Origin of the sequence: Variovorax sp. KBW07, from assembly GCF_003852515.1 — a bacterium.
Lineage (GTDB): Bacteria > Pseudomonadota > Gammaproteobacteria > Burkholderiales > Burkholderiaceae_C > Variovorax.
The window spans coordinates 51887-99288 of sequence record NZ_QAJK01000018.1 but is presented as its reverse complement, the minus strand read 5'-3'; the positions used below and the strand labels follow the sequence as shown (position 1 = coordinate 99288).

At 65.7% G+C, this 47402-nt stretch carries 45 protein-coding genes and 1 tRNA gene; 29 read left to right on the top strand and 17 right to left on the bottom strand.

The genetic code is table 11. From position 1 onward, the window contains the following. Positions 1–191 precede the first annotated feature (191 nt). From lspA to DBV14_RS04045, 3 genes are all read right to left on the bottom strand, one after another. Positions 192–713 (bottom strand): signal peptidase II, encoded by a 522-nt coding sequence (gene lspA / locus DBV14_RS04055; RefSeq protein ID WP_124457919.1) that lies wholly within the window; start codon positions 711–713, stop codon positions 192–194. Beyond that, a complete protein-coding gene (gene ileS / locus DBV14_RS04050; RefSeq protein ID WP_124457918.1) occupies positions 713–3571 on the bottom strand; it encodes an isoleucine--tRNA ligase in 2859 nt (952 codons plus the stop codon). Before ileS ends, lspA begins: the two co-directional genes overlap by 1 nt. A 121-nt stretch (positions 3572–3692) precedes the next feature. After that, positions 3693–4730: a bifunctional riboflavin kinase/FAD synthetase gene (locus DBV14_RS04045; protein ID WP_124457917.1), complete on the bottom strand. Its 1038-nt coding sequence runs from the start codon at positions 4728–4730 to the stop codon at positions 3693–3695. 166 nt (positions 4731–4896) lie between these two features. On the opposite strand from DBV14_RS04045, the gene DBV14_RS04040 reads away from it, so the two are divergent. Then, positions 4897–5457, top strand: a complete 561-nt coding sequence (locus tag DBV14_RS04040; RefSeq protein ID WP_093245882.1) for an HNH endonuclease — start codon at positions 4897–4899, stop codon at positions 5455–5457. Positions 5458–5462: 5 nt separating this feature from the next. On the opposite strand, the gene DBV14_RS04035 is transcribed toward DBV14_RS04040, so the two are convergent. From DBV14_RS04035 to DBV14_RS04015, 5 genes are all read right to left on the bottom strand, one after another. Further along, entirely contained in the window at positions 5463–6542 is a 1080-nt protein-coding gene (locus tag DBV14_RS04035; RefSeq protein WP_124457916.1) for a hypothetical protein, read from the bottom strand. A 161-nt stretch (positions 6543–6703) separates the two neighbouring features. Then, complete coding sequence (locus DBV14_RS04030; RefSeq protein WP_124457915.1) at positions 6704–7492, bottom strand: enoyl-CoA hydratase; 789 nt, start codon at positions 7490–7492, stop codon at positions 6704–6706. A gap of 14 nt (positions 7493–7506) precedes the next feature. Further along, positions 7507–8868, bottom strand: a complete 1362-nt coding sequence (locus DBV14_RS04025; protein ID WP_124457914.1) for an alpha/beta fold hydrolase — start codon at positions 8866–8868, stop codon at positions 7507–7509. Between the two features lie 83 nt (positions 8869–8951). Beyond that, a complete protein-coding gene (locus DBV14_RS04020; protein ID WP_124457913.1) occupies positions 8952–10067 on the bottom strand; it encodes an acyl-CoA dehydrogenase family protein in 1116 nt (371 codons plus the stop codon). Between the two features lie 12 nt (positions 10068–10079). Further along, entirely contained in the window at positions 10080–11261 is a 1182-nt protein-coding gene (locus DBV14_RS04015; protein ID WP_124457912.1) for an acyl-CoA dehydrogenase family protein, read from the bottom strand. A 162-nt stretch (positions 11262–11423) separates the two neighbouring features. Between DBV14_RS04015 and purN the strand changes: the two genes are divergently transcribed. Both purN and DBV14_RS04005 read left to right on the top strand, forming a co-directional pair. Then, positions 11424–12020 carry a phosphoribosylglycinamide formyltransferase gene (gene purN / locus DBV14_RS04010; protein ID WP_124457911.1) on the top strand — a complete coding sequence of 199 codons (597 nt, stop codon included), beginning with the start codon at positions 11424–11426 and terminating at the stop codon, positions 12018–12020. Between the two features lie 36 nt (positions 12021–12056). Next, complete coding sequence (locus tag DBV14_RS04005; protein ID WP_124457910.1) at positions 12057–12371, top strand: I78 family peptidase inhibitor; 315 nt, start codon at positions 12057–12059, stop codon at positions 12369–12371. Positions 12372–12440: 69 nt separating this feature from the next. Here DBV14_RS04005 and DBV14_RS04000 read toward each other — a convergent pair whose 3' ends face one another. Continuing rightward, positions 12441–12674: a DUF1653 domain-containing protein gene (locus tag DBV14_RS04000; RefSeq protein WP_124457909.1), complete on the bottom strand. Its 234-nt coding sequence runs from the start codon at positions 12672–12674 to the stop codon at positions 12441–12443. 51 nt (positions 12675–12725) lie between these two features. Between DBV14_RS04000 and DBV14_RS03995 the strand changes: the two genes are divergently transcribed. From DBV14_RS03995 to DBV14_RS03985, 3 genes are all read left to right on the top strand, one after another. Next, the gene (locus DBV14_RS03995; RefSeq protein WP_124457908.1) at positions 12726–14582 is read left to right on the top strand and encodes a M48 family metalloprotease; all 1857 of its coding nucleotides are present in this window, start codon (positions 12726–12728) and stop codon (positions 14580–14582) included. Between the two features lie 56 nt (positions 14583–14638). Continuing rightward, entirely contained in the window at positions 14639–15910 is a 1272-nt protein-coding gene (locus tag DBV14_RS03990) for an RsmB/NOP family class I SAM-dependent RNA methyltransferase (RefSeq protein WP_124457907.1), read from the top strand. 132 nt (positions 15911–16042) lie between these two features. Continuing rightward, positions 16043–17257 carry a fatty acid desaturase gene (locus tag DBV14_RS03985; protein ID WP_124457906.1) on the top strand — a complete coding sequence of 405 codons (1215 nt, stop codon included), beginning with the start codon at positions 16043–16045 and terminating at the stop codon, positions 17255–17257. A 179-nt stretch (positions 17258–17436) separates the two neighbouring features. On the opposite strand, the gene rpmG is transcribed toward DBV14_RS03985, so the two are convergent. The 3 genes from rpmG to trxB all read right to left on the bottom strand — a co-directional run bounded on the left by rpmG (position 17437) and on the right by trxB (position 18997). Beyond that, positions 17437–17610 carry a 50S ribosomal protein L33 gene (gene rpmG, locus DBV14_RS03980; protein WP_007830291.1) on the bottom strand — a complete coding sequence of 58 codons (174 nt, stop codon included), beginning with the start codon at positions 17608–17610 and terminating at the stop codon, positions 17437–17439. An 11-nt stretch (positions 17611–17621) separates the two neighbouring features. After that, positions 17622–17855 (bottom strand): 50S ribosomal protein L28, encoded by a 234-nt coding sequence (gene rpmB / locus DBV14_RS03975; RefSeq protein ID WP_007830293.1) that lies wholly within the window; start codon positions 17853–17855, stop codon positions 17622–17624. Positions 17856–18043: 188 nt separating this feature from the next. Then, complete coding sequence (gene trxB / locus DBV14_RS03970; RefSeq protein WP_124457905.1) at positions 18044–18997, bottom strand: thioredoxin-disulfide reductase; 954 nt, start codon at positions 18995–18997, stop codon at positions 18044–18046. Positions 18998–19176: 179 nt separating this feature from the next. On the opposite strand from trxB, the gene DBV14_RS03965 reads away from it, so the two are divergent. The 8 genes from DBV14_RS03965 (at position 19177) to DBV14_RS03930 (ending at position 28492) form a co-directional block, all read left to right on the top strand. After that, positions 19177–19851, top strand: a complete 675-nt coding sequence (locus DBV14_RS03965) for a Crp/Fnr family transcriptional regulator (protein ID WP_093245859.1) — start codon at positions 19177–19179, stop codon at positions 19849–19851. Between the two features lie 97 nt (positions 19852–19948). Beyond that, positions 19949–22396 (top strand): DNA translocase FtsK, encoded by a 2448-nt coding sequence (locus DBV14_RS03960; RefSeq protein WP_124457904.1) that lies wholly within the window; start codon positions 19949–19951, stop codon positions 22394–22396. A 169-nt stretch (positions 22397–22565) separates the two neighbouring features. Then, entirely contained in the window at positions 22566–23198 is a 633-nt protein-coding gene (lolA, locus tag DBV14_RS03955) for an outer membrane lipoprotein chaperone LolA (protein WP_124457903.1), read from the top strand. Positions 23199–23234: 36 nt separating this feature from the next. Continuing rightward, positions 23235–24524, top strand: coding sequence for a replication-associated recombination protein A (locus DBV14_RS03950; protein ID WP_124457902.1), 1290 nt, complete (start codon positions 23235–23237; stop codon positions 24522–24524). Positions 24525–24765: 241 nt separating this feature from the next. After that, complete coding sequence (locus DBV14_RS03945) at positions 24766–25695, top strand: branched-chain amino acid ABC transporter permease (protein ID WP_124457901.1); 930 nt, start codon at positions 24766–24768, stop codon at positions 25693–25695. Between the two features lie 13 nt (positions 25696–25708). Then, positions 25709–26917 carry a branched-chain amino acid ABC transporter permease gene (locus tag DBV14_RS03940; RefSeq protein WP_124457900.1) on the top strand — a complete coding sequence of 403 codons (1209 nt, stop codon included), beginning with the start codon at positions 25709–25711 and terminating at the stop codon, positions 26915–26917. A 17-nt stretch (positions 26918–26934) separates the two neighbouring features. Beyond that, positions 26935–27714, top strand: coding sequence for an ABC transporter ATP-binding protein (locus tag DBV14_RS03935; RefSeq protein WP_124457899.1), 780 nt, complete (start codon positions 26935–26937; stop codon positions 27712–27714). A gap of 1 nt (position 27715) precedes the next feature. Further along, positions 27716–28492, top strand: coding sequence for an ABC transporter ATP-binding protein (locus DBV14_RS03930; protein WP_260396804.1), 777 nt, complete (start codon positions 27716–27718; stop codon positions 28490–28492). Between the two features lie 110 nt (positions 28493–28602). Here the strand turns inward: DBV14_RS03930 and DBV14_RS03920 are convergent, their stop codons facing one another. Both DBV14_RS03920 and DBV14_RS03915 read right to left on the bottom strand, forming a co-directional pair. Next, positions 28603–29580, bottom strand: a complete 978-nt coding sequence (locus tag DBV14_RS03920; protein ID WP_124457897.1) for a tripartite tricarboxylate transporter substrate binding protein — start codon at positions 29578–29580, stop codon at positions 28603–28605. 61 nt (positions 29581–29641) lie between these two features. Next, on the bottom strand, positions 29642–30706 hold the full coding sequence (locus DBV14_RS03915) for a CDP-6-deoxy-delta-3,4-glucoseen reductase (protein WP_124457896.1): 1065 nt from the start codon (positions 30704–30706) through the stop codon (positions 29642–29644). A gap of 55 nt (positions 30707–30761) precedes the next feature. Between DBV14_RS03915 and DBV14_RS03910 the strand changes: the two genes are divergently transcribed. Both DBV14_RS03910 and DBV14_RS03905 read left to right on the top strand, forming a co-directional pair. After that, positions 30762–31685, top strand: a complete 924-nt coding sequence (locus DBV14_RS03910; protein ID WP_124457895.1) for an NAD-dependent epimerase/dehydratase family protein — start codon at positions 30762–30764, stop codon at positions 31683–31685. Between the two features lie 33 nt (positions 31686–31718). Beyond that, positions 31719–32132, top strand: a complete 414-nt coding sequence (locus tag DBV14_RS03905; RefSeq protein ID WP_124457894.1) for a RidA family protein — start codon at positions 31719–31721, stop codon at positions 32130–32132. A 62-nt stretch (positions 32133–32194) separates the two neighbouring features. Here DBV14_RS03905 and DBV14_RS03900 read toward each other — a convergent pair. Next, positions 32195–32279 (bottom strand) — tRNA-Leu (locus DBV14_RS03900). Positions 32280–32320: 41 nt separating this feature from the next. Here DBV14_RS03900 and cysM point away from each other — a divergent pair. From cysM to DBV14_RS03885, 3 genes are all read left to right on the top strand, one after another. Continuing rightward, the gene (gene cysM, locus DBV14_RS03895) at positions 32321–33223 is read left to right on the top strand and encodes a cysteine synthase CysM (protein ID WP_124457893.1); all 903 of its coding nucleotides are present in this window, start codon (positions 32321–32323) and stop codon (positions 33221–33223) included. Between the two features lie 144 nt (positions 33224–33367). Beyond that, the gene (locus tag DBV14_RS03890; protein ID WP_124457892.1) at positions 33368–33946 is read left to right on the top strand and encodes an NUDIX domain-containing protein; all 579 of its coding nucleotides are present in this window, start codon (positions 33368–33370) and stop codon (positions 33944–33946) included. Further along, entirely contained in the window at positions 33936–34163 is a 228-nt protein-coding gene (locus DBV14_RS03885) for a sulfurtransferase TusA family protein (protein WP_119555274.1), read from the top strand. The genes DBV14_RS03890 and DBV14_RS03885 overlap by 11 nt, the downstream gene beginning before the upstream one ends. Before the next feature lie 98 nt (positions 34164–34261). Here the strand turns inward: DBV14_RS03885 and galU are convergent, their stop codons facing one another. Beyond that, positions 34262–35152, bottom strand: coding sequence for a UTP--glucose-1-phosphate uridylyltransferase GalU (gene galU / locus DBV14_RS03880; protein WP_124457891.1), 891 nt, complete (start codon positions 35150–35152; stop codon positions 34262–34264). A gap of 131 nt (positions 35153–35283) precedes the next feature. Continuing rightward, complete coding sequence (locus DBV14_RS03875; RefSeq protein WP_124457890.1) at positions 35284–38163, bottom strand: valine--tRNA ligase; 2880 nt, start codon at positions 38161–38163, stop codon at positions 35284–35286. A gap of 107 nt (positions 38164–38270) precedes the next feature. Here DBV14_RS03875 and yaaA point away from each other — a divergent pair, with 107 nt between their 5' ends. From yaaA to DBV14_RS03825, 10 genes are all read left to right on the top strand, one after another. Then, the gene (gene yaaA / locus DBV14_RS03870; protein WP_124457889.1) at positions 38271–39053 is read left to right on the top strand and encodes a peroxide stress protein YaaA; all 783 of its coding nucleotides are present in this window, start codon (positions 38271–38273) and stop codon (positions 39051–39053) included. Beyond that, entirely contained in the window at positions 39053–39895 is an 843-nt protein-coding gene (locus DBV14_RS03865; RefSeq protein WP_124457888.1) for a 2OG-Fe(II) oxygenase, read from the top strand. The genes yaaA and DBV14_RS03865 overlap by 1 nt, the downstream gene beginning before the upstream one ends. A gap of 28 nt (positions 39896–39923) precedes the next feature. Further along, on the top strand, positions 39924–40871 hold the full coding sequence (locus DBV14_RS03860) for an alpha/beta fold hydrolase (protein WP_124457887.1): 948 nt from the start codon (positions 39924–39926) through the stop codon (positions 40869–40871). Further along, complete coding sequence (queF, locus tag DBV14_RS03855) at positions 40868–41743, top strand: NADPH-dependent 7-cyano-7-deazaguanine reductase QueF (protein ID WP_124457886.1); 876 nt, start codon at positions 40868–40870, stop codon at positions 41741–41743. The genes DBV14_RS03860 and queF overlap by 4 nt, the downstream gene beginning before the upstream one ends. A gap of 43 nt (positions 41744–41786) precedes the next feature. After that, positions 41787–42050, top strand: a complete 264-nt coding sequence (locus tag DBV14_RS03850; RefSeq protein ID WP_124457885.1) for a hypothetical protein — start codon at positions 41787–41789, stop codon at positions 42048–42050. Positions 42051–42180: 130 nt separating this feature from the next. Continuing rightward, positions 42181–43086: an SDR family NAD(P)-dependent oxidoreductase gene (locus DBV14_RS03845; RefSeq protein ID WP_124457884.1), complete on the top strand. Its 906-nt coding sequence runs from the start codon at positions 42181–42183 to the stop codon at positions 43084–43086. 94 nt (positions 43087–43180) lie between these two features. Further along, positions 43181–44071, top strand: coding sequence for a LysR family transcriptional regulator (locus DBV14_RS03840; RefSeq protein WP_124457883.1), 891 nt, complete (start codon positions 43181–43183; stop codon positions 44069–44071). A 13-nt stretch (positions 44072–44084) separates the two neighbouring features. Next, a complete protein-coding gene (locus DBV14_RS03835) occupies positions 44085–44972 on the top strand; it encodes a LysR family transcriptional regulator (RefSeq protein WP_124457882.1) in 888 nt (295 codons plus the stop codon). A 129-nt stretch (positions 44973–45101) separates the two neighbouring features. Continuing rightward, a complete protein-coding gene (locus tag DBV14_RS03830) occupies positions 45102–46256 on the top strand; it encodes a mandelate racemase/muconate lactonizing enzyme family protein (protein ID WP_124457881.1) in 1155 nt (384 codons plus the stop codon). 96 nt (positions 46257–46352) lie between these two features. Further along, a complete protein-coding gene (locus DBV14_RS03825) occupies positions 46353–47372 on the top strand; it encodes a tripartite tricarboxylate transporter substrate binding protein (protein ID WP_124457880.1) in 1020 nt (339 codons plus the stop codon). Positions 47373–47402: the final 30 nt, after the last annotated feature.

Sequence of the window (47402 nt, the reverse complement as noted above, 5' to 3'; positions counted from 1 at the left end):
TCCTTGGGCGGCCGTTGAGGCACCGCCGAGCAGCGGAGCGTCGGGCGGACAGGGCTCGCAGCTGTTTGAGCCGCAGGCGAGTTCTGCGAGACCCCGCGAAACGCGAGCACCGCAGGGGAGCCCGAAGGGCCGGCACAGCGGGGCTGATCGGGCCGTACCGCGTACCGGGCGCCCCTCACCAACGAGAAGAATTACTTCCCCCGCCGAACCCGCCGAATCTCATCAACGATCAAACAGATCGCGCCCAAGGTAATGGCGCTGTCCGCAGCATTGAACGCCGGGAAATACCAGTTCCCCAAGTGGAAGCTCAAAAAGTCCACGACATAGCCGTGCATCATCCGGTCCACCACGTTCCCGATGGCCCCGCCCAGAATGCAAGCCATCGAAAACGAAAACAGCTTCTGCCCCGCGTGCGACCTCAGCATCCACACGATGAACACCGCAGCCGCCACGCCGATCGCAGTGAAGAACCAGCGCTGCCACCCCGAGTGGTCCGCCAGGAACGAAAACGCGGCCCCGGTGTTGTGCGCCCGAACGACATTGAAGAAGCTCGTGACGTAGGTCCAGTCACCCAGCTTGTAGTAGCCCAGGATCAGCGTCTTCGTGAACTGGTCGATCATCACGATGATCAGCGCGAGCCCCAGCCAGGGCCAGATGCCCAGGCTGCCGCCGCGCGAACGCGATGATGCCGATGCGGAACGTGCGGCTGCCATCAGGCAAAGCTCCGCGATTCGCCGGCGCCGAACAGGTTGCTCGTGCAACGCCCGCAAATCGTCGGATGGGCCGCGTCATGGCCCACGTCGTCGCGGTAGTGCCAGCAACGGTCGCACTTCTGCGCCGTGCTCGGCGTCACCACCGTCGACAGCGTTTCGCCGCCAGCCGCAGCCAGCTCGATCGCCGAGGTGATGAAGACGAAGCGCAGGTCGTCGCCCAGCGAACTCAGCAGCGCGAAGTCGTCGGCCGGTGCGCTCACTTGCAGGTTGGCCTGCAGCGACGAGCCGACCTTGCCTTCGGCGCGCACCGCCTCGATGTCCTTGTTCACCGCATCGCGGATCGTGCGGATGCGGCTCCACTTGGCGAGCAGCGCTTCGTCCGGCGCGGCGAACTGGCTGTAGGTCTGCGCGAAGATCGACTCGCCCGGCTTGCCGGTGCCGACGAACTTCCACGCCTCTTCGGCCGTGAAGCTCAGGAACGGCGCCATCCAGCGCAGCATCGCTTGCGAGATGTGCCACAGCGCCGTCTGCGCACTGCGGCGCGCCAGCGAGCCCGGGGCCGTCGTGTAGAGGCGGTCCTTCAGGATGTCGAGGTAGAAGCCGCCCAGGTCTTCCGAGCAGTAGATCTGCAGCTTCGCCACCACCGGATGGAACTCGTACACCTTGTAGTGCGCAAGGATCTCGGCCTGGAACTGCGAGGCGCGCGCCATCGCGTAGCGGTCGATCTCGAACAGCTGGTCGAGCGGCACCGCGTCTTTGGCGATGTCGAAGTCGCTGGTGTTCGCCATCAAGAAGCGCAGCGTGTTGCGGATGCGGCGGTACGCATCGACCACGCGCGCGAGAATTTTGTCGTCGCCCGCGATGTCGCCCGAGTAGTCGCTGGCGGCCACCCACAGGCGGATGATTTCCGAGCCCAGCTTGTTGCTGATTTCCTGCGGGTCGATGCCGTTCTTGAGCGACTTGCTCATCTTGATGCCCTTGGCATCCACCGTGAAGCCGTGCGTGAGCAGGCCCTTGTACGGCGCGCGGTCTTCCAGCATGCAGGCGATCAGCAGCGACGAGTGGAACCATCCGCGGTGCTGGTCGTGGCCTTCGAGGTACAGGTCGGCTTCGGGGCCGGTCTCGTGGTGCACGTTCGGGTGGGTGCCGCGCAGCACGTGCGAGAAGGTCGAGCCCGAGTCGAACCACACCTCGAGGATGTCGGTGCTCTTGGTGTAGTGCGGTGCGTCTTCGGCACCGAGGATTTCTTCGACGGTGACGCGGCTCCAGGCCTCGATGCCGCCCTTCTCGACGATGTCGGCGGCCTGGTCGAGGATTTCCATGGTGCGCGGATGCAGCTCGCCCGAATCCTTGTGCAGGAAGAACGGGATCGGCACGCCCCAGCTGCGCTGGCGGCTGATGCACCAGTCGGGCCGGCCGGCGATCATGTCGTGCAGGCGCGCCCTGCCGTTCTCGGGGTAGAAGCTGGTCTGCTCGATGGCATCGAGCGCGGTCTGGCGCAGTGTCTTGGGGGCCTTGTCCTTGGTGAACACGCCTTCGCCTTCGTCCATGCGCACGAACCACTGGGCAGCGGCACGGTAGATCACCGGCGTCTTGTGGCGCCAGCAGTGCGGGTAGCTGTGGGTGATGGTCTCGGTGGTCAGCAGGCGGTTGGCGTCGCGCAGCGCGGCGATGATCACCGGCACGGCCTTCCAGATGTTCTGGCCGCCGAACAACGGGAAATCGGGCGCATAGCTGCCGTTGCCCTGCACCGGGTTCAGGATGTCGTCGTACGCCACGCCGTGGGCGATGCAGGAGTTGAAGTCGTCCACGCCGTAGGCAGGCGAGGAGTGCACGAGGCCGGTGCCGTCGGTGGCGGTGGCGTAGTCAGCCAGGTAGATGGGCGACAGGCGCTGGTAGCCGGCATCGACGTCGTACAGCGGGTGCTGGAATTCCAGGCCGCCCAGCTTCTCGCCCTTGACCGTGGCAACCACCTTGCCGTCGAGCGCATAGCGGTTCATGCACATCTCGACCAGCGAGTTGGCCACGATGAGCAGGCCGCGCTCGGTGTCGACCAGCGAGTACTCGAGCTCGGGGTTGAGGTTGATCGCCTGGTTGGCGGGGATGGTCCACGCGGTGGTGGTCCAGATCACGGCGAAGATGTCGCCCAGCAGCAGGTGGTCGGCCTCGAAGACCTTGAGCACCTTTTCGCGGTCGTTCGCCTTGAAGGCCACGTCGATGGTCTGGCTTTTCTTGTCGGCGTATTCGATCTCGAACTCGGCCAGCGACGAGCCGCAGTCGAAGCACCAGTACACGGGCTTCAGGCCGCGGTAGACAAAGCCGCGCTCGATCACGCGCTTGAACGCGCGCAGCTCGCCGGCTTCGTTGGCGAAGTCCATGGTCTTGTAGGGGTGGTCCCATTCGCCCAGCACGCCCAGGCGCTGGAAGTCGGCCATTTGCTGCGCGATCTGCTCGGTGGCGTACGCGCGGCTCTTGGCCTGCATTTCGTCGCGGCTCAGGTTGCGGCCGAACTGTTTTTCGATGGCGTTCTCGATCGGCAGGCCATGGCAGTCCCAGCCGGGCACGTAGAGCGCGTCGAAGCCTTCGAGCTGGCGCGCCTTGGTGATCATGTCCTTCAGGATCTTGTTCACCGCGTGGCCCATGTGAATCTGGCCGTTGGCGTACGGCGGGCCGTCGTGCAGGATGAACTTGGGCGCGCCGTGGCGGGCGTCGCGCAGGCGGTGGTAGCGGCCTTCGTCGTTCCATTCCTTCACCCAGCCCGGTTCGCGCTTGGGCAGGTCGCCGCGCATCGGGAAGGGGGTGTCGGGCAGGTTCAGCGTGGAACGGTAGTCGGTGGGGGTGGCGGCAGCGTCAGACATGTTGGGGTGCGAACAGAGAGGGCTTCGACAGGCTCAGCCCGAACTGCATTGAGCGGTCGGTGCGGAAGAAAAGCCGTTCGCCCTGAGCTTGTCGAAGGGCGGCAGCACGGGGCGTGCAGGGCTAAATTCGGTCGCGCGTGGTCTGGCGGTGGGTTTCGGCGTGGGTCGATGCAAAGAACGCGCGTGCGTCGCGGCCATCCTTCGCGATGCCCGCGGTGAGGGCTTCGAGGCTGGTGTAGCGCAATTCGTCGTGCAGTTTGTGCAGGAGTTCCACGCGGACGATTTTACCGTAGGCCCCTTCGGCTCCCAGATGAGAGGGCCACTCCAGGCAATGCGTCTCCAGCAAAACACGGCCGGCGTTGACGTCGTTGGCGTCCAGCGAGGGGCGCACGCCGAGGTTGGCCACGCCCGGCAGGGGATGGTCGGCCAGGCCATGCACCAGCACCGCGAAGATGCCGCTGGCGGCCGGTTTCCAGTGCTTGAAGCGCAGGTTGAGGGTGCGAAAGCCATCGTCCTTGCCCGGCGCCGAGGCGCCCAGCGCGCGGCCGAGCTTGCGGCCGTGGACCACGTGGCCTGAAATTGTGTAGGGGCGGCCGAGCAGCGTTTGCGCATCGGCCATGCGGCCTTCGGCCAACGCCTCGCGCACCGCCGAGCTGGACACCCGCAGGCCATGCACTTCGTAGCTGTTCATGCGCGCCACGTCGAAGCCGCGTGCGTCTCCCGCCGCATCGAGCATGGCGTAGTCGCCGGCCCGCTTGGCGCCGAAGCGGAAGTCGTCGCCCACCAGCACGTAGCGCGCGCCCAGGCCGTCGACCAGCACGTCCTGGATGAACTGTTCGGGCGACTGCGAGGCCAGCCGGCCGTCGAAGGGCAGCACGATGGTCTGGGCCACGCCGCAGGCCGCGAGCTCGCTGAGCTTGTCGCGCAGCGTGCCGATGCGCGCCGGGGCGAGGTCGGGTTTCTTGGTCAGGGCCGCGAAATAGTCGCGCGGATGGGGCTCGAAGGTCAGCACGCAGCTCGGCAGCCCGCGCTGGCGGGCCTCGGTCTGCAAGAGCGCGAGCATGGCCTGGTGGCCACGGTGCACGCCGTCGAAATTCCCTATCGTGAGGGCGCAGGCCGGGGCTACGCCCGGGTGCCGGAAGCCGCGGAAAACCTGCATCGGTGAGTATCTTTTTGATAGCGCCGTTCGCCCGTCAAATGGGCGAATCCGGCCGTTTTGTCACAAAGCCGGTATATTGTGACGCAGTGCGTCGTTTGGCGTGGGTCTCCGATGCACTCCGTGTCCCTGGTCTTTCCGTGGTTCTTCCTTTTTTGAGGAGACGTTGGTGAAGGTCTTGAAGCTGTCGGCCCAAGGGCTGCCCCAGTCATGGATATCGCTCGAACAGGCGGTGATCCACTACGCGGCGGACGAAGTTCGCTGGGAAGTGGGCGCGCAGGTCGCGGTGTTCCGTGGCGGCCACAACGCGATCACGGGCGAGCAGTCGCAGATCGCGATCAACAGCATCATCGGCACCAAGGGCGTGCCGCGCATCAATCCCTTCACGCAGCGTCCGGGCCTGACCAACAGCAAGCTGTTCTCGCGCGACCGCAATGTCTGCGCCTACTGCGGCGGGCATTTCCACGAAGACGAGCTCACGCGCGAGCACATCATTCCGTTCGCCCAGAAGGGCATCGATACGTGGATGAACGTGGTCACGGCCTGCAAGCCTTGCAACCACCGCAAGAGCAGCCGCACGCCGGAGCAGGCCAACATGCCGCTGCTGTATGCGCCCTATGTGCCCAGCCTGTGGGAAGACTTCATTCTGCGAAACCGCCGCATCCTGGCGGACCAGATGGAGTTCCTGATGGCTCACCTGCCGCAAAGCTCGCGGCTGCACGACACCTAGCCCTGTCAGAAGGTTTCGAAGGGCAGCGAGTCGGGGTTGGCCAGGAAATCCGTGGCCCTGTACTTGTTGGTGGTCATCCGGGTGCCTTCGATCTTCACCGCGCTCACGGTCGCATTGCCGAAATCGAGCCCCTCGTCTTCGAGGGCTTTCACCGCGCGGTGCAGTGCCTGCTTGTCGGGCTTGTAATGGCCGCTCGCGTTGTCGATGCGCAGCAGCACGCCTTTTTGGGCCTCGAGGGCACCCGCGCAAATGATGTCCTTGCCGGCATTGAACGAAGAATGATTGCGCTGCTTGTCCGTGTATTGCCCTTCCGCGCAATACAGGTTTCCATATTCGTCCATGGCCCAGATGAAGCTTCTTGTCGTGTCCAGGAGCGTGCCGTCTTTCTTGTATTGCAGCAGGCCGTTGCCGTTGACCTCGACCCAGTAGTCAAGGCGCGCGGACTTCTTCATGTATTCGACAGCGCTTTCTTTCGAAAGCTCGCTCAGCTTTCGAAAATCTTCTTCCGTCAGCTGCTCGAATTTCTTGCCTTTGAATTTCTTCACCTCGGGCGCTCCCAGTTCGAGGGAATTCCCGAGATAGCGATGAAGCAGGCTCGCCGATGGCGCGGTCTGTTTCTTGTTCCTGAGGTACAGGGCGCGCTCGTGGGCATAGACGCCCGCCATCGTGGTGGCGGGGCTGCGCTGGGGCGCATTCGCGCTGAGCGCCTTGATCTTTTTCTGATTGAAGGAAATTTTCATCCTGCCCGTGGCGTCGGTCTCGAGGTTTTCGAGTTCCACGAGCACGTCATTGGCCAGCGACGCAATATGAACGCGCCGGCTCACCGCGAGCTTGTTTTCGCTGAGGCGCTTGAGCTTCATCCATTGCGAGCAGTTTGAAACGATCGCGGCGAGAAGCGCGATCTGCGCGGCGTTCGTGGAATTGGCGGGCTTTTTCCACCAGGCCTCCAGTGCGGCGTCGATCTTCTTGATGTTGGGACCACGCGCCTGCTCGAAAAAGGCGTGGTTGTTCGTATTGAGCTTGAAGACGTCGTAATGGGGAATGGGCATTGATTCCTCCTTGCACGGGCATGCATCGCCGGACAAACAGAGGCTCTATTCATCGATGGCAGGCGGATGCACGGCGTCCTGGTGCAGGAAGCCAGACGATACGAAAGGACCATGTTCGAGGGCAATCCCCGGAAACAAGTAGCTTTGCGTTCCCTCGGCGGAATCGGTTGAAGCGCAATGCGCTCGCGCTATTTTTTCTAGCGCTTCCAGTCCGGCGGCCGCTTCTCGATGAACGCCTGAACGCCCTCCAGTGCGCTCGCGTCCATCATGTTGCAGGCCATGGTCTGGCTGGCGTCGACCAGCGCGGCTTCGATGGCGGTTTCGAGCTGGCGATAGAACAAAGCCTTGCCGAGCGCGAGCGCGGTACGGGGCTTGGCAACGATGCTGGCCACCAGCGTTTCGACGGCGGCGTCGAGTTCCGCGGGCGGCGCCACCCGGTTGACCAGGCCTTTCTCGCGCGCTTCCTGGGCGCTGATGAATTCACCGGTCACGAGCATCTCGAAGGCTTCCTTGCGCCCGAGGTTGCGCGACAGCGTGACGCTCGGCGTGGCGCAGAACAGCCCCACGTTCACTCCGCTGACTGCAAAACGCGCTTCGCTCGAAGCCACCGCCAGGTCGCACACGGCGACGAGCTGGCAACCCGCGGCGGTGGCAATGCCGTGCACGCGTGCGATCACCGGCACGGGCAGCCGCTGGAGCGACAGCATCATTGCGCCGCAGCGCTCGAACAGCTGCTGGTAGTAGCCCAGCGAGGGCTCGGCGCGCATTTCCTTCAGGTCGTGTCCCGCGCAGAAGGCCTTGCCCGCCGCCGCGATGACGACGGCGCGCACGCCATTGTCGGCCGCGATGTCGCCGATGGCCTGCTCGAGCGCTCCGAGCATGCCTTCGGACAGGGCGTTGAACGAGGCCGGGCGGTTCAGTGTCAGCGTGACCACGCCGCGCGCATCGCGCGTTGCCAGCACGAAGGGAGAGGCGGTGTCGTTCATGGTGTCGCTGCGCCTCAGTAGGTCAACTCGAGCACCGTGGCGTGCTCCTGGGCGGCGGGCCAGGTCAGGCCGGTGATGCGCTCGCCATTGAACTCGCCCGTTACCGCGCGCTGCGGTCCGCTGGCGGCGACGCGCAGCCGCGAAGTCGACACGCCCGCGCCCTTGGGCGGCACGCCGGCCGGCGGGCTCTGGCCGTCGAAGCGCACGGTGTCGCGCTGCGCGTCGAAATAGCCGCGCGGCCGCGTGAAGACGACGACGGCATTCGCGCCTTCATCGGCCGGCACGATGCGCTCGGGGCGCAGGTGCACGAAGCTGCTGCTGCGCGGGAACGGGCTGCGGTAGATGTGCGTGGTGCCGTAGCCGGGCGCGACGAGAACGAATTCGTAGGCGGTGTCGCCGCGCGCGTTGAACGGTCCCCAGCGGCCATCTGCGCCGATGTTCTTGCTGTGCACCGCGTCGCCGCGCCGCGCGCCCGTGGCCGGATCGATGGCATGGACCGTCACCTGCCCGCCGTTCAGCGACAGGTTTTCCGCACCGATCGCGCGGCCGTTCAGAACGACATTGGTGTCGGGCGCCACGGCCGTGGTGCGCGGTGCCTGCCCAGTCAGGAATTGCCAGGTTGCCGCAAACGCGGCCGGCGAGAACGAGACCTCGCGGTGGTCGGCCCGCGGCAGCACGACATTGGTCGCGCCCTTGAGCGCCGGCCCGTCGAAGCCGATGTTCGTCGGCCTGCCGGGCGCGCCGATCCACACACCATCGGGCTGGGCGTACTTGTCGTTGTTGTCCGAGCGCAGCGTCAGCCATTTCACGCCGGGCGTGACCTCGTCGCCGTTCGCGCCTTTGGGTGCGTTGAGCTGCTGCATGAAGCCCGACAGCCCCGAGAACTCGTTGTTCTCGCGAAAGCCCTTCACGGCCCAGATGCCGTGCGCCGGATTGCCGCCCAGCACCACGTGGCTCACGACCTCCGCGCCGCCGCCGTTCTGCACGTAGTTGCGAATGGTGTTGCCGCCGCGCGAGTTGCCGATCAGCACGACCTTGCTGGCGCCGGTGGCCCTCAGTACCTTGTCGACTTCGGCCTTCAGGAAGACGGCCGATTCGGTGGTCGAGCTGCGGCCCGGTTGCGCCACGGCGTCGTCGTCGCGTGCCAGGGGATTGGGCTGGTCGACCGCGAACAACCGGTCGCGCGGCCAGCCGTTCGATTCGAAGCGCCAGATCGTCGTTTGCCACAGCGCGGCCGAGTCGCCGTTGCCGTGCATGAACACGATCGGCGGGCGTTCGGTGAACGAAGGCGTGGGGGCGGTGGCGCAAGCGGTCAGCATGGCGGTCGATGCGGTCCCGAGGAGGGCAAGGGCAAGGAGGGTGCGGCGTGAAGGCATGTTTCGTTCCTGGGCTGGGTTCCAAGTAAAAACGCCCACCGGCGCGAAGCGGGTGGGCGTTGGATGCTAGGGGAAAAAGGCCGTCAGGCGAAGACGCCGGCGGTGTCCTGCATGCGGGCCGACACTTCGCCCAGGTGGTGCAGGGTGTCGCCGAAGGTCAGCTCCAGTTGCGTGAGCTTGCGGAAGTAGTGGCTGCCGATGTATTCGTCGGTCACCCCGATACCGCCATGCAGCTGCACCGAGTTGGCGGCCACGTAGCGCATCGACGTGCCCAGCTGGTACTTGGCGCGCGCCAGCGCCTGGCGGCGTTCTTCGGCCGGGGCGTTGAGCTTGAGCGTGGCGTAGTAGCTCATCGAGCGTGCCAGCTCGAGCTGCATCTTCACGTCGGCGACGCGATGGCGCAGCGCCTGGAAGCTGGAGATGGCCACGCCGAACTGCTTGCGCTGGTTCATGTACTCGACAGTCACGGCAACGGTCTTGTCCATCACGCCGACGGCTTCAGCGCAGGTGGCGGCAATGCCGACGTCGACCGCGTACTCGAGGGCGGCCAGGCCGTCGAGCGTGACCAGCGTGGCGTCCGCCTTGTCGAACACGACTTCGGCCGCGCGGCCGCCGTCCTGCGTGCCGTAGCCGCGGGCTTCGACACCGCTGGCGCTGCGCTCGACCAGGAACAGGGCGATCTTTCCGTCGACCTTGGCAGGCACCAGGAAGGCGTCGGCTTCGTCACCCACGGGCACCACGCTCTTGGCGCCGGTCAGCGACCAGCCGTCGCCGGCCTTGGCCGCATGGGCGTCGCACACGTCGAGGCGGTAGCGTGCCTTGCGCTCCTGGTAGGCCAGCACCACGATGGCCTGGCCGCCGGCGATGCGCGGCAGCCAGTTTTCCTTGGTGCCCGCGTCGGCGTAGCCACTGAGCACGGCGCCGGCGATCAGCGTCTGCGCGAAGGGCTCCAGCACGATGCCGCGGCCCAGTTCTTCCATCACGACCATGCCGGCCACCGGGCCCATGCCCAGGCCGCCGTCGTCTTCGGCGATGTACAGGCCGCCCAGGCCGAGTTCGGCCAGTTCGTCCCAGGCCTCGCGCGAGAAGCCGCCCTTGGCCTCGATGCCGCGGCGGCGCTCGAAGTCATAGCCCTTGTCGACCCACTTGCGAACGGCGTCGCGCAGTTGTTCCTGGTCGTCGGTGAAATTGAAATCCATGTGCGTGTCTCCTCAGCCCAGAACCGTCTGCGCGACGATGTTGCGTTGCACTTCGTTCGAACCGCCGTAGATGGTGGTCTTGCGCATGTTGAAGAAGGTCGACGTCAGCGGCGCGATGGCCGGGTTGCCGCCCGGGAAGTTGCCTTGCCAGCCGGCTTCCATGGCCTCGCGGATCAGCGGCAACGAGTAGGGGCCGCCGGCCAGCATCATCAGTTCGCTGTAGCGCTGCTGGATCTCGCTGCCGCGGATCTTGAGCAGGCCCGCGACGTCGAGCGAGTTCTTGCCCGAGGTGGCGGCCGACAGCACGCGCAGCACCATCATCTCGAGGGCGACGATGTCGACTTCGAGCTTGGCGATCTCGTCGCGGAAGCGCTGGTCTTCGTAGACGCCTTCGCTCTTGGCGATGCGCTTGAGGCGCTCGAGCTCGCGCTTGGCGCGGTTCACGTCGGCGATGTTGGTGCGCTCGTGCGAGAGCAGGTGCTTGGCATACGTCCAGCCCTTGTTCTCTTCGCCGATGAGGTTCTCGGCGGGCACTTCGACGTTGTCGAAGAACACTTCGTTCACTTCATGGCCGCCGTCGAGCAGCTTGATCGGGCGCACGGTAACGCCGGGCGACTTCATGTCGAGCAGCAGGAAGCTGATGCCGGTCTGCGGCTTGCCTTCGTTGCTGGTGCGCACGAGGTTGAACATCCAGTCGCCGTACTGGCCGAGCGTGGTCCAGGTCTTCTGGCCGTTGACGATGTACTTGTCGCCCTTGCGCTCGGCCTTGGTCTTGACCGAGGCCAGGTCGGAACCCGAGCCGGGTTCGCTGTAGCCCTGGCTCCACCAGACTTCACCGCTGGCGATGCCGGGAAGAAAGCGCTTTTGCTGCTCGGCATTGCCGAAGGCCATGATCACCGGGGCCACCATGACGGGGCCGAACGGAATGATGCGCGGCGCGCCGGCCAGGGCGGTTTCTTCTTCGAACAGGTGGCGCTGGACGGCGGTCCAGCCGGGGCCGCCGAATTCCTTGGGCCAGCCGTAGCCCAGCCAGCCCTTCTTGCCAAGAATCTTGGCCCAGTTCTGCAGATCGTCGCGTGTCAGCTCGAGTGCGTTGTGCACCTTGTGCGACATCTCCTTGGGGAGGTTTTCCTTGACCCAGTCGCGAACTTCTTCGCGGAACTTCTGTTCTTCGGGTGTGAAGCTCAAATCCATGCGTGCCTCGCTGTGTTGATCGGTTCACCGCAGACGCGGTGTGTCTCCGGAACCGTGAGTTTTAGCACGGTCGTGCTGTGAAACGGTGTCCGCGCGGCGACAAGTCGTGACAACCGGGCGCCGGGCCCCACCGAATCCGGGGCACGGATAATCCCGCCTCCCATGAAGAACATCGTGATCCTGATTTCCGGCGGCGGTTCCAACATGGCGGCCATCGTGCGCGCCGCCGAGCGCGACCGCTGGGCCGACCGTTTCGGCGCGCGCATTGCGGCCGTGGTGAGCAACAAGGCCGAGGCCGGCGGGCTGGCGCTTGCAAAGTCGCACGGCATCGATACCGCCGTCGTCCCGCACAAGGATTTCGCCACCCGCGAGGCCTTCGACGAGGCGCTGGCGAAGGTGGTCGACGGTTATTCGCCGGCGTTGGTGGTGTTGGCGGGGTTCATGCGCATCCTGACGCCGGGCTTCGTCGGCCGCTATGCCGGCCGGTTGGTGAACATCCACCCCTCGTTGCTGCCCGCGTTTCCGGGGCTGAATACGCACCAGCGGGCCATCGAAGCCGGCTGCAAGGTGGCGGGCGTGACGGTCCACCAGGTGACCACCGAGCTCGACCACGGGCCGATCCTGGCGCAGGCCGTGGTGCCGGTGCTGCCCGACGACACGGCGGCGACGCTGGCAGGGCGGGTGCTGGCGCAAGAACACCTGTTGTATCCACGTGCCATCGCCGGATGGCTGTCAGATACATCGAGTCACAATCGATAAAGTTGTTTATATTCGCGGGTTTTCGGGGAGTTTGAAGTGAAAACCCAATCGCTGCTGCTGACCGTCGCCGGTGCCGCCTTGATGGCTGCCTGTGCCGCTCCGGCGCCCGCACCCGCCCCGGCGCCCGCGCCGCCGCCGGAACCGGTCTACCAATGCAACGCGGACGGCGCCCGGTTTGCCGTTGGCCAGCCCTTGACGCCTCAACTCGAAGCCGCGGCCCGTGCGCGCTCCGGCGCGGGTGTCGTACGTGTCTTGAGGCCGAACGAGGCCGCGACGATGGAACTGAACGGCGGCCGGCTCAATCTCGATGTCGACGCGCGCAACCGCGTGACCGAGGTCCGCTGCGGTTGACGGTAAATCGGTTGCTATTGAAAATATAGCAACCGGATCAGGCAGGACGCCAGAGACAGGCGTATTTGGCTAGACCGGGGTGAATCGCCGCCGCGGCGTGCCGTCGATCTCGATGGTTTCGCCGAACATCGCGGCAGGCCGCACCCAGAGCCCATGGGCTCCATACAAGGCGCGGTACAGCGTCATCGGCTCCAGGGTTTCGCTGTGGCGAACGGTGCCGATCACCTCGTATTCGCCGCCTTTGTAGTGGCGGTAGCGGCCGGGGGGTGTTTCGATCAGAGGGGGCAGGTCGTCGTCGTTCAACGGGGGCTTCTTTCTTTCAAAAACTGTAGCGGCTTGATTTGACGGAGTCGGATGGATCGCGCTGATTTTGTTCACCTGGTTCGACTGAGCGAGCATGCCAGTGCGGACGACAGTGCGCGCTATCGACGCAGCGTCGCGGCCTTTGCCGCGCTCGGCTACCTGTGGGTGCTGGGCTGTCTCGGGCTCGCGGTGGGCATCATTGTCTGGGCGATCTGGGGGCTGGGGCGGGGCGAGCGCTTCGGTTTCACGCGGGGCTGGCTCCTGCTGTTTGCCGCGGGCTTGCTGTGGGCCACGCTGCGCGCGCTGTGGGTGCGCTTCGACGAGCCCGAAGGCAAGGAGCTTTTTCGCGAGGACGCGCCGGCGCTCTTCGAGGCGCTGGACCGCATTCGCACCAGGATCAAGGGGCCGCCGGTTCACCACGTCTACCTGGACGACGAGTTCAACGCCAGCATCCGCCAGGTGCCGCGCTTCGGGCTCTTCGGCGGTGCGGTCAATTCCCTGAGCATTGGCTTGCCGCTGCTGATGATGCTCGACCGGCGCCGGCTGCTGTCGGTGCTGGCGCACGAATACGGCCACCTGCGCGGCAACCACGGCAAGCTGAGCGCCTGGATCTATCGCACGCGGCTGTCGTGGCTCAAGCTCGACGCCAACCTGCAGCGCGACGAAGGCGTGATGGCGCTGCTTTCGCAGGCCTTCTTCCGCTGGTACTTTCCGCGCTTCGCGGCCAAGACCTTCGCGCTCGCCCGGCAGGACGAATACGAGGCCGACCGCATTTCGGGCCGGCTGCTGGGCGCGCCGGTGGCCGCCGCGGCGCTGACCGAGATCGCGATCAAGGGCAACTGGTACGCCAACGAGTTCTGGCCCTGGCACTGGTCGCGCGCCGAGCACGAGCCGCAGCCGCCCGGGCCGTTCGCAGCCTTGCGCAAGCGCGTCCGCACGCCGCCCAGCGACGAATTCGCGCGCCAGGCGCTGCGCGATGCGATGCGCCGTGTCAGCGACCTGGAAGACACCCATCCGGTGTTGCGCGACCGGCTCGAAGCCCTGGAGCAGAAGGCCGCCTTGCCCGAATGGTCGGAGCGCCCGGCGCTCGAGTTGCTGGCCGATCGCAAGAAGTGGATCGAGCATTTCGACAATCTGTGGCGCCGTGCGCATGCCGCCGACTGGAAGCAGCACCATGCGCACAGGTCGCGCATCCGCGAGCGCATCGCGGTGCTGGCGGCGCGCGGCGAGCACAACACGCCCGACGAAATGGTCGAGTGGGCCGACTCGGAGCGGCGCCTCGACCCGGCGGCGCCGGTGCGAATCCGCTACGAAAGCGCCCTGAAAATCGCGCCGGAGCATCCTGGCGCACTGCGTGGGCTGGTGCAGATGCTGCCCGCCAGCGATCGCGCGTCGCGCCTCGTGGTGCTCGAGCGGCTGCACGAGTCCGGCGCGGCCAGCCGCTGGTGGGCCGCCAGGAGTGCCGTGGCCTCGCTCGAAGACCCCGACGCAGGGCCGCATGACGAGGAAGCGCTCAAGCTGTGGCGCGGCCGGCTCAAGGAAGCGGAAGAGGCCGAGGCGCGCGCCTGGGAAGAAATTACCGACACGCCGGTCTTCAGCCAGATCACGCGGCACGACCTGAACCACCACGAGCTGGAGGAGTTGAAGGCGGATCTCGCGCGCAACCTTCCCGTGTCGCGGGCCTGGCTGGTGCGCAAGAACTTGCGCGAATTTCCCTGGCGCCGCGCTTACACGGTGTTTGTCGAACTGCCGGGGCTCGACGACGACGGCCGCTGGCAACTGTGCCGCCAGCTCGAGCAAACCCTGAGCCTGCCGGGCGTGGCGCTGGTGCTCTGGGCCGGCCATTCGCCCACGTTGGCGGACATCGAGCGGGAGGCCTTCGGGCCGGTCTGGACGCGCGCCGCATAGGCCGAGCCCAAAGCCCCTTCGGTCCGGCATGCCGGCTGGCTGAGACAATCGGGGGTATGCACCCCAAAGCCCTGTTGGAGGCCACCGCCGATCTGGTCGGCCTTGTCCTGAAATTCGATCACCCGGCCGACCAGGTCGTTTCGCGCTTTTTCCGCGACCACCGCGAGTTCGGCCCGCGCGAGCGCGCGACGCTCGCCGAAACCGTCTACACCGTGCTTCGCAAGAAGCTTCTGTTCGACCACCTCTCGCCCTCGGGCACCGGTTCGAAGGAACGCCGCATGGCGATCCTGGGCTTTTACGGCCCGCGCGATTTTCTGAAGAGCGCCCTGACCGACACCGAAAAGCGCTGGCTCGACAACTGCGACGCCGTCAAGCCGGAAGACTTGCTCGAACGCCATCGCCACAACCTGCCCGAGTGGCTGGTGGCGCCGCTCAAGGCGCAGCTGGGCGACGGTTTCTGGCCGCTGGTCGAAAGCCTGCAGCAGCCGGCGCCGCTGGACCTGCGCGTCAACGCCCTGACCGACAAACGCGCCGAAGTAAAGGCGGAGCTTGCGAAAGCTGCTATCAAATCGGAAGCGACGCCGTTTTCGCCCTGGGGCTTGCGCATCGACGGCAAGCCGGCGCTGACCAAGTTGGACGCCTTTGCCCGCGGTGCCGTGGAGGTGCAGGACGAAGGCTCGCAACTGCTGGCGCTGCTGCTGGATGCCAAGCGCGGCGAAATGGTGGTCGACTTCTGCGCCGGAGCCGGCGGCAAGACGCTGGCCATTGGCGCGACGATGCGCAACACCGGCCGTCTCTATGCCTTCGACACGTCGGCGCATCGCCTCGACGCGCTCAAGCCGCGGCTGGGGCGCAGCAAGCTTTCGAACGTTCATCCGGCCGCGATTGCCCATGAGCGCGACGATCGCGTCAAGCGCCTGGCGGGCAAGATCGACCGCGTGCTGGTCGATGCGCCGTGCTCGGGGCTTGGCACGCTGCGCCGCAATCCGGACCTGAAATGGCGCCAGTCGCTCAAATCGGTCGAGGAACTGACGGTCAAGCAGACCGCCATCCTGCAAAGCGCCGCGCGGCTCGTGAAGTCGGGCGGCCGGCTGGTCTATGCCACCTGCAGCGTGCTGCCGGAGGAAAACGAGGCCATTGCCGAGGCTTTTGCCGCCGCCAACCCCGATTTCGAGCCCGTGGACGCCGCCGAGCTGCTGCAGGGGCTCAAAGTGGAAGGTTTCGAGGCACTTTGCGCGGGGGGCGAGGACGGCAGGCGCTACCTGCGGCTGTGGCCGCACCGCCATGCCACCGACGGTTTCTTTGCCGCAGTGTGGAACCGCAAATAGGCGCAGGACTCCAATCGAGGGTTAATCAGTGCTTTTCTTGAAGGGTAAAAGGCCTCGTTTTGGCCCTGCCGACTTAAAATCGCTGGTTATCTGAAGGCTGCACCTTCGTGTGGCCATGGAGTACCTGACTCAATGTTGCTTCCTGACTCCGCCGTTCTGAACGCGGCCATCCAATGGCTCGGACACGGCCTGTGGGACCTCACTTGGTGGCAAGTGGTGTTGTACACGCTCGTCACCACGCACATCACCATCGCGGCGGTCACGATCTTCCTGCACCGCACGCAGACGCACCGGGCCATGGATCTGGGCCCGATCCCGTCGCATTTCTTCCGATTCTGGCTGTGGCTTGGCACCGGCATGGTGACCAAGGAATGGGTTGCCATTCACCGCAAGCACCACGCCAAGTGCGAAACCGAAGAAGACCCGCACAGCCCGCAGGTCAAGGGCATCGACGAAGTTTTGTGGCGCGGCGCCGAGCTGTACCGCAAGGAGTCGAAGAACAAGGAAACGATGGATCGCTACGGTCACGGCACGCCTGATGACTGGATCGAGCGCAACCTGTACACGCGCTACAGCTGGCAAGGCGTGGGCCTGATGCTGATCATCAACCTGGCGCTGTTCGGCACGCTCGGCATGGCCGTGTGGGCAGTGCAGATGCTCTGGATCCCGATCACCGCCGCCGGCATCATCAACGGCATCGGTCACTACTGGGGCTACCGCAACTTCGAGGCGCCTGACGCCAGCCGCAACATCTCGCCCTGGGGCCTGATCATCGGCGGCGAAGAGCTGCACAACAACCACCATACCTACCCGACTTCGGCCAAGTTCTCGGTCAAGAAGTACGAGTTCGACATCGGCTGGATCTACATTCAGGCCATGCAGGCCATTGGCTGGGCCAAGGTCAAGAAGGTGCCGCCGAAGATGCAGATGGGCGACATCCAGCCCGTGGCCAACGAGAAGACCCTCGAGGCCGTCATTGCCAACCGCTACGAAGTCATGGCCGGCTACGCGCGCGAAATGCGCCGTGCGACCAGCGAAGAACTGGCCGTGCTGAAGACCAAGGGTGCCGACCTGTCGGTGCTCAAGGCTGCCAAGCGCTGGCTGCACCGCGACGACGACAAGGTGCCTGCATCGGCCCGTAGCCACGTGGTGCAAGCCCGTGCCGCCCACCCGGTGCTCGACAAGATGGTCACGATGCGCGAAGAGTTGCGCCAGCTCTGGCTGAACACTTCGCAGTCGCGCGAGCAGCTGGCGGCCGATCTGGCAGCCTGGTGCCACCGTGCCGAGGCCAGCGGCATTGCCGGCCTGCGCGAGTTCTCGACCCGCCTGCGCGCCGCACGCGTCTAAGGACTGGGAAGCGAAAAGAGCAGTTCTCCTGCTCATTGAAAAAGCCGACCTCGATGGTCGGCTTTTTTGTACCCGCCGTATTTGTATTTCCCAAATGAACAGGGTGGCGGGAAATAAACAGGCAACAAAAAACCCGCTGGATCACAGCGGGTTTTTTGTTTTGGACAACCAGGACTGAATTACTTCAGCTTGATTTCCTTGTATTCGACGTGCTTGCGTGCCTTCGGGTCGAACTTCATGATCGACATCTTTTCAGGCATCGTCTTCTTGTTCTTGCTGGTCGTGTAGAAGTGGCCGGTACCCGCGGTGGATTCCAGCTTGATCTTTTCGCGTCCGCCTTTGCTCGTTGCCATGATTCAGCTCCTTAAGCTTGGCCGCGTGCGCGCAGGTCTGCGAGCACGGCGTCGATACCGTTCTTGTCGATCAGGCGCAGTGCAGCGCTCGAAACGCGCAGGCGAACCCAGCGGTTTTCAGTCTCGACCCAGAAGCGGCGATATTGCAGGTTCGGCAGGAACCGGCGCTTGGTTTTGTTGTTGGCGTGGGAAACGTTGTTTCCGACCATCGGGCCTTTGCCCGTTACGTCGCATACGCGTGCCATGTGGACACTCTTTCTTGAACAGCTGGCACCGGCGCAATCGCGATGATTGCAGGGTGTTTTGCAGCTTGACCTCGCCAGAAACGGGTGGCGGTACCCCGGCTTTGCCGTAACCCAATCCCCGGTGAGGGAGTGGCCATATTTCGGCAAAGCCTCGGATTATAGCCCTTTTGCCCGACGGTGGGCCTGGCTCAGTCGTCCTGCTCGAGGAAACGCTGCGCGTCCAGTGCGGCCATGCAGCCCGTGCCGGCACTCGTGATCGCCTGGCGGTACACGTTGTCCTGCACGTCGCCGGCCGCGAACACGCCCGGAATGCTGGTCATCGTGGCAAAGCCCTGCAGGCCGGAGCGGGTCAGGATGTAGTTGTCCTTCATTTCCAGCTGGCCCTGGAAGATGTCGGTGTTCGGGTGGTGGCCGATGGCGATGAAGCAGCCCTTGAGGTCGATCTGCTCGGTTGCGCCGGTCTGCGTGTTCTTGATGCGGATGCCCGTCACGCCCGTGCCGTCGCCCAGCACTTCGTCGAGCTGGTTGTGCAGTTTCAGCACGATCTTGCCCTCGGCGACCTTTTCCATGACCTTGTCGATCAGGATTGGTTCGGCGCGGAATTTGTCGCGGCGATGCACCAGCGTGACCTTGTTGGCGATGTTCGAGAGGTACAGCGCTTCCTCGACGGCCGTGTTGCCGCCGCCGATCACGCAGACTTCCTGCTCGCGGTAGAAGAAACCGTCGCAGGTGGCGCACGCCGAGACGCCGCGGCCCATGAACTTTTCCTCGGAATCGAGCCCCAGGTACTTCGCGGAAGCGCCCGTGGCAATGATCAGCGAGTCGCAGGTGTAGGTGCCGCTGTCGCCCGTGAGGGTAAAGGGGCGCTTGCTCAGGTCGACCTTGTTGATGTGGTCGAACACGATCTGCGTCTTGAAGCGTTCCGCGTGCTCCAGAAAGCGCTGCATCAGTTCGGGGCCCTGAACGCCGTGAACGTCGGCCGGCCAGTTGTCGACCTCGGTGGTGGTCATCAGCTGCCCGCCCTGGGCAATACCGGTAATGAGCAATGGCTTCAGGTTTGCGCGCGCTGCGTAAACGGCGGCGGTATATCCGGCCGGGCCGGAGCCGAGAATTAAAACCTTGGCGTGTTGGGGAGCAGACATGATAGAAAACCTAGGATATACGCTGCTTCAGCGTGTACATTTTCAGGGTGGTAGCGATATATGTGGAGTATCACCGCTCGGTTCAACACCGGGTGCACGGTGTTTTCAATGCGCGCGATTGTAGTAATCCATTGGCTTGTCTTTTGGACCACGTCGCGCGCTGTATCAGGGATTGATAAATGTCGATGCTGTCCAACCTTGAATTGCTTCGGCGCGTTCCTTTGTTCGCGTCGCTGACGGCTACGCAGTCCGCAAGCATCGCGGATGCGATCATCAAGAAGCGCTTCAAGCGTGCCGAAGTTGTCGTGGAGCAGGGCAAGAAGTCCGACGCGCTCTACATCATCCTGACGGGGCGCGCGCGCGTTACCAGCGCTGACAGCCGCGGCCGGGAAGTGATCCTGGCCACGCTGCACCCCGGCGATTATCTGGGCGAGATGAGCCTGATCGACGACGAGCCGCATTCGGCCACGGTGCGCACTGAAATCCAGTGCGACGTGCTCATGCTGGGCCGCGATGCCTTTGCGCGCTGCCTGCCCGAGAACTCCTCGATGGCCTACAACATCATGCGCGGCCTGGTGCAGCGCCTGCGCCACGCCGACCGCAAGATCGAGTCGCTGGCGCTGATGGACGTCTACGGCCGCGTGGCACGCTCGCTGCTGGAATTTGCTGTCGAGGACGGTGCCGGCAACCTCAAGGTGCGCGACAAGATCTCGCGGCAGGATCTCGCCAAGATGGTCGGCGCCTCGCGCGAAATGGTGAGCCGCGTCATGAAGGACCTCGAAGAGCGCGGCTTCGTGCAGACCCAGGACGACGGCTCGATGATCGTCAAGGAACGGCTCCTGTCTCTCGCTTGAGCCTCCAGGGCCGGGTCCGCCAGGGGCGGCCACGGCCTTTTGTTGTAGTGTTCGTGCGTCCGGCCTCCGATTTTCTGGGTCGGGTGCCGTGTTTTCCATGACCTATTCGCTCAATACGCTTCAATCTTCTTCTGCCGCCGAAGGGCAACCCGTGCGCATGCGCGCCATGCGCTTTGCCCACGAAATCACGCTGATTGCCGGGTTTGCGGCGCTGTTGTTCTGGCTGCTCGCGATGCTGAGCTTCACGCCTTCCGACGCCGCATGGTCGACCTCGGGCACTGGCGGCGAAATCAAGAACTGGGGTGGCCGCATCGGCGCCTGGCTGGCCGATGGCAGCTATTTCCTGGCGGGCTACTCGGTCTGGTGGTGCCTTGCCGCGGGCTTGCGCGCATGGCTTTCGTCGCTGGCCAGTTGGCTGCGCGGCGGCGAGCCGACGCCGGCCGAGCAACCCGTGCGCGGCCGCTTCAACCGCAGCCGCCTTGCCTTCTGGTTCGGCCTTGTCCTGCTGCTGTGCGCCAGCGCCATGCTCGAATGGTCGCGCCTGTACCGGCTCGAATCGCACCTGCCGGGCTCTGGCGGCGGCGCGCTGGGCTATCTGGTGGGGCCGGCAAGCGTTCGCTGGATGGGCTTCACCGGCTCGGCGCTGGTGGCCATTGCCGGTGGCGTGATCGGCTCGGCGCTGGTCTTTCGTTTCTCCTGGAGCCTGATTGCCGAGCGCATCGGTGCCCGGGCCTATTCGTTGTTCGAGTCGCGCCGCGAAAAGCGCGAAATGGCGGCCGACATCGCCATGGGCAAGCAGGCCGCCCGCGAGCGCGCCGAAGCCGACGAGCCCGCCTACGAACCCGCGTTCACGCGCGGCGGCGACGCCGGCAAGGGCCGCGAGCCGGCCATGGATTCCGGGGCATCCGCTTCTTTCACCGAAGACGACGACGAACTCCGCCTCGAGCCGCGCCCCAAGCGCCGCGCGCCTTCGCCGCCGGTGCAGATCGAACCCGCGATGACCGAAGTGCCCAAGAGCGATCGCGTCGTCAAGGAGCGCCAGAAGCCGCTCTTCAAGGAACTGCCCGACAGCAAGTTGCCGCAGGTCGACCTGCTCGATGCCGCGCTGGTGCGCCAGGAAACGGTGTCGCCCGACACGCTCGAGATGACCTCGCGCATGATCGAGAAGAAGCTCAAGGACTTCGGCGTCGAGGTGCGCGTGGTGCTGGCTTCACCCGGCCCTGTGATCACCCGCTACGAAATCGAGCCCGCCACCGGCGTCAAGGGCTCGCAGATTCTCGGTCTGGCCAAGGACCTGGCGCGTTCGCTCTCGCTGGTGTCGATCCGCGTGGTCGAAACCATTCCGGGCAAGAACTACATGGCGCTCGAACTGCCGAACGCCAAGCGCCAGTCGATCAAGCTCAGCGAAATCCTGGGCTCGCAGATCTACAACGAAGGCAAGTCGATGCTCACCATGGGCCTCGGCAAGGACATCATCGGCAACCCCGTGGTGGCCGACCTCGCGAAGATGCCGCACGTGCTGGTGGCCGGTACCACCGGTTCGGGCAAGTCGGTGGGGATCAACGCGATGATTCTTTCGCTGCTCTACAAGGCCGAGGCACGCGACGTTCGCCTGCTCATGATCGACCCGAAGATGCTCGAAATGTCGGTCTACGAGGGCATTCCGCACCTGCTGGCGCCAGTGGTCACCGACATGCGCCAGGCGGCCCACGGCCTGAACTGGTGCGTGGCCGAAATGGAGCGCCGCTACAAGCTCATGAGCAAGCTCGGCGTGCGCAACCTGGCGGGCTACAACACCAAGATCGACGAAGCCAAGGCGCGCGAGGAGTTCATCTACAACCCCTTCAGCCTCACGCCCGACGATCCGGAGCCGCTCAAGCGCGAGCCGCACATCGTGGTGATCATCGACGAACTGGCCGACCTGATGATGGTGGTCGGCAAGAAGATCGAAGAGCTCATTGCCCGCCTTGCGCAGAAGGCGCGCGCCGCCGGCATCCACCTGATCCTGGCCACGCAGCGGCCCAGCGTCGATGTGATCACCGGCCTCATCAAGGCCAACATCCCCACGCGCATCGCGTTCTCGGTGGGCTCCAAGATCGACAGCCGCACCATCCTCGACCAGATGGGCGCCGAGGCGCTGCTGGGCATGGGCGACATGCTCTACATGGCCAGCGGCAGTGGCCTGCCGATCCGCGTGCACGGTGCGTTCGTGAGCGACGAGGAAGTGCACCGTGTGGTGGCCTACCTGAAGAGCCAGGGCGAGCCCGACTACATCGAAGGCGTGCTCGAAGGCGGCACGGTCGATGGCGACGGTGACGGCGACATGCTGGGCGGCGGCGATTCCGAGAAAGACCCGATGTACGACCAGGCGGTCGAGGTCGTGCTCAAGAACCGAAAGGCCAGCATCTCGCTGGTGCAGCGCCACCTGAAGATCGGCTACAACCGCGCCGCGCGCCTTGTCGAAGACATGGAAAAGGCCGGCCTGGTCAGTGCCATGAGCGGCAGCGGCCAGCGCGAAATTCTGGTGCCCGCGCGCACCGAGTAATTCACGCGGCGGGGCCGGTATTCAGGTTACGTTCTGAATGGCAATTTGCAAAAGCACGCAAGATGCGTTGCAAATCTTCATGAAGACCTACACCTGATTCAATTGGCCGCAGTTAGGGTCGAAGCCCAGTGCTACAGCCCGTGCACAAAGATATTCCGAGGAATCCAAATTGAAATTTCGCCATTGGCTATTGATCGGCCTTCTCAGCTCCGCCAACGCCTGGGCCGGCGGGCTCGAAAGCCTTGAGGCCTTCGTGAAGACGGTCAAGTCGGGCCGCGCCGATTTCACCCAGACCGTGACAGCGCCCGCGCGCGAGGGCCAACCGGGCCGCGTGAAGACGTCGACCGGTACCTTCGAATTCCAGCGCCCCGGCAAATTCAAGTTCGATTACCAGAAGCCCTTTGCCCAGACCATCGTGGCCGACGGCAAGACGCTGTGGCTCTACGACGCGGACCTGAACCAGGTCACACAACGCGCCCAGGCGCAGGCGCTGGGTTCCACGCCCGCCGCACTGATTGCCGCGGCCCCCGACCTGCGCGCCCTGCAGGCCGATTTCGCGCTGGAAGCCGCAGCGGAGCGCGATGGCCTGCAATGGGTCAAGGCCACGCCCAAGAACAAGGACGGCCAGCTGCAGAGCGTGCAGGTGGGCTTCCAGGGCGACGCATTGGCGGCGCTCGAAATTCTCGACAGCTTCGGCCAGCGTTCGGTGCTGAAGTTCAGCAAGGTCGAGGTCAACCCGTCGTTGCCTGCCAGCGTGTTCGACTTCAAGGCGCCAGCCGGCGCCGACGTCGTCAAGCAATAAGCACAGTCGATAAACAGACAAGCAAGCACAGAAGGTTTGGCAACCGCGCACCAACCCCTTGCCGAGCGCCTGCGTCCCAAGACGCTGGGCGAAGTGATCGGCCAGCAGCACTTGCTGGGGCCGGGCATGTCGCTGCGCATCGCATTCGAATCGGGCCAGCCGCATTCCTGCATCCTGTGGGGGCCGCCGGGCACCGGCAAGACCACCATCGCGCGGCTCATGGCCGATGCCTTCGACGCGCAGTTCCTGAGCATCAGCGCGGTGCTCGGCGGCGTGAAGGACATCCGCGAGGCGGTGGACCGTGCCACGGCCGCGCGCGACGGGCTGGAGCAGCAGCGCACCATCGTCTTCGTCGATGAAGTGCACCGCTTCAACAAGAGCCAGCAGGACGCGTTCCTGCCGCATGTGGAGTCGGGCCTTTTCACCTTCATCGGCGCGACCACCGAGAACCCTTCCTTCGAGGTCAACTCGGCCTTGCTGTCGCGGGCCGCGGTGTACGTGCTGCAGTCGCTCGGCGAAGACGACCTCAAGCAGATCGTCGTGCGCGCGCAGGCCATCCAGGCCGTGCCCGCGATCGACGGCACGGCCGTCGACCGCCTGGTGGCCTACGCGGACGGCGATGCCCGCCGCCTGCTCAACACGCTCGAGACGCTGGCCGTGGCTGCCCGCGCCGAAAAGCTCGACCGCATCGACGACGAGTGGCTGCTGCGTGTGCTCGGTGAGCGCATGCGCCGCTACGACAAGGGCGGGGAGCAGTTCTACGACACCATCAGCGCGCTGCACAAGTCGGTGCGCGGCAGCGACCCCGATGCCGCGCTCTACTGGTTTGTGCGCATGCTCGACGGCGGCGCCGACCCGCGCTACATGGCGCGCCGGCTGGTGCGCATGGCCAGCGAAGACATCGGCCTGGCCGATCCGCGCGCGCTGCGCCTGGCGCTCGATGCGGCCGAGGTCTACGAGCGCCTGGGCACGCCCGAAGGCGAACTCGCGCTGGCCGAGTGCGTGGTCTACCTGGCGATCGCACCCAAGTCGAATGCCGTCTACAAGGCCTACAACGCGGTGCGCGCCCTGATCAAGAAAGACAGCACCCGCCCGGTGCCGATGCATTTGCGCAATGCGCCGACCAAGCTCATGAAGGAGCTCGACTACGGCAAGGGATACCGCTATGCGCACGACGAAGAGGGCGGTTTCGCCGCCGGCGAGCGCTACCTTCCCGACGGCCTGGAAGGCCAGGTTTTCTACGAGCCCGTCGAGCGTGGACTCGAGATTCGCATCGGCGAAAAACTGCGTGAACTGCGCCGCCGAAACGCTGAACGAGACGATTGATACTGTCTTGCAACATGCGCCCACGCAGCGCATGACCTCACGCTCATACAGCATGAGGTGAGCGGGTAAACCCCGGTCAACACGCACCAAATCAGCGCTGGTGCGTGCTTACAATCCCGCCCACAAATCCGCCGGCGACACATGTTGGCTGGTTTTTTGCTTGTCAAGCCACGGGCGCCAAACCGGTGCCTCCGGTGGGTGAATAGCGCCCACATCGGTGCAACACATAGGGAATCGCGTTATGGAAATATTGCTGCAGCAGATCATCAACGGTCTGGTTCTCGGCAGCATGTATGCCTTGATAGCCTTGGGCTACACCATGGTGTACGGCATCATCAACCTGATCAACTTTGCGCACGGGGAAGTGCTGATGGTGGGGGCCCTCACCAGTTGGACCATCATCGGACTCATGCAGGACTCCATGCCCGGCACACCCGGCTGGCTGATCCTTCTCATTGCCTTGGTCATCGCCTGCATCGTCGCGGCAACCCTCAACTTCGTGATCGAGAAAGTGGCCTACCGGCCGCTGCGCAACAGCCCCAAGCTGGCGCCGCTCATCACCGCCATCGGCATGTCGATCCTGCTGCAGACGCTGGCAATGATCATCTGGAAGCCCACCAACAAGGCCTATCCCAACCTGCTGCCGACCGACCCCATCCACCTGGGCGGCGCAGTCATCTCCCCCACGCAAGTCATGATCCTCAGCGTCACGGCCTTCTCGCTCGTGGTGCTGATGTGGGTGGTCAACTACACCAAGCTCGGCCGCGCAATGCGCGCCACCGCCGAGAACCCGCGCGTCGCCGCGCTGATGGGCATCCGGCCCGACATGGTCATCTCGGCCACCTTCATCATCGGCGCCGTGCTCGCGGCCATCGCCGGCGTGATGTACGCATCGAACTACGGCATCGCGCAGCACGCGATGGGCTTCCTGCCTGGCCTGAAGGCCTTCACCGCGGCCGTGTTCGGCGGCATCGGCAACCTGGCCGGCGCGGTGGTCGGCGGCATTTTGCTCGGCCTCATCGAAGCCATCGGCTCCGGCTACATCGGCACCCTCACGGGTGGCGTGCTGGGCAGCAACTACAGCGACATCTTCGCGTTCATCGTGCTGATCGTCATGCTCACGCTGCGGCCATCGGGCCTGTTGGGCGAACGCGTGGCGGACCGTGCCTGAGGAGCGACGCATCATGAAGAACAGCAAGAACCTCGCTCTCTACGTCATTGGCGCCATTGCAGTGCTCGCGCTGCCGCTGCTGCTGCAGATGCAGGGCAACGCCTGGGTGCGCATTGCCGACATCGCATTGCTCTACGTGCTGCTGGCACTGGGCTTGAATATCGTGGTCGGCTATGCCGGCCTGCTCGACCTGGGCTACGTGGCCTTCTTCGCGGTGGGGGCCTACCTCTTCGCGCTGATGGGCTCGTCGCACCTGACCGAGACCTTCCCGTGGTTCAAGGCCATGTTCCCGAACGGCCTGCACACGTCGCTTCTGATCGTGATACCGCTGGCGCTGGTGGTGGCCGGCGTGCTCGGCGTGATGCTCGGCGCGCCCACGCTCAAGCTGCGCGGCGACTACCTCGCCATCGTCACGCTCGGCTTCGGCGAAATCATCCGCGTGTTCCTGAACAACCTCGACCAGCCGGTGAACATCACCAACGGTCCGAAGGGCATCACGGCCATCGACTCCATCAAGTTCTGGGGGCTCGACCTGGGCAAGGCCTGGAAGTTCGACGGCTTCACCATCTCGTCGGTGTCGCTGTACTACTACCTGTTCCTGGCGCTGGTGATCGCCACCGTGATCATTTCGCACCGCCTGCAGGTCTCGCGCATCGGCCGCGCCTGGATGGCCATCCGCGAAGACGAAATCGCCGCCAAGGCCATGGGCATCAACACCCGCAACATGAAGCTGCTGGCCTTCGGCATGGGCGCCAGCTTCGGCGGCGTGTCGGGCGCGATGTTCGCGGCCTTCCAGGGCTTCGTGTCGCCCGAGTCCTTCAGCCTGATGGAGTCGGTGATGATCGTCGCCATGGTGGTGCTGGGCGGCATCGGGCACCTGCCCGGCGTCATCCTCGGTGCCGTGCTGCTGGCTGCGCTGCCCGAGGTGCTGCGCTACGTGGCCGGTCCGCTGCAATCGCTGACCGACGGCCGCCTCGATGCGTCGATCCTGCGCCAGCTCTTCATTGCACTGGCCATGATCATCATCATGCTGGTGCGTCCGCGTGGCCTCTGGCCTTCGCCGGAGCATGGCAAGACGCTGGTCAAGAAGGGCGGCGTGCCCGTCGACCCGGCCCATGCGGCCGTGGCCCCGGGCTCGCTGCAAACGCATGCACCGGGCATCGACTCGCCCGCCGACGAATTGCCGGGTGCGGCTTCGCGTCCCATGTCCATCAATCCGTGAGCGAAGGAGAAACCGACATGACGACAACCACAGACACCATCCTCGACGTTCGCGGCATCTCCAAGCGCTTCGGCGGCCTGCAGGCCCTCTCGGACGTGGGCATCACCATCAAGCGCGGCCAGGTCTACGGCCTGATCGGCCCCAACGGCGCTGGCAAGACCACCTTCTTCAACGTGATCACCGGGCTGTACACGCCCGACAGCGGCACCTTCGAGCTGGCCGGCAAGCCCTACCAGCCGACGGCCGTGCACGAAGTGGCCAAGGCCGGCATTGCGCGCACCTTCCAGAACATCCGCCTGTTCGCCGAAATGACGGCGCTCGAGAACGTGATGGTCGGGCGCCACATCCGCACGAAATCGGGTGTGTTCGGCGCCATGCTGCGCACCGGCAGCTTCAAGGCCGAAGAAAAGGCCATTGCCGAGCGCGCGCAGGAACTGCTCGACTACGTGGGCATCGGCAAGTTCGCCGACTACAAGGCGCGCACGCTCTCGTACGGCGACCAGCGCCGCCTTGAAATTGCGCGCGCACTGGCCACCGACCCGCAGCTCATTGCGCTCGACGAGCCGGCCGCCGGCATGAACTCGACCGAGAAGGTCCTGTTGCGCGAGCTGATCGACCGCATCCGCAAGGACGACCGCACCATCCTGATCATCGAACACGACGTCAAGCTCATCATGGGCCTGTGCGACCGCGTCACCGTGCTGGACTACGGCAAGCAGATTGCCGAAGGCACCCCGGTCGACGTGCAGAAGAACGAGAAGGTGATCGAGGCTTACCTCGGCACCGGAGGACATTGAGATGACGACGACGATGACGAGCGAAGCAGAAACCCGGGCCACGGCCGCGCAGGCCAAGGTCACCGGCAAGACGCTGCTGAAAGTCAGCGGCCTGAAGGTGGGCTATGGCGGCATCCAGGCCGTCAAGGGCGTGGACTTCGAGGTCCGCGAAGGCGAGCTGGTGTCGCTGATCGGCTCCAACGGCGCCGGCAAGACCACCACCATGAAGGCCATCACCGGCACGTTGCCTTCGGGCGCCGGGCACATCGAATTCCTCGGCCGCAGCATCAAGGGCCGCGGCGCCTGGGACCTGGTCGAAGAAGGCCTGGTGATGGTGCCGGAAGGCCGTGGCGTGTTCACGCGCATGACCATCACCGAGAACCTGCAGATCGGCGCCTACATCCGCAAGGACAAGGCCGCCATCGCCAGCGACATGGAACGCGTGTTCGTCACCTTCCCGCGCCTGCGCGAGCGCAAGGACCAGCTGGCCGGCACCATGTCGGGCGGCGAACAACAGATGCTGGCCATGGGCCGCGCACTGATGGCGCGCCCCAAGGTGCTGCTGCTCGACGAGCCCACCATGGGCCTGTCGCCCATCATGTGCGACAAGATCTTCGAGGTGGTGCAGACCGTGGCCTCGCAGGGCGTGACCATCCTGCTGGTGGAGCAGAACGCCAACCGCGCGCTGCAACTGGCCGACCGTGGCTACGTGATGGAGTCGGGCCTCATCACCATGAACGGCGATGCGAAGGAACTGCTGCGCGACCCGCGCGTGCGTGCCGCTTACCTGGGCGAATAGAGCCCGTCGGGCCCTTCCAGAAATACCGCGGAACCGGCTTTGCCGGGCCGCTGGTATTGCCCCCTGCAAGGGGGTTGGCGAAGCGACACGAAGTGCGCGAAGACTGGGGGTCAGTCAACCTTTGCGCCGGTGGCCTTGACCACCTTCTCGTACTTGGCCAGTTCGCTCTTCATGAAGGCGCCGAACTGCTCGGGCGAGTTGCCCACCGGCTCGGCAAGCAGCGAGGCAAAGCGGGTCTTCGTTTCCGGCGCGTTCAGCGCGGCGACGAAGGCCTGGTTGAGCTTCGCGACCACGTCGTGCGGCGTGCCCGCCGGTGCCACAAGGCCCCACCAGGTGTCGATCGAGAAGCCCTTGAGCGTGTCCGCCACCGGGGGCACATCGGGCAGCGAGCTGCTGCGCTGCAGCGTCGTGACCGCAATGGCCTTCAGCTTGCCCGAGCGGATGTTCGGTGCCGCGGTGGCCAGGTTGTCGAAGTTGAAATCGACCTGCCCCGAGATCAGCGCCAACTGCGCCGGGCTGCCGCCGTTGTACGGAATGTGCACGGCGAAGATGCCCGCTTCCTTCTTGAACAGCTCGCCCGCCAGGTGCCCGGCGCTGCCATTGCCGCCGCTGCCGTAGTTGAGCTTGGCGGGGTTGGCCTTGGCGTAGCGGACCAGGTCGGCCACTGTGTTGATGTTCAGGCGCTTGGCCGTGTCGGCGTTCATCACCAGCACGTTGGGCACGCGGACCATTTGCGTGATCGGTGCGAAGTCGGTGGCGGCGTTGAACGGGATCTTGTTGTACAGCCACGGGTTGACCGCGTTGGTGGCCGTGGCCGCAATGCCGATGGTCAGTCCGTCCGCCGGGGCTTTGGCGACGACGTCGGCGCCGATGTTGCCGCCCGCGCCGGGCTTGTTGTCGATGATGACCGTGCCCAGCGTGTCCTTGACGCGCTCGGCCAGGATGCGCGCGGTGTTGTCGATCGGGCCGCCCGCTGCGTAGGGCACCACGAGCCGGATCGGGCGTTGCTGCTGTGCTGCGGCCTGGCCTGCGCCCATCAGGGCGGTGGCGCCGGCTAGCAGGGTGAGAAGGAAGCGTCTCGTTTTCATTTTTCTGTCTCTCGGGGAACCTGGGAAATCTGGAGAATCCGGGAAGTCTGGGGGGTGGCTGTCAGGGCAGTGCCTTGTCGGCTTCCGTGGTGAACGCATCGGCAAAGAATTCTTCGTCGGGCAGGCCGGCCAGCGCCACGTAGTCGCGCTTGGCCGAGTCGACCACGATGGGCGCGCCGCAGGCATAGACCTGGTGGCCCGAGAGGTCCGAGAAGTCTTCCAGCACCGCCTGGTGGACGAAGCCGGTGCGGCCGGTCCAGTTGTCTTCGGGCGTGGCGTTCGAAACGACCGGCACGTAGCGCAGGTTCGGCATTTCGGCCAGCTGGCCGCGCACCCATTCGTCCATGTACAGGTCTTCGGGCCGGCGGCCGCCCCAGTACAGCGCGGCGGGCCGGTCGATGCCCTTGAACTTCATGTGCTCCAGCAGTGCCTTGATTGGCGCAAAGCCCGTGCCCGAGGCCAGCAAAATCATCGGCTTGTCGGAGTCCTCGCGCAGGAAGAAGCTGCCGAAGGGGCCTTCGATGCGCAGGATTTCCTTTTCCTTCATCGTGCCGAAGACATGGTCGGTGAACTTGCCGCCAGGCAGGTGCCGCAGATGCAGTTCGATGCCCGTGCCCTGCTGGCTCAGCGTGTGCGGCGCATTGGCCATCGAATAGCTGCGGCGCGTGCCGTCGCGCAAGATGAACTCCACGTACTGGCCCGCATGAAACTGCAGCGGCTCGCCTGCCGGCAACTGCAGGCGCAGCAAGACCACGTCGTGCGACTGGCGGGCCAGGGCCAGCACCCGAACCGGCATCTTGCGGATCGGCAGCGCGCCGGCCTCGGTCACCTGGCGCGACTCGAGGACGACATCGCTCTTCGCGTGGGCGCAGCAGGTCAGCACGAAGCCGGCCAGCTGTTCCTCGGCGCTCAGCGCCTTGCTTTGGTGAGGGCCCAGCGTGACTTCGCCCGACAGCTTCTTGCACTTGCACGAGCCGCAGGCGCCGTCCTTGCAGCCATACGGGAGGCCGATGCCCTGCCGGATACCGGCTGCGAGGATGGTTTCGTCGCCATGCACCACGAAATTGCGCCCACTGGGCTCGACGGTGATGGAAAAGCCCGCATCGTGCGGCACTGGAGCAGTCATCGGTATTCTTCGGCTTGTTTTCAGCCTGGGTCTGAAAGAGAAAGGAAGCAGGATTTTGCCTTCAATCAATAGCCCCTCCGGCGCGCTGCCGGCGCGGTTCCGGCGCGAACGCCTCCTGATCGTCGGTTGCGGCGACGTCGGCCAGCGCGTGGCGCGCGACTTGCGGGGCCGCGTGCAGCTGGTGGCGCTCACTTCTTCGGCCGACCGTGTGGCCGCTTTGCGCGCGGCCGGAATCCGCCCGCTGGTGGGCAATCTGGACGATGTGGCGACGCTGCGGCGGCTGGCCGGCATTGCCACGCGTGTGCTGCACCTGGCGCCGCCCGCACGGGACGGTGGTGCCGCCTGGTGGCGCGACCAGCGCACCACCGCGCTGGTGCGGGCGCTGCGGCTGCGCTCCGTGCCGTCGGCCCTGGTGTACGGCTCGACCAGCGGCGTCTATGGCGACTGCGGCGGCGCGCGCGTGAGCGAGGCGCGCGGCGTGCAGCCCGACACGCCGCGTTCCCACCGGCGCGTCGACGCCGAGCGCGCCGTGCGCTGGCTGGGCCGCAGCGCCGGCGTGCGCGCGAGCATCCTGCGCATTCCGGGCATCTACGCGCCCGACCGCGAAAACGGCACGCCGCGCGGGCGCCTGCAGCGCGGCACGCCCGTGCTGCGGCACGAGGACGACGTCTACACCAGCCACATTCACGCCGACGACCTGGCGCGCGCCTGCGAGGCCGCGCTGTTCCGCGGCAAGCCGCAGCGCGTCGTGCACGCTTCGGACGACACCGAGCTGCGGATGGGCGACTACATGGACCTGGCCGCCGACCTTTACGGCATGCAACGCCCACCGCGCGTGGCCCGCGACGAGGCCGAGCGCCAGTTGCCCTTGCAGTTGCTGAGCTTCATGGGCGAATCGCGACGGCTCGACAACACGCGGCTCAAGCGCGAACTGCGCGTGCGCCTGGCGCACCCGACGGTGCATACCGGCCTGGTTTGACGAGAAGAGAGAAAAAGAGAGAAAGAGCGACGAATGCGCAAGAAGAGCATCACCCGCGTCCCCGATGGCCATCCCGAATTCGGATCGACGGCCGTCTTCGACACCTTCAAATATTCCGCAGGCGTCAAGGCCGGCGGCCTGCTGTTCGTGGCAGGCCAGGTCGGCCTTCGGCCGGACGGCAGCGTGCCGGAGACGGCCGCGGAGCAGGCCGATTGGGCCTTCAGGCGCCTGGGCGCGGTGCTCGAAAGCGAGGGGCTGGGGTTCGGCGATCTCGTCGAGATCGTCAGCTACCACGTGAACATCGACAGCCAGCTGGCCGATTTCCGCGAGGTGAAAGACCGCTACATCAAGGAGGACTACCCGGCCTGGACCATCCTCGGCGTGGCCGCATTGGCGCGGGCATCGTTGCTGGTGGAGATCCGGGCGGTGGCGGCGCTGAAGGCCTGACGCCGCTGGAAAGATGCGAACCAAGGCGGCTGGTTGTCGCTTTGGTTGCAGAAGAAATGAGGTGGTGCCCGGGGCCGGAATCGAACCGGCACACCTTTCGGTGGGGGATTTTGAGTCCCCTGCGTCTACCAATTTCACCACCCGGGCACATCCGGAAGGAAGCCCAAAATTATGGCACAGTGGCTGGCATGAATTATCCGACGATCGAAGATGCCATCGGCAAGACGCCCCTGGTGGCCCTGCAACGCATTCATGCGGCAGAGAACGCCAAGCGTGGCAACGTGATTCTCGGCAAGCTTGAAGGCAACAATCCCGCGGGCTCCGTCAAGGACCGGCCGGCGCTTTCGATGATCAAGCGGGCGGAAGAGCGCGGCGAGATCAAGCCCGGCGACACGCTGATCGAAGCCACCTCGGGCAACACCGGCATCGCGCTGGCGATGGCCGCGGCCATCAAGGGCTACCGCATGGTGCTGATCATGCCGGAAGACCTCTCCGTCGAGCGCGCCCAGACCATGAAGGCCTTCGGCGCCGAGCTGGTGCTCACGCCCAAGAGCGGCGGCATGGAATACGCGCGCGACCTCGCCGAGCAGATGGTCACGCAGGGCAAGGGCCGGGTGCTCGACCAGTTCGCCAACCCCGACAACCCGCGCATCCACTATGAGACCACCGGGCCCGAGATCTGGGCCGACACCAAGGGCAAGATCACGCATTTCGTCAGCGCGATGGGCACCACCGGCACCATCACCGGCGTCTCGCGCTTCCTGAAAGAGAAAAACCCGGCGGTGCGCATCATCGGGGCGCAACCGGCCGAAGGCTCGCGCATTCCCGGCATCCGCAAGTGGCCGGCCGAGTACCTGCCCAAGATCTACGACCCGAGCCGCGTCGACGAAGAAATCAACGTGAGCCAGGACGATGCCGAGGAAATGTGCCGCCGCCTGGCGCGCGAAGAGGGCATCTTCGGAGGCATCTCGGCCGCCGGCGCGCTGTGGGCCGCCCTCGAAGTGGCGAAGAAGGTCGAGAACGCGACCATCGTCTTCGTGGTCTGCGACCGCGGCGACCGCTACCTGTCGACCGGCGTGTTCCCCGCCTAAAAAAATAGGCCCGCCCCCAGGCTATGCGCACTTCGTGTCGCTTCGCCAACCCCCTCCGGGGGCAACATCAGCAGCCCGGCAAAGCCGGTTCTGCGATGTTTCTGGAAGGGGCCATGATTCAAGAACAACAAAGCTGAGAACCCCATGCCCCATCCCAAGTTTTGCCAGGTCTGTGCCACGCCGCTGGAGTGGATCGCGTTGATGGAAGACGGCGGCCCCAAGGAGCGCCTGCGCTGCCCGAATTGCGGCCACACGCACTGGAACAATCCCACGCCGGTGCTGGCGGCCATCGTCGAATACCGCGGCCAGGTGCTGCTGGCGCGCAACGCGGCCTGGCCCGGCAAGATGTTCGCGCTGATCACCGGCTTCATGGAAGCCGGCGAAACGCCTGAAGAGGGCATCGCGCGCGAGGTGAAGGAAGAAACCAACCTCGACGTCAGCGCCACCAAGCTCGTGGGCGCCTACGACTTCCAGCGCATGAACCAGATCATCATCGCCTACCACGTGGTGGCCGATGGCGAGGTCAAGCTGTCGCCCGAGCTGGTCGACTACCGCCTCTACGACCTGCCGGACCTTCGCTGCTGGCCCGCGGGCACGGGCTATGCGCTGGCCGACTGGCTGCGCACGCGCGGCCACGAGCCCGTGTTCTTCACCGCCGCCGAGAACGAAGAGCGCCGCCGCGGACTCAACCTGCCGCCCGAGGAGCCGAAGCGTGGAAGTTGATCGCGAAATCGACACGCGCGGGCTGAACTGCCCGCTGCCCATCCTCAAGGCCAAGAAGTCGCTGAACGACATGGCGAGCGGGCAACTGCTGAAGGTGGTGTCGACCGACCCGGGCTCGGTGCGCGACTTCCAGGCCTTTGCGCGGCAAACCGGCAATGAGCTGATGGCGCAGGAGACGGTGGGGAGCGACTTCATTCATGTGCTGAAGAGGCGCTGAAGAAGTCGGTGGGGATGGCAAGGCCGCTGGCGCCCATCCCGGCCTTCCCCCGGGAGGGGAAGGAGAAAAACCAAGGCCTGGACCCAGGACCGAAGCCGCTACAGCTTCAGGCTCTTGAGGTATTCGCGGAATTCGCTGCCCACTTCGGGGTGGGCCAGCGCCAGTTCCACGGTGGCCTGCAAAAAGCCTTCCTTGCTGCCGCAGTCGTAGCGGATGCCCTTGTAGGCGTACGCGTAGACCGATTCTTTCTTCATCAGCGCCGCGATGCCGTCGGTCAGCTGGATCTCGCCGCCCGCGCCCTTGGGCTGGTTGCGAATTTCATCGAACACGCCCGGCGTGAGGATGTAGCGGCCGGCCACGCCCAGGCGCGACGGCGCATCTTCGGGCTTCGGCTTCTCGACCATCTGGCTGACCTTGACCAGGCCGTCTTCGATGGTCTCGCCGGCCACGATGCCGTAGCGCTTGACGTGCGCCAGCGGCACTTCCTGCACCGCCAGCAGCGAACCGCCGAGGCGGGCAAAGGCCGAGGTCATCTGTGCCAGCACCGGTTCGCCGTCGGTCGGGCCGACCATCAGGTCGTCCGCCAGCAGCACGGCGAAGGGCTCGTTGCCCACAAGGTGCTCGGCGCACAGCACCGCGTGGCCCAGGCCCAGCATGCGCGGCTGCCGCACGTACGAGCAGGTCATGTCGTCGGGCATCACCGAGCGCGCGATGTTCAGCAGCGCGGTCTTGCCACTGGCTTCGAGCTGGCTTTCGAGCTCGTAGGCGGTGTCGTAGTGGTCTTCGATGGCGCGCTTGTTGCGGCCCGTCACGAAGATCATGTCGCGGATGCCCGCGGCGTAAGCCTCTTCCACCGCGTACTGGATCAGTGGCTTGTCGACCACCGGCAGCATTTCCTTGGGCTGTGCCTTGGTGGCGGGCAGAAAGCGGGTGCCAAAGCCCGCAACGGGAAATACAGCCTTGCGGATGCGTGTCGATGGTGTGGACATGGGCGGTTCGGCGTCGGTTCGTTGAAAGATGGGAGGTCGGTCGAGGAAATCGGTCGAATCAGCAAGCTGATGCTGGAACGGCAAGCAAGTGCCGAACCAACATCCTAAACGCCCAAAACTTCCCCCGTCTGTCAGCCGAGGCGCACAAGCTGGTCGCGCAGGCGCTCCAGCGTGGCGGTGAAATCGGCCAGGCGCTTGCGCTCCTGCTCGATCACTGCGGGCGGTGCCTTGGCCACGAAGGCTTCGTTGCCGAGCTTGGCGTGCACCTTGGCGATCTCGCCCTCGATGCGGGCAATTTCCTTGCCGATGCGGACCTTCTCGGCGGCCTTGTCGATCTCCATGTGCAGGCACAGGCGCGCCGCGCCCACCACCGCCACGGGCGCCGCTTCGGCCGCGGCCTGCCACGAGGCCTCGTCGTCGAAGACCTTCACTTCCTTCAGCTTGGCCAGTGCCTGCAGCACCGGTGCCGATTCGCGCAGGAAGGCCGCGCCTTCGGCATCGTCGGCCACGGCGTAGAGCGGCAGGCGCACCGCGGGCGACACGTTCATCTCGCCACGCAGCGTGCGGCATGCATCGACCAGCGCCTTCAGCCGCGCCACATGCGCTTCGGCCGCTTCATCGATCTTCTCGGGCTGGCTCTTCGGATAGGCCGCCACCATGATCGATTCGCCTTCACGCCCGGCCACCTTCGACACCTTCTGCCACAGCTCTTCCGTGATGAACGGAATCACCGGGTGCGCCAGGCGCAGCAGCGTCTCGAGCGTGCGGATCAGCGTGCGGCGCGTGGCGCGTTTCTGCGAATCGTCGCCGGTCTGGATCTGCACCTTGGCAATTTCCAGGTACCAGTCGCAGAACTCGTCCCAGGCGAACTGGTAGATCGCGTTGGCCACGTTGTCCAGGCGGTATTCCTCGAAGCCCTTGGCCACTTCGGCCTCCACGCGCTGCAACTGCGACACGATCCAGTAGTCGGCGCGGCTGAACTTCAGGTAGCCGTGGGCCGGACCGCCGACCTTGCAGTCTTCCTTCGTGTGCTCCAGCAGGCCGCAGTCCTGGCCTTCGCAGTTCATCAGCACGAAGCGCGTGGCGTTCCACAGCTTGTTGCAGAAGTTGCGATAGCCCTCGCAGCGCTTGGAGTCGAAGTTGATGCTGCGGCCCAGCGAGGCGAGCGACGCGAACGTGAAGCGCAGCGCATCGGCGCCGAAGGCCGGAATGCCGTCCGGAAACTCCTTCTGCGTGTTCTTGCGGACGGCGGGCGCCGTCTCGGGCTTGCGCAGGCCCTGCGTGCGCTTGTCCAGCAGCTGGGGCAGCTCGATGCCGTCGATCAAATCGACCGGGTCGAGCACGTTGCCTTCGGACTTGCTCATCTTCTTGCCCTGCGCGTCGCGCACCAGGCCGTGGATGTACACGTGCTTGAACGGCACCTTGCCGATGAAATGCTTGGTCATCATGATCATCCGGGCGACCCAGAAGAAGATGATGTCGTAGCCCGTCACCAGCACGGTCGAGGGCAGGTAAAGGTCGAGGTCTTGCGTCTTCTCGGGCCAGCCCAGCGAAGAGAAGGGCACCAGCGCCGACGAATACCAGGTGTCCAGCACGTCTTCGTCGCGGGTGAGCTTCTTGCCCGGCGCCTTGGCTTGCGCGTCGGCCTCGCTTTCGGCCACGTACACGTTGCCTTCCTCGTCGTACCAGGCGGGAATCTGGTGGCCCCACCACAGCTGGCGCGAAATGGTCCAGTCCTGGATGTTTTCCATCCAGTGGTTGTAGGTGTTGACCCAGTTCTCGGGCACGAAGCGCACTTCGCCCGACTTCACCACGTCGATGGCCTTCTGCGCGATCGACTGGCCATCGGCGCCGGGGCGCGTCATGGCCACGTACCACTGGTCGGTGAGCATCGGCTCGACGATGGCGCCCGAGCGCGCGCAGCGCGGCACCATCAGCTTGTGCTTCTTCACCTCGATCAGCAGGCCCAGCGCATCGAGGTCGGCCACGATGGCCTTGCGCGCCACGAAGCGGTCGAGGCCGCGGTATTTTTCGGGCGCGTTGTCGTTGATGGTCGCGTCCAGCGTCAGGATGCCGATGATGTCGAGCTTGTGGCGCTGGCCGACCGCGTAGTCGTTGTAGTCGTGGGCCGGCGTCACCTTGACGACGCCCGTGCCGAATTCCTTGTCGACGTAGTCGTCCGCGATGATCGGAATCAGCTTGTCCACCAGCGGCAGCTTCACGTGCTTGCCGATCAGGTGCTTGTAGCGCTCGTCTTCCGGGTGAACCATCACCGCCGTGTCGCCCAGCATGGTCTCGGGGCGCGTGGTGGCCACGGCCAGCGTGCCGCTGCCGTCTTCCAGCGGGTAGGCGATGTGCCAGAGCGAGCCGTCTTCTTCCTCGCTCTCGACCTCGAGGTCGCTCACCGAGGTCTTGAGCACCGGGTCCCAGTTGCCCAGGCGCTTGCCGCGGTAGATCAGGCCTTCTTCATACAGCTTCACGAAGGTCTGCGTCACCACGGCCGACAGGTCGTCGTCCATCGTGAAGTACTCGCGGCTCCAGTCCACCGTGTCGCCCATGCGGCGCATCTGCTCGGTGATGGTGTTGCCCGACTTTTCTTTCCACTCCCACACGCGCGCCACGAAGTTCTTGCGGCCCAGGTCGTGGCGGCTGACCTTCTGCTCCTGCAACTGGCGCTCCACCACGATCTGCGTCGCAATGCCGGCATGGTCGGTGCCCGGCACCCACAGCGTGTTGTCGCCCTTCATGCGGTGGTAGCGCGTCAGGCTGTCCATGATCGTCTGGTTGAACGCATGGCCCATGTGCAGCGTGCCCGTCACGTTCGGCGGCGGCAGCTGGATGGCGAACGAATCGGCGCCCTCCTTGGGTTGCTGCGTGCCGCGGAAACCGGCCTTGGCATAGCCGCGCTTTTCCCATTCCGGGCCCCAGTGCGCCTCGATGGCGGCGGGTTCGAACGATTTCGACAGGCTGTCGAGACCAGGTTGGGCGGAAGGGGTAGTGGGTTCGCTCATGGGGGAATGCAAAACGGCACCCTCGGGTGCCGTTGGTGACAGAGGTGGGATTGCCGGGGATTTTACCGGCGCGGCTTCGGGTCACGGCAGCCACTCATAATTCCGGGATGCTCTTCCTGCTTTCCCCTGCAAAGTCACTCGACTACGACACCCCGGTCCCCTCCGAAGTCCCTGCCACCCAACCCCATTTCGAAGCCCCGCGCGGCCCCTCGGCCGAGCTGATCAAGCTGCTGCGCGAGAAGTCGCCCCAGCAGATCTCCGAGCTCATGCACCTGTCGGACAAGCTCTCGGCCCTGAACGTGGCGCGCTACGAAGCCTGGTCGAGCAAGAGCACCGACAAGAACGCCCGCCAGGCCGCCTTTGCCTTCGACGGCGACGTCTACGGCGGCCTCGATGCCCGCACGCTCACCAAGGCACAGCTCGACTGGGCGCAAGACCACGTCTGCATCCTCAGCGGCCTGTACGGCATCTTGCGGCCGCTCGACCGCCTGCAGCCCTACCGGCTTGAAATGGGCACCGCGCTGGCCAACCGCCACGGCAAGGACCTGTACGCCTTCTGGGGCTCGCGCATTGCCGAGCACCTGAACGAGCGCCTGGCGGCCGACCGCACCCCGGTTGTCATCAACGTTGCCTCCCAGGAATACTTCAAGTCGGTCGACCAGAAGGTGCTCAAGGCCCGCGTGGTCGAATGCGTGTTCCAGGAGTGGAAGGGCGACAAGTACAAGATCGTGAGCTTCTTCGCCAAGCGCGCCCGCGGCCTGCTGGCCCGCTGGGCCGTGCTGCACAAGGCGGCCACGCCCAAGGCGCTGGAAAAGTTCGACCTCGAGGGTTATGGTTTCGACGCCAACGTGTCGACGGCCGAAAGGCTGGTGTTCAGGAGAAAAATCTGATGTCTCAACCGATCAGTCCGGAGTTGCGCGAATGGCTGGTTGCCCAGCTGGCGGCCGGTCATTCGGTGCCCGCGCTGCGCGTGTCGATGCGCGCGGCCGGCTGGCACGATTCGGCCACCGATGTGGCACTGGCTCAGCTCGAGGCCGGCTTCCCCGATGTCGAAGCGGTGCTGGCACCGGCCCGCACCGAAATGCCCGGCCCCGACCTCGATGGCGCGCCGCTCTACCTCGATGCCGGCGACCGCCGCGTGCAGGTGCTGCAGACGATGCGGCATCCGCGCGTCATCGTCTTCGGCAACCTGCTGTCGACCGAGGAATGCGAAGGACTGATCGCCGCGGCGCGGGTGCGGCTGGCGCGCTCGCTCACCGTGGAAACACGCACCGGCGGTGAGGTGCTCAACGTTGACCGCACCAGCGACGGCATGTTCTTCGAGCGCGGCGAGAACGAGATCGTCGCCCGCCTCGAGCAGCGCCTGGCCATGCTGCTGCGCTGGCCGCTGACGCACGGCGAAGGCCTGCAGATCTTGCGCTACGCACCGGGCGCGCAGTACCGCCCGCACTACGACTACTTCGACCCCCACGAGCCCGGCACGCCCACCATACTAAAGCGCGGCGGCCAGCGCGTGGCCACGCTCGTCATGTACCTGCAGGAGCCGGAGCAGGGCGGTGCCACCACCTTCCCCGACGTCGGCCTCGAAGTGGCGCCCGTGCGCGGCACCGGCGTGTTCTTCAGCTACGACCGACCCGACCCCGCCACCCGCACCCTGCATGGCGGCGCCCCGGTGCTGGCCGGCGAAAAGTGGGTCGCCACCAAATGGCTGCGCGAACGCGAATTCAAGTAGCCGCGGCAGCAGCAATCACAAGGACCCGATGAAAGTCAACGCCAACGGCCTGCAGATCGAAGTCGACGATACCGGAGGCAGCATTGGAGACGGGCGCCCCGTCATCCTGCTCATCATGGGCCTGGGCATGCAGCTGGTCGCATGGCCCACCCACTTCGTGCAGCAACTGGTCGATGCGGGCTTTCGCGTGGTGCGCCACGACAACCGCGACATCGGCCTGAGCCAGGGCTTCGACCATGCCGGCACCGGCAACATCGTCTGGGAGACCATCCGCCACCGGCTCGGCCTGAAAGTGCGCTCGGCCTACACCCTGCAGGACATGACGCGCGATTCGATCGGCGTGCTCGACGCGCTGGGCATCGCCAAGGCCCACATCGTCGGCGCCTCCATGGGCGGCATGATCGCGCAGCGCCTGGCCGCCACGGCACCCGAGCGCACCGCCAGCCTCGTGAGCATCATGAGCTCCAGCGGCGCGCGCGGCCTGCCTGGCCCGCGCCGCGAGGTGGCCGCCATGCTCATGCGCCGGCCGCTGGGCAAGGGCGAGGCCGAACTGGTGGCGCACAGCATCCGGCTGCTGCGGCTCATCCAGAGCCCGGCCTACCCGCAGACCGACGCAGAACTTGCCGAGCGCCTCACCTTCAGCATGCGCCGCGCCTACCACCCGGCCGGCCTGATGCGGCAGATGCTCGCCATCGGCGCCGACGACGAGCGCCCGCGGGTGCTGCCGCGCATCCAGGCGCCGACGCTGGTGCTGCACGGCGAAGCCGACGCCCTCGTGCCCATCGCCTGCGGCAAGGATTCGGCCGAGCGCATTCCGGGCTCGACCTTCGTCTCCATTCCCGGCATGGGCCACGACCTGCCGCCCGAGGTCTGCACCATCCTCGCCAACCACATCGCCCCGTTCGCGCACGCCGCCGACGCGGCCGGTGCGGCCGACGCGGCCCGTGCCGCGAACATCAAGGACAACACGCCATGAGCCACGACAACCACCCGGACAATCCCAACACCCCCGAGCATTCGCAACTGGGCCGCGCCTCGGCCTACGCCGACAGGTACGACCCCTCGCTGCTGTTCCCCATCGCCCGCGCCACGCAGCGCGAAGCCATGGGCATCAAGGCCGATGCCTTGCCCTTCTTCGGCGCCGACCTCTGGACCGCCTTCGAGGTGAGCTGGCTCAATGCGCGCGGCAAGCCGCAACTGGCCATCGCGCACTTCACCATTCCCTGCGAAACGCCGAACATCATCGAGAGCAAGTCGTTCAAGCTCTACCTCAACAGCTTCAACAACAGCACCTTCGCAAGCATCGACGCCGTGCGCGAACACCTGCGCACCGACCTTGCCGAAGCTGCCTGGCGCGGCAGCGACCAGTCGGCCGGCATCGGTGTGAAGCTGCTCACGCCCGACCTGTTCGACCGCGAGCCGGTGCACGAAATCGATGGCCTCGACCTCGACCGGCTCGACATCGAATGCACCCACTACCAGCCGGCCCCCGAGCTGTTGGCCAGCGACACCACGCAGGTGCACGTGAACGAAACCCTGACGAGCCGCCTGCTCAAGAGCAACTGCCTCGTCACCGGCCAGCCCGACTGGGGCAGCGTGCAGATCCGCTACAGCGGCCCGCCCATCGACCAGGCCGGCCTGCTCGCGTACATCGTGAGCTTTCGCAACCACAACGAGTTTCACGAGCCCTGCGCCGAGCGCATGTTCACGGACATCTGGAGCCGTTGCAAGCCGACCAAGCTGGCGGTGTACGCGCGCTATACGCGGCGCGGCGGGCTCGACATCAATCCGTTCCGCACCAGCTGGCCGCAGGCGCTGCCGGCGAACATCCGTACGGCGCGGCAGTAGGCTAGTGGTCGAGAGTGCAATGCTGCTTCCGGGACAAGTCGTTGTGAAAGAAGGCACCTACCTTTATGACGGTGAGATCGAATGCGACATCCGGATCGTTCGATCGCAGATTCGGTGGGGGACGGGAGACGATGGGGACGAGCCGCGCGTTCGATGTGACGTCGAGAAAGATACGTTCTACGTCCAATATGGCTCGACGAGCGAACGCGGCATTTTCAACGCTGAAAGCGATGGCTTTGAATCCTTGGAAGAGGCGCTGACGCAGGTCGCAAGGACAACCATCGGGCCGACGATTTGTTGGGCATAGCGGCAGAACGGAGCCTGCACGCCTTACCCGAAGCCCCTCTTCGTAATTCCGAAACCCGCAGCCCGCCCCCTGTGGCATTCTGGAATCGACCCCGCGAACCCGCGGTCGAACATCCGGAGCAGAGGCAAAAATGGTTGAAGGAAAAGTGGTCGTCGTCACCGGCGCGGGCGGCGGCATCGGGCGCGACATCGCGCTGGCCATGGCGAAGAACGGCGCGAAGGTGGTGGTCAACGACATCGGCGCCGCACTCGACGGCGAGGGCGGCAGCGCCGGCCCGGCGCAGCAGGTGGTCGATGAAATCCGCGCCGCGGGCGGCCAGGCCGTGCCCAGCACCGACAGCGTGGCCGATGCCGCCAGCGCGGCGCGCATCGTTGAATGCGCCGTCGAGAGCTTCGGCCGCATCGACGCGGTGATCAACAACGCGGGCATCCTGCGCGACCGCTTCTTTCACAAGATGTCGGTCGACGAATGGGACGCGGTGCTCAAGGTGCACCTGTACGGCGCCTATTACGTGAGCCGCGCGGCGGCCACGCATTTCAAGGAACAGAACTCCGGCGCGATGGTGCACATGACCTCGACCTCGGGGCTCATCGGCAACTTCGGCCAGGCCAACTACGCGGCGGCCAAGCTGGGCATCGTGGCGCTGTCGAAGTCGATCGCGCTCGACATGCTCAAGTTCAACGTGCGCTCCAACTGCATCGCACCCTTTGCCTGGAGCCGCATGATCGGCGCCATTCCCACCGACACCGACGAGCAGCGCGCCCGCGTCGACAAGATCAAGCAGATGACGCCCGCCAAGGTGGCGCCGCTCGCGGTGTACCTGGCGAGCGACGCGGCGAGCGCGGTCAACGGGCAGATCTTCTCGGTGCGCAACAACGAAATTTCGCTCATCAGCCAGCCGCGACCGGTGCGCTCCGTGCACCGCTCCGAGGGCTGGACGCCGCAGAGCATTGCCGAGCACGCCATGCCCGCGATGCGCGCCAGCTTCTATCCGCTGGACCGTTCGGCCGACGTGTTCAGCTGGGACCCGGTCTGAGGTCAAACCCGCAGAAGGGCACACGGGGAGGCGCGCACGGCGGCATTCGCCGGACAATGCGCGTTCCTCTTTTCCTTCTTGTTGCGGCTGCCCGGTGAACCTGCATTTCGACCTGTTCGACCTGAAATTGTTCGTCTACGTGGCGGACGCGCGCAGCCTCACGCGCGGCGCCGAAAAAGCCTGCATCTCGCTGGCCGCGGCTTCGACCCGCATCAAGCAGATGGAAGAGGCCGTGGGCGGCAAGCTGCTGCACCGCAGTGCGCAGGGCGTCACGCTCACCGCCGCCGGCCAGGCCGTGCTGTACCACGCCAAGCGTGTGATGCAGCAGATGGAGCACTTGCGCTGCGACATGCAGGACTTCGGCAAGGGCATCAAGGGCCATGTTCGGGTGTTCGCCAACACCACCTCCATCACCGAGTACCTGCCGCAGAAGCTGGCGGGTTTTCTTACGCAGCATCCGGCCGTGCAGGTGGACCTGCGCGAATACCTGAGCGAAGAAATCGTGCGCGCGGTGGCCGACGGCGAAGCCGACATCGGCATCCTGGCCGGCGACGTGCACACCGGCGACTTCGACGCGCGCGCCTTCGGCAGCAACCACCTCGTGCTGGTGGTGCCCGCTGCGCACCACCTGGCGGGCGCGCCCTCGGTGGCCTTTGCCGACACGCTCGACGAGCAGCACGTGGGCCTGCACCACGGCAGCGCCATCCATCGCTTCCTGCAGCGCCGCGCGGAGCTGGCGGGCCGGGGCTTCAACCCGCGCATCCAGGTGAGCAGCTTCGAAGCCATCTGCCTGATGATCGAAGCGGGCGTGGGCGTCGGCGTGCTGCCGGCTTCGTCGGCGCAGCGGCTGTCGATGGCGATGCGCATTGCCACGGTTCCGTTGAGCGATGCATGGGCCGAGCGCGAGCTGAAGCTCATCGCGCGCGACCGCGAGCAACTGCCGGCCTCGGCGCGCGAGCTGTTCGACCATCTCGTTGCACGCTGAAGGCCCACGCCGCATGTCAGCCGACCTGAAATCGCTGCGCCTCTTCGTGGCCGTGGCCGACCACGGCAGCATCAGCGAGGGCGCCAAGCGCTGCCACATCGCGCTGGCCGCGGCCAGCAAGCGCATCTCCGACCTCGAAGCCCGCGCGCGGCTGCCGCTGCTGGTGCGCCATGCGCGCGGCGTCACGCTCACGTCGGCGGGGCACGGCCTGCTGCTGCATGCGCGCTCGGTGCTGTCGGCCATGGACCGGCTGGGCGCCGAGCTCGACGACTTCCAGAACGGCGTGGCCGGCGTGGTCAGCATCACGGCCAATGCATCGACCATCGCGCAGTTCCTGCCGGCGCAGATCGGCTCCTTCCTGCGGCTGCATCCGGTGCTGAAGATTGACCTGCAGGAGCGCGCCAGCACCGAGGTGGTGAAGACGGTGCAGGCCGGCCTGGCCGACATCGGCGTGATCGAGGGCAATACGCCCGCCGACAACCTCGAGTGCCTGCCGTACCGCACCGACGAGCTGGCCGTGATCGTCGCGCGCGACCATCCGTTGGCCCGGCGCAAGCGCATCGGCGTGGAAGAGGTGCTGCGCCACGACCATATCGTGGTGCGCGAAGGCACCGCGCTGCACCGCGTGCTGCTGAGCGCGGCGCTCGAGGCGCAGGTGCCGCTGAAGGTGCGCATGCAGGTCGGCAGCTTCGACATGGTGTGCCGCATGGTCGAGCAGAACGTCGGCATTGGCGTGCTGCCCTATGCCGCCGTGCTGTCGCAGCTGCAGATATTGCGGCTGCGCTGCCTGAAGCTCGATGCGCCCTGGGCGGTGCGCCGGCACCTGCTGTGCGTGCGGCGCCAGCAAGACCTGACGGTGGCCGCGCGCTCGGTGCTGGAGCACCTCGGCCGGCCCGACTGAGCCCCGAGCCTTCGCGCGGCGCGAAGCCTCGCGCCCGCCAAAAACGAATTGTTCTCCCGGGGCCGGCGCGCAAAGATCGCCTTTGCTATTTGCAATTTGCAAGACAGCCACAAAGCAAAGGAGACATTCTTGAAGATCGTCCGCGTCAGCGCCACGCCGCTGAACATTCCCGTCACCATCGACGTCGTGGGGCTGAACAAGCAGACCTCGCTCTCCCTGTGCCTGACCGAGATCGAGACCGACACCGGCCTCGTCGGCCACGGCATGACCGCCATCACCGAGGAAGAAATCATTGCCGCCGCCGTGCGCGAGGTGGCCGGCCCCGCGCTGATCGGCGAAGACCCGATGGCCACCGAGCGCCTGTGGGACAAGCTCTACTGGCTGCTCTCGCCGCGCGGCCAGACCGGCTACGCGAGCCACGCCATCGCCGCGCTCGACATCGCGCTGTGGGACATCAAGGCCAAGGCGCTCGGCCAGCCGCTGTGGCGCCTGCTCGGCGGCGCGCGCGCCAAGGTGCCGGTGTACGCCACCTTCGGCTTCGGCTTCTTCGAGCGCGACCAGCTCGCCGCCGCCGCGAAGCTGTGGGTGTCGCAGGGCTTCCAGCGTTTGAAGATGACGGTCGGCAACCATGCGCTGGCGCGCCGCGACGAGCCACGCCCGCTCGACGAAGTCATCGCCGAAGACGTGCGCCGCGTGACCGCCGTGCGCGAAGCCGTCGGCCCCGACGTCAAGCTGTACGTCGATGCCAACTGCGGCCTCGACCTGTTCCACGCCACCGAGCTTGCGCAGCGCATCGAGCCCTACGGCATCAGCTTCTTCGAGGAGCCGCTCACGCAGAACGACGTGCGCCAGATGGCCCAGCTGCGCGCGCGCACCCGCATCCCGCTGGCCTGCGGGCAGAACGAGGGCCTGGCCTTCCGCTTTCGCGACCTGCTGGTGAACCAGGCGGCCGACGTGCTGCAGCCCAACGTGACCATCTCCGGCGGCTACTCGCAGTGCCTGAAGATCGCCGGCATGGCCGCCGCCTTCAACGTGCCCATCGACAACGGCGGCGCCTGGCCCTTCCACAACATGCACCTGCACGCGGGCGTGTCGAACGGTGGGCTGGTCGAGTACCACTACGTCGCGGTGCAGATGCTCAAGCAGATCTTCGACGGCCTGCCCGTGCCCGAGCAGGGCTGGCTCACGCTGCCCGAGACGCCGGGGCTCGGCTTTGCGCCCAACGCGGAGCGCGTGCGCGAGCTGGCGAAACTGCCGACATCGCACGGCAAGGGCAAGGCCTGAGCAGGACGAACGAGCGAACGAACGAGCCAGACTTCCGCCGACGACCAGGCCGCGCAGACGGCCGGCGACGACCCCAGAACAACGGAGACAAGAAAGATGAAAGCCAGCAGACAAGTGAATCGCCCGCCGCCACGCCGGCAACACGCATTGCGGGCCGCGGTGGCCGTGTTGGGCCTGATCGGCGTGCTCGCCGTGCCCACGGCATGGGCGCAGCAGAAGTACCCCGACAAGCCCATCCGCCTCGTGGTGGGCTACTCGGCCGGCGGCGGCGTCGATGCCGTTGCGCGCCTGCTGGGCACGCGCCTGTCGACCGTGCTGGGCCAGCAGGTGCTGGTCGAAAACCGGACCGGCGCCACCGGACTCATCGCCGCCGACCTGGTGGCAAAGGCCCCGCCCGACGGCTACACGCTGATGATGGGCGACAGCGCCCTGCTGATCGCCAAGCTGCTGCAGCCGAAGATCGCCATCGACCCGCTGACGAGCTTCAAGCCGGTGGCGGGCGCGTTCGTCTCGCCGCTGATGATCGTCACCGGCAACGACTTCCCCGCGAAGACGCCAGCCGAGCTGGTGAAGGAGCTCAAGGCGCATCCGGCGCGCTATTCGTTCGCGACCTCGGGCGTGGGCACGGTGCAGCACCTGGGCTTCGAGATGCTGAAGCAGTCCACAGGAAGTTTCGTGGTGCACGTGCCATACCGCGGCGCCGCGCAGATCGTGCCGGACGTGATCGGCGGCCAGGTGCCGATCGGCGTGGTGAGCGCGACGGCAGCAATGGCGCAGGCCAAGGCGGGCAAGCTGCGCGCGCTGGCGTTGATGAACACGGCAAAGCTCGAAGGCGCGGAGAGCGTGGCGCCGTTGGCCGACGCGTTGCCGGGCTTCGACGTGGCGCCGCGCATCTTCGTGCTCGCGCCGGCGGGGACGTCGAACGAGATTGTCGAAAAGCTTTCGGCGGCGGTGAAGACCGTGCTCGAAACGCCCGAAGCAGGAACGGCCGCGGCCGCGCAGGGGACCTTGCGCGCCTACTCGACGCCGGCCCAGCTCGGCAAGGACATGGCCGAGGAAACCACGCGATGGAAACGCATCATCACTGAGCAGCGGATCGTGGCGGAAGGCAGCTGAGGCTGCTGTCTTGGGTCATTCAGGGCGACG

What these genes read in the sequence shown, in the direction of transcription:
- DBV14_RS03845 (WP_124457884.1), top strand. Translation starts at nt 42,181, where the DNA reads ATGGTTGAAGGAAAAGTGGTCGTCGTCACCGGCGCGGGCGGCGGCATC.
- rpmB (WP_007830293.1), bottom strand. Translation starts at nt 17,855, where the DNA reads ATGGCACGCGTATGCGACGTAACGGGCAAAGGCCCGATGGTCGGAAAC.
- DBV14_RS03935 (WP_124457899.1), top strand. Translation starts at nt 26,935, where the DNA reads ATGACGACAACCACAGACACCATCCTCGACGTTCGCGGCATCTCCAAG.
- purN (WP_124457911.1), top strand. Translation starts at nt 11,424, where the DNA reads ATGAAGAACATCGTGATCCTGATTTCCGGCGGCGGTTCCAACATGGCG.
- DBV14_RS04020 (WP_124457913.1), bottom strand. Translation starts at nt 10,067, where the DNA reads ATGGATTTCAATTTCACCGACGACCAGGAACAACTGCGCGACGCCGTT.
- DBV14_RS03965 (WP_093245859.1), top strand. Translation starts at nt 19,177, where the DNA reads ATGTCGATGCTGTCCAACCTTGAATTGCTTCGGCGCGTTCCTTTGTTC.
- DBV14_RS04025 (WP_124457914.1), bottom strand. Translation starts at nt 8,868, where the DNA reads ATGCCTTCACGCCGCACCCTCCTTGCCCTTGCCCTCCTCGGGACCGCA.
- DBV14_RS03825 (WP_124457880.1), top strand. Translation starts at nt 46,353, where the DNA reads ATGAAAGCCAGCAGACAAGTGAATCGCCCGCCGCCACGCCGGCAACAC.
- lspA (WP_124457919.1), bottom strand. Translation starts at nt 713, where the DNA reads ATGGCAGCCGCACGTTCCGCATCGGCATCATCGCGTTCGCGCGGCGGC.
- queF (WP_124457886.1), top strand. Translation starts at nt 40,868, where the DNA reads ATGAGCCACGACAACCACCCGGACAATCCCAACACCCCCGAGCATTCG.
- DBV14_RS03930 (WP_260396804.1), top strand. Translation starts at nt 27,716, where the DNA reads ATGACGACGACGATGACGAGCGAAGCAGAAACCCGGGCCACGGCCGCG.
- galU (WP_124457891.1), bottom strand. Translation starts at nt 35,152, where the DNA reads ATGTCCACACCATCGACACGCATCCGCAAGGCTGTATTTCCCGTTGCG.
- DBV14_RS04030 (WP_124457915.1), bottom strand. Translation starts at nt 7,492, where the DNA reads ATGAACGACACCGCCTCTCCCTTCGTGCTGGCAACGCGCGATGCGCGC.
- DBV14_RS03985 (WP_124457906.1), top strand. Translation starts at nt 16,043, where the DNA reads ATGTTGCTTCCTGACTCCGCCGTTCTGAACGCGGCCATCCAATGGCTC.
- DBV14_RS04015 (WP_124457912.1), bottom strand. Translation starts at nt 11,261, where the DNA reads ATGGATTTGAGCTTCACACCCGAAGAACAGAAGTTCCGCGAAGAAGTT.
- cysM (WP_124457893.1), top strand. Translation starts at nt 32,321, where the DNA reads ATGAATTATCCGACGATCGAAGATGCCATCGGCAAGACGCCCCTGGTG.
- DBV14_RS03875 (WP_124457890.1), bottom strand. Translation starts at nt 38,163, where the DNA reads ATGAGCGAACCCACTACCCCTTCCGCCCAACCTGGTCTCGACAGCCTG.
- DBV14_RS03960 (WP_124457904.1), top strand. Translation starts at nt 19,949, where the DNA reads ATGACCTATTCGCTCAATACGCTTCAATCTTCTTCTGCCGCCGAAGGG.
- DBV14_RS03945 (WP_124457901.1), top strand. Translation starts at nt 24,766, where the DNA reads ATGGAAATATTGCTGCAGCAGATCATCAACGGTCTGGTTCTCGGCAGC.
- rpmG (WP_007830291.1), bottom strand. Translation starts at nt 17,610, where the DNA reads ATGGCAACGAGCAAAGGCGGACGCGAAAAGATCAAGCTGGAATCCACC.
- DBV14_RS03920 (WP_124457897.1), bottom strand. Translation starts at nt 29,580, where the DNA reads ATGAAAACGAGACGCTTCCTTCTCACCCTGCTAGCCGGCGCCACCGCC.
- DBV14_RS03940 (WP_124457900.1), top strand. Translation starts at nt 25,709, where the DNA reads ATGAAGAACAGCAAGAACCTCGCTCTCTACGTCATTGGCGCCATTGCA.
- DBV14_RS04045 (WP_124457917.1), bottom strand. Translation starts at nt 4,730, where the DNA reads ATGCAGGTTTTCCGCGGCTTCCGGCACCCGGGCGTAGCCCCGGCCTGC.
- DBV14_RS03860 (WP_124457887.1), top strand. Translation starts at nt 39,924, where the DNA reads ATGAAAGTCAACGCCAACGGCCTGCAGATCGAAGTCGACGATACCGGA.
- DBV14_RS03915 (WP_124457896.1), bottom strand. Translation starts at nt 30,706, where the DNA reads ATGACTGCTCCAGTGCCGCACGATGCGGGCTTTTCCATCACCGTCGAG.
- DBV14_RS03835 (WP_124457882.1), top strand. Translation starts at nt 44,085, where the DNA reads ATGTCAGCCGACCTGAAATCGCTGCGCCTCTTCGTGGCCGTGGCCGAC.
- DBV14_RS03995 (WP_124457908.1), top strand. Translation starts at nt 12,726, where the DNA reads ATGGATCGCGCTGATTTTGTTCACCTGGTTCGACTGAGCGAGCATGCC.
- ileS (WP_124457918.1), bottom strand. Translation starts at nt 3,571, where the DNA reads ATGTCTGACGCTGCCGCCACCCCCACCGACTACCGTTCCACGCTGAAC.
- DBV14_RS03890 (WP_124457892.1), top strand. Translation starts at nt 33,368, where the DNA reads ATGCCCCATCCCAAGTTTTGCCAGGTCTGTGCCACGCCGCTGGAGTGG.
- yaaA (WP_124457889.1), top strand. Translation starts at nt 38,271, where the DNA reads ATGCTCTTCCTGCTTTCCCCTGCAAAGTCACTCGACTACGACACCCCG.
- trxB (WP_124457905.1), bottom strand. Translation starts at nt 18,997, where the DNA reads ATGTCTGCTCCCCAACACGCCAAGGTTTTAATTCTCGGCTCCGGCCCG.
- DBV14_RS03990 (WP_124457907.1), top strand. Translation starts at nt 14,639, where the DNA reads ATGCACCCCAAAGCCCTGTTGGAGGCCACCGCCGATCTGGTCGGCCTT.
- DBV14_RS03865 (WP_124457888.1), top strand. Translation starts at nt 39,053, where the DNA reads ATGTCTCAACCGATCAGTCCGGAGTTGCGCGAATGGCTGGTTGCCCAG.
- DBV14_RS03905 (WP_124457894.1), top strand. Translation starts at nt 31,719, where the DNA reads ATGCGCAAGAAGAGCATCACCCGCGTCCCCGATGGCCATCCCGAATTC.